Below are 57,165 nucleotides of genomic sequence, written 5' to 3' on the forward strand. Positions count from 1 at the left end.
AACCGCAGAATCAGACGTCCCGGTAAGTACCCAGACGATAACCACGTTCCGCAATGGCATATTTCAGCGAGGGTGAAGTCAGGACATCCAGCTCAGTCAATCGCGGGTAGCAGTACGCGCTCCCCATAACCGTCTGATCAATAAACGCCGGGTGGCACATCACCTCTAACGAGGGTTCATCATGCTGTGCGGATTTATCCAGCACTTTCAGGAATAATGCTTCAGAAATGGCTTCTCCGTAGAACGCGCTGCTGAATCCGGCGCTGCTTCGCACACCATCTGTAGCCCCTTCCACCAGCGGGATGCTGCGGTCAATACGCAACGCCACCCCCTTCTCCAGAGCAAATTTCGCAACCAGCGGGTAGATCTGCGGGATCATATGCACATGATGATGGCTATCAATATGCGTTGGTGGATGGTCAAATATCGCCACAAAACGGTCATACTGGCAGACCAGTTCATGGGCTATCTCTTCCAGCGGCAAAGTGTCGTTTTCCGCCATCTGCCAGATCCATTTCCCCAGTTTGCCTTCACGGGCCAATCCGGGCATGTCGGACAACGGTTCGCCCAACGTCAGGACAAAATGCATACCGACGGCCAGTTCCGGGGTACAGCGGCTCAACTGAGCCGCATGTTCAATCGCCAGACCATTTACCAGAGCGGTAGTAGAAGTCACCAGTCCATTTTTACAGGCGTCGATAATGCCGTAGTTCTGCCCTTTACTCAGGCCGAAATCATCAGCATTGACGATCAACAGTCGTTCCATCATACCTCCTGTCACTTTTTCAACTTCTCCACCGTGGCGGCGAAGTTCGGCAACCACTCTGCGTGGGCGAGGATCATCTCACGCGCGAGGATTTCGGCATCTTTATCGGAGCCAATCAGTGGGCTTAAGTTCATCGCCAGCTCGACGTCATTAATGTCGCCGCTCAGCGCCGCATTACTTGCCTGAATTTCAAACGCTTTGATGGTGTGGATCAGACCCAGCACTTTGTCATCAAAGCGGGTCAGGCGAGGATGCGGCTTCGCACCATCGCGCCCCAGAATCGCCGTCATTTCTACCGCCCACTCCGCCGGGATATTCTCCACATGCCCATAGTGCGGGAAGTTAACGTAGTGTTCAGCCTGCTTATCATTGTAGATGGCGTTGATCACTTCACAGGCCGCATCGGAATAGTACGCCCCGCCGCGCTGCTCCAGCTCTTTCGGCTTCACGTTGAGATCCGGGTTTTTGTACAGTTCAAAGAGCTGCTTCTCTACCTTCTGTACCACCTGCGCTCGCGCGCCGCCTTTGTAGTACTCGCCCATTTCAATCGCCAGCATCTCTTTGGTTTTGAAGTAGTAGAGCAGATACGAACATGGGATCAGATTCAGGGAGCGAATCAACCCTTCGCTGAATGGCAAATCAAAGATGTTTTTCACTGAGTTTGCGGTCAAAGTGCCGGAAGCCACCCCGTCAATCAGTTCCGCAAAACGTGATTTACCGTTTACCAGCACATCACGAATAAACACCATGTGGTTCAGGCCGAAGAGATCGATAGACAGATCATCCGATTCACTCAGATTCAGGACATCGGTAATAAACATCTTCATGCCAATCGGGATGTTGCACACGCCGATGAAACGTTTGAAGTTGGTGTGACGATACACGGCTTCTGTCACCATCCCGGCCGGGTTGGTGAAGTTGATCACCCACGCATTCGGGCACAGTTCCTGCACATCTTTAATGATGCCAAAAATTACCGGAATCGTGCGCAGACCTTTGAACAGGCCGCCTGCACCGTTAGTTTCCTGGCCCAGATAGCCATGGCTCAGCGGAATGCGCTCATCTTTTTCACGCGCCTGCAACTGACCGACGCGCAACTGGGTGGTCACGAAGTCGGCATCTTGCAGAGCTTCACGGCGATCCAGGGTTTTGAAGACTTTCATTGGCACACCCGCTTTCTCCACCATACGCTCGCACAGCGCATGAATGATATCCAGCTTCTCTTTACCGCCCTCAACATCAACCAGCCACAATTCACTTACCGGTAATTCATGGTAACGCTTGAGGAAACCCTCCAGTAATTCTGGTGTATAGCTGCTGCCGCCGCCGATGGTTACAACTTTTAATTTCTGGCTCATACTTTCTCCCTCGTGATCCACCCGCTAAATGCAGTCGACCCTCCACATTCAGCGCGGATATTAAATTTGCGGTCGCATTGCTACGGATAATACCGTAGTGCGTGAGTTATTTTACTTAATGACCGTCAGCCGCTTACGATAATTGCTTGGCGTAAATGACGTGAGTTTCTTGAATGTTTTAATAAACAAACTGGGGCTACTGTAGCCCGACTCATACGCAATATCGGTGACTGAGTAGTTTGTGATTTCCAGTTGCTTCATGGCAAAGTTAATGCGGATATCGTTAATAATCTGCATTGGCGTCTTACCATAATAACGCTGGGTTGCACGGGTTAAATATTCCTGAGATTTCCCGGAAAGCATAACCATGTTTTCCAGCGCGCCCTCACCAAATTTCATTTTATCGTGCATGGCTTCGACGGTTGTTTTTAACCACTGCGGCGTCACATCCTGTGCCTGATCTTCACGATGATGGCGCAGACGGTTAATTACATAAAAAGCCACTACTTCAATAAATTCATCAAATTCGGTTTCACGAAAATGCAGCGAAGAAATCACCGACTCAATATAGCTGAGAAAAGTACTTTTAACGGAGTACACCTGCGATGCAACCAGGCAAAACGGCAGCAGTGGCTGGTAGTGCGTGGCGAAGAAGTCTTTGCTAATCCCGACGTTCAGGATGCGGGTAGCACCAAATTCATAGAAGCTCTGGTGGTGCGACCCTAACGGGATAAAGACGAAATCACCGCGCTCTAACAGAACGCGCTTACCATTGATCTCCTGATAGTAGCGGCCCGTGAGCACCAGCGTGAACTCGTAGTAATCATGCTGGTGCAGGCCGCTGACGCTTTCCGTTTTGTTGTAGATAAAGACATGAAAATTGCGACCGTCAAACAGTTGCTGTTCTCGTGCGGTGTTAATTTCCATGGTCATCATCTTCGGCTGCCTCATAGTGCGGATAACCTATTGTACCTTCTCATGGAGCTCGATCAATTCCGCAACCAGCTCACGAGCAAGCATTGAGGTCATTAGATGATCCTGCGCATGAACCAGCACCAGACTCACCTTCATTTTCCCCTCACCCTCATCGCTTTCGATAAGCTGCGTCTGTACACGGTGCGCTTCGTTCAGCGCAGTGCGCGACTGCTCCATGGTTGCTTTCGCGGTGGTGAAATCACCCTGTTTTGCCTGCTTTAGCGCCGTGTACGCCAGGCTGCGCGCCTGCCCGGAGTTAATAATCAGGCCCATCACCACTTCTTCGAGGTCATTTTCCTGCACAGGTTCTGCGGTAATATTGTCCAGATCAAACATACATTTTCCTTTTAGTGATGGCGGTATGGGCTTCCCCATACCGCACGTCATCAGAATTTCAGTGCATTAGCGATATCTTCTTCGCTCTCTTCTTCTTCAATAACCGTCTGCGCTTTGTTGGCTACGATGACGAATGGCATGTAGATAAGCGTGGCGACGACCAGGTTAAAGAGCGCCAGCAGCAATGCGGCGACGCTGCCGTTGGTACTGAAGAAAGCGCCTAAGCCGGTAGGCATAGTCCATGGCGCCATATTGGTAATCGGCGGAATGATGCCCAGCGAGTAGGCGATAATCATGATGGCGGCAAGGATAGGCTGAACCAGTACAAACGGAATCAGCATCACCGGGTTCATGATAATTGGCAGACCGAACAGAATCGGTTCGTTAATCTGGAAGATGCCTGACGGCAGCGCCAGCTTGGCAACGGAGCGGTAATCCGCGCGGCGAGAGGCGATGAAGATTGCGATTATCAGCCCCAGCGTCGCACCGCTACCGCCCAGGAAGACGTAGGAGTCGAGCATGGGTTTCGCCCAGACATGGAACGATTTACCTGCTTCCAGCGCCGCAGCAACGGAACCATACTGCTGATAAGTCGCGATATTTTCCAGCGCCCACGGGGTCATGATGCCGCTATCCAGCGCAGTCAGCGCCAGAGAACCGTGAATACCGAAGAACCACAGCAGCGGAACAAAGATAACGTATGCCCAACCAACAATCGCACCCATCGAGGCCAGCGGTGTGGAGATGCCGTCCATGATTATCTGGTGGAAGTTGGTGCTCCAGTGAGTCAGAGCCCAGGAGATAATCCCCATAATAGAGAGGATGATAAAGCCTGGAATAACCGCTGAGAAGGAGCGGGATACGGAAGCAGGCACGCTATCCGGCAGGCGGATTACCCAGTTTTTATGCACGATAAAGGTGAACATTTCCGCAACCACCAGGCCGATAATAATACCGGAGATGATGTTTGCCCCGCCCAGCCAGTTTGCACCGACAGCATAAGCTTCACCCACGCTGTATGGCGTTACGGTCATAAAGGCGGCAACAGATAACAGACCTGCCGCCAGCGAATCAACTTTACGTTCTTCCGCCAGCGCCATACCGATAAAGAAAGGCGCCATCAGCGACATAATGCCCAACGTACCGTTGTAAACATTACCGCCGATGGCCTTAAAGCTATTTAAGTTCTCAATGGTCGAGGCGTCGAGACGAATCCCCATTGAATAGAAAAAAGACCCCTCACCAAAGCTCAAGAAAACGTTGTTGATTAAGACAAACATCGCCCCCGCAAGGGTCAATGGCATTAATCTGATGAAACCGTTTTTAATCGCATTAACGTGAGGCTGCTTTCCTATTTTAATAGCAAAAGGAAGGAGTACCTTTTCAAGCGAACTGATCACTTTACTCATAGAAAAATACCCTTAAAGGCCGCAATAAATACTGCGGCGTTGTGTGTGAAATTACTCTTTGACGGGAAAAATAATAAAATTACTGCGCAGCAGCTTTTTTAATAGCAGCAACGGCTGCTTTAAGAACACCTAAACCATCGACTTTGCCGTAGAGCGCGGAATCAATTACCTCTACGGGTTTATTTGGCAGTAACTTCTCAATATCTGCCTTCATGTACGCAATTTGTGGCCCGAGTAATACGACATCGGCCTGTGGGCCTTTCTCTGCGGCAAAACTTTCAGAAAAGGCTTCAATAATTACCGGCACTTCATATTTCTCCGCCTGCGCACGCATTTTGGAGACCAGCAATGAAGTCGACATCCCTGCAGAGCAAAAAAGATAGATATGTTTCTTTTCCATTCACGCTTCCTCAACTTATCAAATCTGCCATCATCGGACTTCGTTCCATCCGTCCGTGAACCCGTATCAACATCAGATGTTTCACTTTTGTTTATGAGTTGAGTATACGGCATCTCTCTGGGTGGGAATAATTCCTCTGAGGCAAAAATTGTCTCTCATTGACCTCGCCTTATGATTGCCTTCACACTTTGGTCAAAATAATTCGCGCAATTAAATAAGCATCAGAAACCACAAAAAAGCCCGACGAAATCGTCGGGCTTACGTAGTGCTCAGGAAAATGAACGATTGTTACTTAGCTGCCTGCGGGTCGGTATCATACTCTGCACAGGTCTGGTAGCCAGAGTTCATGACATGACCGGTGTCATCGAGGGCTACGAAATACGTCTCAGTTTTACCATCACGTTGACCCAGAATGTAGGTCTGGCAGGTACCGCGCGCATGAACCATGGTGATTTCGGAGGAAGGTTTACCGGCAATCTGCGCAACCTGGCTGCGCGACATACCTTTCTTAACATCTTTTACTACCGGTTGAGTAAACTGATCTTTAGTACGATCATAGGTAGTACACCCGGCTAACATCGTCACTACTGCTGCTGCACCCAGAAATCCAGTAACGTACTTGTTCATAAGTCATCCTCTTTGTTGTTTTGTGTAGTATAAGCCTGGAATAAAGGATCTTATTTTTCAACCTTACGCTGAAAATCGAGCGGTTTTAAGAACATTCTGCTAATAAAAAAGTAAGTCGCTGAATTGCGCTAATTTACGGCACTCAGCGCGTCACACCTTGTCGTTTCGCCCCCAAAGAGGTAGCTTTAATGTCTTGTTCTGATGGGGTATCGGCAACATCTTTTGGAGGGGTAAATGAGTTTACAGCAGGAAATTATCCAGGCACTCGGTGTAAAAGCGCAGATTGACGTTCAACAGGAGATCCGCCGCAGCGTCGATTTTCTGAAGTCTTATCTGCAAACCTATCCGTTTATCAAATCACTGGTACTGGGAATAAGCGGCGGCCAGGACTCAACCCTTGCCGGGAAACTGTGTCAACAGGCTATCAGCGAACTGCGCAAAGAGAACAACGATAGCGCACTGCAGTTTATTGCAGTACGCCTGCCCTTCGGTGTACAGGCAGACGAACAGGATTGCCAGGATGCTATTGCGTTCATCCAGCCAGACCGTGTCCTGACCGTTAACATTAAAGGTGCAGTGCTCGCCAGCGAACAAGCGCTGCGTGAAGCCGGTATTGAATTGAGCGACTTCGTTCGCGGCAACGAAAAAGCGCGTGAACGCATGAAGGCCCAGTACAGCATCGCCGGGATGACCAAAGGTGTGGTGGTGGGTACCGATCATGCCGCAGAAGCCGTCACCGGGTTCTTCACCAAATATGGCGACGGCGGCACTGACATTAACCCGATTTTCCGTCTTAACAAACGCCAGGGGAAACAACTGCTGGCGGCGCTCGGCTGCCCGGAGCACCTTTATAAGAAAGCGCCAACCGCCGATCTCGAAGATGACCGCCCTTCTCTGCCGGACGAAGTCGCGCTGGGAGTGACTTACGAAAACATTGATGACTATCTGGAAGGAAAAACCGTCGCACCGGAGATTGCGAAAATTATCGAGGGTTGGTATGTGAAAACTGAACACAAACGCCGCCCGCCGATCACCGTATTTGACGATTTCTGGAAAAAGTAACATTCCTGCCCCAGTTTCGTGCCGGGGCTTTTTTACCAACCTCCGCCACCACCACCGCCGGAGCCGCCACCAGATGAACCTCCGCCGGAGGAGCCTGAGCCACCTGAACCCGATCCTGATGAGAAGGAACCGCCACTGGCGCTGGGTGTTGCGCTTGAAGAAGAGTGACAGCACTGATTAAAGTCACTGATGGTGTTCCAGTCCGCGTGACTGTATACGCCCGACACGGCGCGTGTGCTGGCAAGATGCCGGGCAAAAGTGTTTGCCCAGGTTTTGCCGACGCCTAACGCCAGCGCAATCGGAAGCAGACTTTCAAAATGCGTCAGTAATTGATCGGGTGGGAAAAGCGTCTCATAGCGATGTTTTTCAGCCGCGCTGATATACCGCCTGAGGCCCTGAGCAACCGCCAGTTCGTTGAGGCCACGTTGGGTGTAGCGCGGCGCAACACGAGCGAAAACCAGACACATGATTACCGCCAGCACAACCGCGCCGAAGTAACCCGCGGGAACAGGGGCGGTTATAAGGACATTGAACAGAATAGAGCCGAGCGCCAGCACAAAGGGGGAAACCATGAGAGCGACGATTATTGATATCCTGCGCCGCGCCCCGGGGCGAAAGAGGGATGAAAACGTAAAACAGGCCTGCGCGATCCCGACACCCACGAGAATTAATATCGGCAACGTCAGTGCCGCAACCTTACCGCTAAACGCGATTGCACATAGCAGAGGTATAAGCATAACCAGCCAGATCCCCCGCCATAGCGCCTTGCCCCATTTAAAGAACAGCTTATCTTCAAGTTCGCGGTAGCGTTTCTCTGCCGCGCTTCTTGCCTGCTGCATCCGCTCCTGATGCGGAACACTGATGTTCAGGGTTTTTCGTTTGCCACGAAATAAGGCGCTCAACAGACTTCGGTCATCCGCATTCAATGATTTTCTGCCGTCATCCGCCAGGCGGGTCAAAGAAAAATCATTTTTTCCTGCATTCCCCCACACATTGCGATCTTTGCTTTTCTGAACCGTCAGCACAACGGCACGTTTGCCCACCAGATCCAGCACATCGCTACTAAAGACCAGATCATCATAGGCCCGCTGACACAGAAAACGCAGATAACCCGCCGTCATCGTTGCCGGATGTTCATGCAACGGCACCACGGCGGGCATTCTCAGGCCAGCGGCAGAGACATTTTTCCAGTACCACCACAGAAAATAGCTCCCCAGCACCAGCAACGGTAGCCACAACACCCACGTTTTGCTATCGGGCACCAGCAAATTCATCCATGGAGAAAACGCTTCTGGATCGGGCGCGCTCGCCAGAACAGAGCGCGGCCAGGTGTACGCAACCGTTACCCCCTCACCTTTCTCCAGCGGCTGCCAGGTAAGAATAGAGCCATCGCGTAAAATGGTGGCCTCATCACTTTCTTTCGCCCCGCGCTGACCGCTGTAAACGTCAATAGTCCGAATGCGGGAATCCCGCCCTTCTTCGTTGAGATTTTGTGTGTCTTGCGGCAAATGCAGTTGGAAACTGACGCGGCTAATCGGCCAGGCCCAGTCATTACCGGTAACGTTCCAGTAGAGTTCATCCCATTCCGGGAAACGGCTGAAGTGATTTTTGACCCGATAATGGATGAGATAGCGGTAAATGCCAGGGCGCAACGTTTGGTCGCTACGGCCAATTCGCAACGTTAACGCCTGTGCCGTACGATCTTCGGTATAAGGTTCTATGCTGCCGTCGCGGGTTATGGACGTTACCTGATAATCAACATGAAATGACTTTCCATCCGCACGCTCCCATACCAGTGGGAACGTGCGAAAAATACCGCATCGTATGGTTTGCCCAAGGGCGACCACTTCAATGTTCTCTTCAACATCCATGCTGCCATCAGCGTTGAAACTCGCACGTGAATCAAAGGAAGAAATATGTTCATATCGCTCACCCGGCTTGAGAACAGTACGAGCATAACCGGTAGACAGACTGACGCAGAAACAAAGCAGACAGAGAACAACCTGACGCAGCATGATCTTACTCCATCCGTGGCAGCAGGCTTTCATCCGCATTTTCAAGTTCAAAGGACGATTCGGCAGCGAAATGAAATAACCGCGCGATAATCAGGCTGGGGAAGGAATCAACGTTAATATTGTAATCACGCACGGTCGCATTGAAATAGCGACGCGCCAACTGTAATTGCTCTTCAATGTCGGATAACGATTGTTGCAGCGCGAGAAAATTGGCGCTGGATTTCAGTTCAGGCCAACTCTCCGCCAGGGCGAAAACGCGCCCCAGCGTCGCGGAGTACCGTTGTTCATTATCCACAACGTCACGCGAGCTTCCGTTTTGATAGCGCCGCTGACGCGCAATCTCTTCCAGCAGCGTGGTTTCATGCTGTGCGTAACGCTTCACCACATCGAACAAATTCGGCGCAAGGTCGTGGCGTCGCTTGAGCTGGACGGCAATGCCGCTCCAGGCTTCATCTTTAAAACGCGCTAATGAAACCAGCCGGTTATAGCTGAGGGTGCCCCAGATAAGCAGGGCGATAACAATAGCAAGCAGGCCAACCATCATGTCCATACGCAGGGTTCCTGATGTTCCGTATCCTTATGAAAACATCGTACTCCTGGCGAACAGGCCTGACGAGGTAAGCCCCCCTATTTCAGAATCCATAAAGAAAAACCGCCGGACTTGCCCACAGCCTGTAAGCGGCGTATGGGCAGGCCCGGCGGTCTTAAGTTTGTGCGCTGAGTTATTCAGCAGGTACCGGCATTTTACCTTCTGGCGCATGACGTTCTGTCAGACGCTTCTCAAAATTAGCATTAAACTGTTTTTTCTGTTCCGGCGTTAAAATGTTGTAGATCTTGTTCTGGGTTTCCATGTGAGACAGCATCATCTCTTTGCGCTCGGTATCCATTTTGTCGATCTGCGCCTGGGCTTTCGCTTTATCGAAGGTGTCGCTGGCGATCAGATCGTGCATGGCACGACGGCTATCCTGCATTTTTTCACGTTCCGCTTTTTTGATATCGCGGATCTGCTGTTTCTGCGCATCAGTCAGGTTAAGCCCCTGGAACATCATCATGTCATGATGACGCGGCCCCTGTTTCCCTTTGTGGTGATGCATCATGGTTTTGCCATCCGGCTGTGCGGCTGGAGTGGTAGAGGTATCGGCGGCATGTGCCAGGTTAGCCGCGCCCAGAGCCAGAGTAGAGGCAACAAACAGTGCAGTCATCTTTTTCATCATTAATTCCTTACTTTGAAGTTCTTCTATAACGGCGCGTTGCCGTGTTGACGAGATTAACTTTACGGGGTTTATCGTCAATTAATCAGAGCGTGCGTAAAACAATGAAAGTGTAAAAAACAATTTTACGCCAATTGTGAAGGAATTAAGGAAAAATAATGGAGAGTTGCAACTAGAATAAACAACATACTGATTACGAAGGGAATATGGAGAAGTATAAAACAGCACTGATGATTAATAAAGCGTTTCACTCAGAATATTCCGTATTAAAAACGCAGAAAAAAAATAATGCCACTACGTTATCGTAGCAGCACTCAAATAATTAACCACAACGCTCCAGCATTAAGCCGGCACGCAGGCCTAAGGCCACATCCGGGTTGGGAAACAGGACATACTCGCAGGGTTTCTCCACGACGTAACGGGTGTCGCCATCTTCCGCCAGCAGGGCGCCCCTGGCAAAAGGCGTGAAATTAAGCGTCTGCGCCGACATATAAAGATGAAAGGCTTCGCTTTTGCGGGTAATTTGCTGGACAACGCGATAGCGAAGCGGGGTATCTGACGCGCCACCGCCCCACTCACCTGCCAGCAGATAGCGCAGTTGCTGCCGGGTCAGCGCAAAACGCGAGAGGTCATTGTGACCAAACGGCAGCGCTTTCCCCAGCTCCAGTGTGCATGCCAGCGCATCAAACCGCTCACAACTGTAATGAGTAAAGGTACCGCCCGGGGTTTGGTGAAATACCAGCGCCTGTAAACCTGCGCGTCCCAGCCAGGAGAGAAAAGTGGTATCCCATGGTGTACGACGTGCGGGCAGCACGCCAAAGCGCGGATGATGAGAACCGCGAATCGCCGTGTGCAGGTCAAGATGCCAGCGCACAGTCTCCGCTGGCTGAGCGCAGTAGAATGCCTCAACGGCCTGCTCGAGCTGTAAGGCGCGGGCGGTCTCATCCGAAGGGGGAAACTGACGCCAGCGCTCGCCAAACATACGGTTTAAATCGCTTTGCAGATAACGTCGATTATTGCGTAGTGCGGGCGGGTTCCCGAGGATCACCAGCAGCCGCCAGCGTAATGGGAACTCCCCCGCTAATAATCCCGCCAGCAGCTCATCGACGATTTCGACAGGAGCCGTTTCATTGCCGTGGATCCCCGCCGAAAGAACCAGAGAACGGCGACACGGTTGCAGGGGCGTCAGTTCAAGAATACCCGGCGCCTGCCAGCGCCAGTGAAAGGAAGGCCCCTCTCCCTCTTCTTTTTCGGGCCGCGTTCCCGCAAGCGTTAGCGCCAGAAAATGTTGCATCACCGCTCCTTATTGCTGAAAGTCATACACCGAACCCAGTTGCAGGATTTGCGTTAAGCGGTCAAGCGCTTCCCGCCCCTCATGCAAAAGCTGAGGATCGGCCAAATCAGCCTGCGTCAGGCGATCGCGATAGTAACGGTCAACCCAGTTATTCAGCGTGGCAAACAGCGCATCGTTCATTAGCACTGCGGGGTTCACCGCCCGAAGTTCTGCTTCTGTCAGCACCACGCGTAAACGTAAACAGGCCGGGCCGCCGCCGTTAGCCATACTTTCACGCAGATCAAAAACCTTCAGGCTGCATATAGGGTTATCCTGCTCCAGCAACCCGTTCAGATAACGCCATACGCGCGGGTTGTTTTCACATTCCGCAGGCAACACTAGTAGCATGCTGCCGTCGGGCTGCGTTAACAATTGACTGTTAAAAAGATAGGTCGCCACCGCTTCCGCTACCGTCACGCGTGAAGTGGGCACCTCAACAGGGATAAATCCCGCGACCCGACGCGACAGTTCCGCCATCAGCGCGGGCTGATTAACAAAAGCCTGTTCATGGCAAAACAGTACCTGCCGGTTACTCACTGCAATCACATCATTATGGAACACCCCCTGATCGATAACCGCCGGGTTCTGCTGCGTAAAGAGGAGTTGTCTGGGGTTCACCTGATTTAGCCGCGCCACCGCCTCGCTCGCCGCCAGCGTCTGACGAGCCGGATAACGCTGCGGAGCCACGCCCAGGCTCTCATCACGCCCGTAGACAAAAAGCTGTAACCCCGGCTGACCATAATCACCACCCAGCCGATTGTGGTTTGCTGCGCCTTCATCGCCCAGCATCGCAACCTGCGGCAACGCGGGATGTACAGCAAAACGCTGTTCGTCCCGGAAAATCGCCCGCAATAGCGCTTCGGTCGTCGGCGCTTCCGTTGCGCGATGGAGTTTGTTGTTCAGATTCGCCACCGTGAAATGTACCCGACCGTCCAGGGTATCGGCGGAAGGCGAGACCGTTGCGGCATTCGCTACCCACATTGATGATGCCGAGCTTGCAGCGCTCAGCAACTGCGGCGCCTGCGCGGCGGCTTTGGCGATAACCTGCTCATCACCGCCGTCAAAACCCAACCGACGTAAGACCGCGATATTCGGGCGCTCCTGTGGTGGTATCACGCCCTGCTTAAACCCGGCGTCAGCCAGCGCTTTCATTTTCAGCAACCCCTGTTTGGCTGCCAGTTGCGGGTTAGATACCTGAAACTGATTGCGCGTAGAGGCTTCGTTACCAAACGATAACCCGGCGTAATGGTGGGTCAGCCCCGGCAGCCCGTCAAAATTCACCTCCTGGACGTTCATGATCCCTGCTCCTGGCTGAAATCAAGACCGGGGCTCAGGCTTTGCGGCAGCGCAATCACGGATGATTCCAGGCTGGCCATCGGCCAGGCGCAGTAATCTGCGGCATACCACGCGCCCGGGCGATAGTTGCCCGATGCGCCAGTACCGCCAAACGGCGCTGTACTGGCCGCGCCGGTGAGCGGCTTATTCCAGTTCACAATCCCGGCGCGAGCCTCCAGCAGCAGTTGGTCGAATTTAGCGCGATCGGCAGAAATCAATCCGCTTGCCAGCCCATAGCGCGTATTATTCGCAAGCGCAATCGCAGCATCAAAATCATCGTAGCGCCAGACGCAGAGCAGTGGCCCGAAGACCTCTTCATCAGGCACATTGCTCACCTCAGTGAGATCGATAATCCCTGGCGTCAGCAGCGACGTGCCATTTTGCAGCAAACGCGGCTCAAGCAGCGTGACGCCCCCTCCAGCGACATGTTGCAACCATGTCTGATGCACCTGCGTCGCCGCCTGTGGCGAAATCAACCCACCCATAAACGGCTGCGGCTCAGCGTCCCACTCGCCGGGAATAATGCGTTGCGCCACCGTCACCAGACGGCGTAAAAACGCATCGCCGCGATCGCCACGACTCACCAGCAAGCGTCGCGCGCAGGTGCAACGCTGTCCGGCGGTAATGAAGGCCGACTGAATCGTCAGATGCACGGCGGCGTCAATATCCTCCGGCTCATCAACAATCAGCGGGTTGTTCCCCCCCATTTCAAGAGCCAGAATCTTTTGCGGCTGACCTGCCAGTTGGCGATGCAGATGGAAGCCGGTGTGGGAACTTCCTGTGAAGAGTAAACCGTCAATACCGGGATCGCTGCTCAGCGCCTCACCCGTTTCCCGCGCCCCCTGCACCAGATTCAGTACCCCTGGGGGTAATCCGGCCTCTTCCCACAATTTCATCACCACTTCACCACTAAGCGGCGTCTGCTCACTGGGTTTAAATACCACCGTGTTGCCCGCCAGGAGCGCCGGGACGATATGGCCGTTTGGCAGATGTCCGGGGAAATTATAGGGGCCAAAGACCGCCAGCACGCCATGTGGGCGATGACGCAGCGTGGCGACGCCGTCCGACATGTCAGTCTGCTGCTCACCCGTTCGACTGTGATAAGAACGAACGGAAATGGCGATTTTATTGATCATCGCAGCCACTTCGGTCGCCGCTTCCCAGCGCGGTTTACCGGTTTCGCTGGCGATGACTTCAGTCAACGCCGCTTTACGCTTTTCCAGCAACTGAGCGAACGTTTCGGCAATACGCTGACGCTTCTCAAAGGGTTCGCGCGCCCATCCAGGAAAGGCGCGTCGCGCCGCCGTCACGGCCTGTACTACCTGGGCCGGATCGGCATCCTGCCCCTGCCACAGCGTCTGCTGCGTCACAGGGTTGCTCTTCACTCGCGCCTGTCCCTGCCCCTCCAGCCATTCACCACCTATCCATAAACTCATATTTTTTTCTCCTCCGGGCAAAGACGTACCAGGCGAACAGAGTCACCCGGACTGCATTTCAGCGCATCGAGTTGTTGCGCATTGAGTAGAAGTCGCTCGCAATGGGGGTCTGCTGCCACCAGCATGGCGCGGAAGTGCTGAAATTGTTCGTTAGCGACCAGGCACAGGGGCTGCTCGCCCGGTGCAGGCTGGCCTTCAGCCACCGTGACCAGACGGCTTTTACGGATAGCGCGGATACGGTCAAGATCGCACTCCAGCGTCGGCCCGCCATCGAAAATATCGACATAATCACGATAGCGAAATCCCTCTTTTTCCAATACTTTACGCGCTGGTGCCGTCTGCGGGTGAACCTGACCAATCACCCCGCGCGCCTCTTGCGAAAGGAAATCCGTATAGATGGGATGTTTGGGCATCAATTCGGCGATAAACGCTTTCTGCCCGGTGCCGCACAGGTAATCAGCACGAGAGAAATCCATTGAAAAGAAGCGCTTACCCAGTTCATCCCAGAATGGTGAGAAACCGTGCTCATCAATGACGCCACGCATCTCCGCCACCACCTTCTCACTGAAATGGTCGCGGAAGGCTGCCATAAACAGAAAACGCGCTTTCGACAGCAGATAACCGTTATGCTCTTTGCGCCATTCAGGCTCCAGGAACAGGGTGCAAAGTTCGCTGCTACCAGTGTGATCGTTACTGAGAAAGAGCGTCGGCAGCGCGTTATAGACATTCAGCTCTTTCGAGGCATGTACCAGGGTGCCAACACGATAGTTGTACCAGGGGTCGTTCAACCCCACCGCCACTTCAATGGCGCAGATCCCCACCACCTTACCGCTGTCGCTCTCTTCAAGCACAAACACATAACCCTGTTCGCTGCGCGGTAGCTCGCCCTGCCAGGTCGCCAGCGAGCGGTCGATACGCGCCGACAGGGTCGCTTCGTCAGCAGGTAGCGAGGTCAATCCGCCCCCGGTTTCTCCTGCTAATCGTAGTAAGCCTGGCAGATCCTCGCGCCTGACCGGTCGAATGATCATCATGTCGACACCCCTGCCACAAAGCGTTCACAGGCTCGTTCGAAGCGGTCGAGGCCCAACGTGACTTCGTCTTCGCCGATAATCAGCGCCGGGGCAAAACGTACCACGTTCGCACCCGCAATAAGCACCATCAGCCCCTCTTCCGCCGCTAACTGGCTTATCTGCTTCGCCTTACCGGCGTAGGCCTCTTTCAGTTCGCACCCCATCAACAACCCCAACCCACGGATCTCGCTAAACAAACCGTAGCGGGCATTTATCGACAATAATCGTTCGCTGAACCATTGCTGACGCTGCTTCACACCATTAAGCACCTGCGGCGTATTAATGATAGAGAACACCGCCCCGGCCACCGCGCTGGCTAACGGGTTGCCGCCATAGGTGGTTCCGTGAGTTCCCACGGTCATCACGCTGGCGCACGCTTCTTTTGCCAGCAGTGCGCCGACCGGGAATCCCCCGCCCAGCGCTTTCGCTGTGGTCAGTAAATCCGGCGTCACGCCATAATGCATATAGGCGTAAAGCTCTCCCGTGCGCCCCACGCCGGTTTGTACTTCATCAAAGATAAGCAGCGCTTCGTGACGGTCGCATAGCTCACGCAGTGCGCGTAAGAAGGCAGGATCAGCAGGCACCACGCCACCTTCGCCCTGCATCGGTTCTACGATCACCGCGCAGGTGCCGTCATCAATCAGCGAGCGGGCCGAATCAGGATCGTTATAAACTGCGTGGCGAATATCTGGCGGCAACGGGGCGAAATCCCGTGAATAAGCAGGCTGCCCGCCTGCGGAGACGGTAAACAGCGTGCGGCCATGGAAGGCATTCCTGAACGCCACTATCCCGCTTTTATGGCTACCAAATCGATCGTGGGCATATTTACGCGCCAGCTTGAGCGCGGCTTCATTGGCCTCTGCGCCGGAGTTACAGAAAAATACCCGGTCGGCAAAAGTGGCATCTATCAGTTGTTTGGCCAGACGCAGCGCAGGCTCATTGGTATAGCCATTACCCGTATGCCAGAATTTCGCGGCCTGTTCCGTTAAAGCCTGAATCATCGCCGGGTGCGCATGCCCCAGCGCGTTTACCGCGATCCCTCCGGCAAAGTCGATATACTCTTTCCCCTGCTGATCCCAAAGACGTGACCCCTCGCCGCGTACGGGTATAAACGGTGCCGGAGCATAGACCGGCATCATCCATTGATCGAAATCCTGACGGGTAATTGGCTGAGACATAGCGACCTCTTCTGGTAAATGAAAGGTTTCATTTATGTTAATAAATATAGGTGTTTGCGCAGTAAATGTAGATTGCACGGTTCGTGCCAGCCAGCGCTAAAATTGCATAACCTGAAGGAGAGGACGTAATATCAATGGGTTAGAGATAGCACCTATTCACCAGAACTGCATATATAGTGAATAAAACACAATAAACAGGCCATTCCAGCGATATCATTCGATGGGTTATTCATTGATAAAATATAATTCTGGATTTGTGATCCGATACGAAATTTATCGTAGTTTTATGCCCCATTGCAGCGCAGTGCGCGTCAATGTGGTGCAAATTTTGCGCAGGGAAATAGCGGAGAACAGAGTCTCCACCCGAAAAGGTGGAGACAGATAATACCAATGCGCCACTCAGGCCGTCAGAATAACCTGCTTGCCACTAAAGTTACGGTGTTTGAGGGCTAAGAGTTGCACATCCATTTCATCAAACGAAAAGAGATGGCGCTCCTCCGCCTGTAGGGAGCCATCCGCCACTTTTCGCAGCAACTGCTCGCCCTGCTGCATTAGATGTTTCCACTGCGCATCACTGCCGTGCTGATGCAACGCGCCCAGCGCCACTTCGTGCAGTGATAGCGCGCGGCCAAACGGCGCGCATGGCCACTGTTCAACACGCCCCTGGATGGCTACCAGATGGCCATTGGCTTCCAGCAGATCCGCCAGTTTTTCTGCATGTTCCGGGTTCGTACTGTCAATAACTGCATAGAAGCGTTTATTCGCAACCTCTTCATCATTAACTCGCGTAACCTCGGCTCCCAGCGACTGAAGCCGCGCATGATGGCGTTCATGGCTTAAGGTCGTGATACAATAGCCGCGCGCTTTCGCCAGTTGCACCAGATATTGCCCCACAGCGCCGCCGGCTCCGCTAATCAGCAGTTCGCTCCCCACCTGGGTCGGTACTTTTTCTATAGCCTGCCAGGCCGTTAACCCCGGACACGGAAAGGATGCCGCCTGCTCAAAACTGAGTTCATCCGGCATGACCATCAGGGCGCGAGATTTCATTGGGGTAAACCGGGCAAACGATCCCTGCGCCTGCAAATTCTGGTGATACGCCACCCGTTTACCCAGCCAGCTCTGCTGCGAGGCATCCCCCACCTGCACCACAATACCGGCTGCGTCTACGCCCGGAACGCTGCCTGGCGTCATCACTTTCCAGTCGACCGGATTCAGGCCAATAGCTTCGTTCTGTACCAGAACCTCGTCCGCCTTGAGTTGCGGCAAGGGAATGTCCTGCAATTTCAGCCCCTGTGGCAGTTCGCCGCCGGTATACACCCAACCCTGATAGTGAGTTGGCAGAGAAAAGGATGCGTTATTCATTTCGACCTTCCGGTTTCAGTTCAACATAGCTGTAAACCTGTTACGGTACACCGATTTAACAGAACGTTGAAAAGATAAAATAACCGGGTGCATTGAATGCTAAACCCGACTTTTAGCCTGGCAAGTTCTGCTTTCCCGTGACGCCTCGCAAATTCTGACGAATCGTTCACGTAAGCCACCATTTCTGATACCATTCCGTTACAATTCACCTTGCAAAGTGGCAGCGACTATGAAATTTGTCTCTTTTAATATCAACGGCCTGCGCGCACGCCCCCATCAACTGGAAGCCATCGTTGAGAAACATCAACCGGATGTCATCGGCTTGCAGGAGACAAAAGTTCACGACGACATGTTCCCTCTCGAAGAGGTAGCGAAACTGGGTTACAACATCTTCTATCACGGGCAGAAGGGCCATTATGGCGTTGCCCTGTTGACCAAAGAAACGCCTGTTGCCGTGCGCCGCGGTTTTCCGAATGATAATGAAGAGGCGCAGCGTCGCCTGATCATTGCCGAAATCCCTTCTCCTTTCGGTAACGTCACCGTAATCAACGGCTATTTTCCGCAAGGCGAAAGTCGCGATCATGAGACGAAATTCCCGGCAAAAGCGAAGTTCTATCAGGATCTCCAGGATTATCTGGAGCAGGAACTGAAAAGCAGCAATCCGGTGTTGATTATGGGTGATATGAATATCAGCCCAACCGATCTGGACATCGGTATTGGCGAAGAAAACCGCAAGCGCTGGCTGCGCACGGGTAAGTGCTCCTTCCTGCCGGAAGAGCGTGAATGGATGGGACGCCTGTTGAACTGGGGACTGGTGGATACCTGGCGCCACGCTAACCCGGAAACCAACGATCAATTCTCCTGGTTTGATTACCGCTCAAAAGGGTTCGACGATAACCGCGGTCTGCGTATTGACCTGCTGCTGGCAAGCCAGCCGCTGGCGGAGCGCTGTATTGAAACCGGTATTGATTACGAAATCCGCAGTATGGAAAAACCGTCTGACCACGCGCCTGTCTGGGCGACGTTCAAAGAATAACCCTTCATTCCCTCCTGGCCGGTTACGGTCAGGAGTCCTCTCGACTTTGAGACAAATCAATAAAATTACAGTTTAAATTTGTTGTTGAGGTGATTTTACTATACCGTCAGCTCAATTTTAAACTGACCTCCTCTTTTACCCACCACAACCGGAAAGAGAAAGAATGCCAAAGAAGTCAATCTAACAGCAGAGTATAAATTTGTCCTTGCCTGTCTTTTTTTGGGGCTGGTCATTCTTTTTGTTCATTCATCTGGTCTATTTAATCTCGTCAGCGATCTCCAGTATTTGCAGGAAACAATTCAGCAAAGCGGGCTTTGGGGATATGGGATATTTATCTGCCTGTTTGTTATTGCCACGCTGTGCCTCATGCCCGGCAGCCTGCTGGTGATCGCCGGAGGGGTTGTTTTTGGCGCTTTCTGGGGGTCGCTACTTTCACTGATCGCCGCAACACTTGCCTCCGCGCTCTCTTTCCTGCTCGCCCGTTGGCTTGGGCGGGAACTCTTACTCAAATATATCGGCCATACCCCTGTCTTTCAGGCTATCGAAAACGGCATCGCCCGCAGTGGAACTGATTTTTTAATCCTGACGCGTCTGATCCCTCTTTTTCCCTATAACATCCAGAATTATGCCTACGGACTGACAGCAATTCCTTTTTGGTCATTCACCCTTATTTCAGCACTCACGACACTCCCCGGCATCATCATTTATTCGGTAATGGCTAATGAGCTTGCGACACAGGGCGTCAATGGTGCTTTTATTATCAAACTCAGCCTGGCTGGCGTTTTATTATTTATTTTAATACACGTAGCCAAACGGTATGGTCGGTATAAACAAATTGCTCTGCCTGACCAAAAAGCAAAAAAACAAGACGAGAATAATAATGCAACTGAGCAAGATCTTAGCTAAACAAACCATCACGCCAGATACGTTTGCGTTGAGCGGATGCGTTCAAAAACATACCGTAGATTTCTCTGTGACAAAACACGAAAATGAAGTCAAATTTGTCAGCAATAGCGCAATATTGCCCCCAGATGATACGCTGTAAACCATCGTTTTCCGCTATCACGGTTATAAAAATGCACAGCAAAAAACCGGGAATCGGTTATCTCCGCATTATCCTCATCCTGTTGGCGCTTCTGTGCGCCGCCCTGTGGATAGGGGTTCCGGCGGTCACGACCTTTATTCAACAAAGTATCAGCGCGTTTGCTTCGTTAGATCAGCACGCTATTGAACGTTTTATCGATTCATATGGCGCGCAGGCGGCAACGGTCTCCTTTTTCCTGATGATACTCCAGGCCATCATCGCCCCCCTCCCCGCCTTTCTCATCACGTTTGCCAATGCCTCACTGTTCGGCGCATTCTGGGGCGCAGTATTGTCCTGGAGCAGCGCCATGGTGGGGGCAACGCTCTGTTTTTACATCGCCAGGATCCTGGGACGCGACATCGTTGAAAAACTGACGGGAAAAACGGTTCTGCAGAGCATGGATACGTTTTTCACACGTTACGGGCAACATACTATCCTTATTTGCCGCCTGTTGCCCTTTGTTCCTTTCGATCCGATTAGCTATGCTGCAGGTTTAACATCCATTCGCTTTCGTCATTTCTTCCTGGCGACGGCCATCGGCCAACTGCCTGCAACCCTGGTATACTCATGGGCAGGAAGCATGCTAACCGGCGGCACATATTGGTTTATTACCGGGCTGTTTATACTGTTTGCTTTATCTGTAGCCGTTTTTGTTGCTAAAAGCCTTTACCGTGAACGTCAGAAGAGGAACTCCTGATGGCTTTACCGCCTCTGCGCGCGATCCCGCTTATTTTACGTCCCCAGGCCTGGTTGCACCGACGCCATTATGGCCAGGTGCTAAACCCTATTTACTGGTGGGGGCGGATCCCCTTTATTTTTTATTTGGTCTCCATGTTTGTCGGCTATCTGGAGCGTAAGCGATCGCCTGTGGATCCGCTTCTGCGCTCTCTGGTCAGCGCCCGTATTGCACAACTGTGTCACTGCGCGTTTTGTGTGGATATCACCAATATGAAAATTGCGCAGCGCACGGGCAGCATGGAGAAATTGCTGGCCGTGTCCGACTGGCAGAACAGCACGCTATTCAGCGAGACAGAAAAGCTGGCGCTGGCCTATGCGGAAGCGGCCAGCCTGACGCCGCCGCAGGTCGATGACGACCTGCGAGCTAAATTATCTGCACACTTCGATGCACAGGCGCTGACAGAGCTTACCGCGCTCATTGGTTTACAAAACCTCTCCGCACGGTTTAATTCATCAATGGACATTCCTGCGCAAGGGCTTTGCCGCCTGCCGGACGAAAGTAACACAACGTCAAAATTATGATTCGCGATTCTGAGAGGTCATTATGCGCGGTATGCGTAAAGGGATAGCGTGCCTGAGTACGTTGCTGCTCTGTTCACAGCTTGCGGTGGCGCAGACTGCTCGCTGGCAGGCAATTGAGCAAGAAGCACAAGGCCAGACCGTCTGGTTCAACGCCTGGGGCGGTGATGCGGCGGTCAATCAATACCTCGACTGGGTCAGCGGCGAGGTTAAACGCGATTACGCCATTAACTTGCGGATCGTGCATATTGCCGATGCGGCTGATACGGTCAAACGCATTCAGACCGAAGCCAAAGCCGGGCGCACCTCCGGTGGTTCAGTAGATCTGCTATGGGTGAACGGGGAAAACTTTCGCACCCTGAAAGAAGGTGGCCTGCTGCGCACCGGCTGGGCTGAACAGTTGCCCAACTGGCAGTATGTCGATACACAAAAACCGGTGCGCGAGGATTTCTCCGTCCCGGTAGAGGGCGCTGAGTCGCCGTGGGGCAGTGCGCAATTGATGTTTATCGCGCGTCGCACACAGACCCCTGAGCCACCGACATCGCCGCAGTCGCTACTGACGTTTGCAAAAGCCCATCCCGGAACCGTTACCTACCCGCGTCCTCCAGATTTTACCGGCACGGCATTCCTGGAGCAGTTACTTATTAACCTGACGCCCCGTCCCGATGCGCTGAAACATCCGCCGCAGAAAGCGACCTTCGCCGACGTTACCGCCCCGCTCTGGCGCTATCTCGATCAACTGCATCCCCTGCTATGGCGCGACGGGCGAGATTTCCCGCCGTCCCCGACACGGATGGACACGCTACTGGCACAGGGGGCGCTGCGCCTATCGCTCACTTTCAATCCGCTGCATGCGCAGCAAAAAATCGCCACCCGGGAACTGCCTGAAGATAGCTATAGTTTCGGTTTTCAGGACGGAATGCTCGGTAATGTCCATTTTGTCGCGATCCCGGCGAATGCCCGTGCCAGCGAGGCAGCCCAGGTTGTGGCGAATTTTCTGTTGTCCCCGCGGGCGCAACTGCGCAAAGCCGATCCGGCAATTTGGGGCGATCCCAGCGTACTTGACCCACAAAAACTGGCGGCGTCGCAACGTGACGAACTCGCTGCGCGTATCTCGCCCACCCAGCCAACGGTGCTGGCCGAGCCCCACGCCGCCTGGGTTAATGCGCTGGAGCAGGAATGGCTACGCCGCTACGGTACGCATTAATCACACTCGTCTGTGTGGGCATGCTGCTTGTTTATCTGCCGCTGTTTACGGCGGTGGATTTTCTTCGCCCTGCGCTGTCAGCAGAGAACGGCTTATTGCTGGTTAACGATCCGCAATTCTGGCAGGCGCTTAGCGCGACGCTCATCTCCTCGCTGGTCGCCACGGGCGGTGCGCTGGTGTTAACCCTGCTGATTATCGCCACGCTGTGGCCTTCCCGTGCCTGGCAGCGTTTCACGACACGCTTGCCTCTGCTGCTGGCACTGCCGCACGTTGCGTTTGCATCTGCCGCATTATTGCTGTTCGCCGAGGGCGGCGTTATCTACCGTTATCTTCCCTTTATGCACGCTCTCCCGGACAGATATGGCCTCGGCCTCGGCGTGGTGCTGGCCGTAAAAGAGAGCGGTTTTCTGCTGTGGGCCAGTTGGGCTGTGCTTGGTGAAAAACGCCTGAGTGAACAAGTGGTGGTATTACGCTCGCTGGGATACGGGCGTTGGCAGTGTTTACGCTATCTGATTTTACCCACACTTTTGCCGGCGCTGGGTATCGCCCTGCTTGCCACCACCGCGTGGACGCTCTCAGTGGTCGATGTGGCGTTGATTCTTGGCCCCGGTAATCCCCCAACTCTCGCAGTGCTGGCGTGGCAGTGGCTCAATCAGGGCGAGGAGTCTGCGCAAATTAAGGGGCAGCTTGCCTGCGCGGTATTACTGGCGCTGCTGGTGATGCTGGCGCTGTGCGCGCGCGTGTTATGGTTCGTCTGGCAGCGCCTGTTCCCCGGCCTGCACGGGCGGCGTTATCCGCAATCCACACGCCTCAGCGCTCCGCTCGCCGGCTATCTCCTGCCGCTGTGCGGCCTGCTTTGCGCGCTGACGCTTCTGCTGCAGGCGCACACCGCGCTGCCGGACGAATTAATATTGAGCAACAGCCTGTGGCTGGGTCTGCTTGCCGCTCTCTGTGGCGCGGCGCTGTGTCTGTTGTGGCTGGAATGGGGGCCGGTATGGCTGACGCCCTGCCTGTGGCTTCCGCTGATTCTGCCTGCCTTGCCGCTGGCGGCCGGGCAATATCAGCTTGCGCTATATGGCTGGCTTGATGGTGAATTTATTACCGTGTTATGGGGACATCTGTTGTGGGTTATTCCCTGGATGCTGTTTGTGCTGCGCCCGGCATGGCAGCGCATCGATCCGCGTCTGGTATTGATTGCCCGCACTCTCGGCTGGCATCAGGCGCGCATTTTTGCGCAAATCAAATGCCCGCTGATAATTAAACCGTTGCTCTCTGCGCTGGCGATCGGTTTTTCAGTCAGTATCTCGCAATATTTACCCACCCTGTGGCTGGGGGCGGGTCGCGTTCCGACGCTTACGACAGAAGCGGTAGCGCTTTCCAGCGGTGGCGCTCCGGCACAGCTTGCCACACAGGGATTATGGCAGCTTTTACTGCCCGTTTTTTTCTTCACATTAACGGCGTTGCTGACGCGCGTCATCGGCCATTTTCGACGAGGACTGCGCTAATGTTGCAGGTAAAAAATCTCACGCTAAGGCAAAAAAATCAGCCGCTGCTGCACGATGTCAACTTCCGCGTTCAGCCCGGTGAAATCGTCACCCTGATGGGGCCATCAGGTAGCGGCAAATCGACCCTCTTTTCATGGATGGTTGGCGCGCTTTCTCCGGTATTTCAGGCGAGCGGCGAGCTCTGGTTAAACGGCGAACGCATAGATACCCTGCCGACTGAACTGCGCCGGGTAGGCATTCTCTTTCAGGATGCTCTGCTGTTTGATCATCTGAGCGTGGGGCACAATCTCCAGCTTGCCCTCCCCGCCACGATGCGGGGTCATCAGCGTAAAGCGGCCGTTAACGATGCGCTGGAGCAGGCAGAGATGAACGGTTTCTACACGCGCGATCCGGCGACCCTCTCCGGTGGGCAACGCGCCCGCGTGGCGCTACTGCGCGCCCTGCTGGCGCAGCCGAGAGCGCTACTGCTTGACGAGCCCTTTAGTCGCCTCGATAGCGCGCTGCGGGTCAGTTTCCGACAATGGGTTTTTGCGACCCTGACGGCGCAAAATATTCCGACATTGATGGTCACTCACGATCGGGCGGACGCGCCAGAGCATAGCCCCTGCCTGGAGGTTACGGAGTGGCAGTAAGTTGCGCATGGTGATATTTCAGATAATGTACTATTAAGGCGGGATAATAGTGCGTTAAAGCAAAGTATTTCACGTTACGGAGGCCCAAAATAGCACTCCATTTTATATTTTTCGGACGCTTCGATGAAACGTGTTTCTCAACTGTCTTTGCTGACCCTCGCCCTGGGGCTCTCCTCATCGGTATTTGCCGCTAATATGGCGCAAACGCTCAGTTTCTCTCATCTGCTCCAGCAAAACGGCGTGGCTATCGATACGCGCATGAGCGCGTTTTACAACGGCTGGCCGCAGAGCATCAACGGCCCGCAGGGGCATGAACCGACGGCGCTCAATCTGTCGGCAAGCTGGCTTTCGGCAATGAGCGACGAGCAGCTTACGGCCTGGGCGCAGCAGCATAAATTGCAAAAATCCACGGTTATTGCACTGTATGGCGACGATAACGCAAATCAGGCTGTCGCCGGGCGTTTGGAAAAAATTGGCTACACGCAAATCTCACGCTTAAGTGATGCCCTGCAGCAGCCGAATCGCCTGCAAAAACTGCCTCACTTCGAGCAACTGGTCTATCCGCAGTGGCTATACGATCTCCAGCAGGACAAACCGGTTACGGCAAAACCTGCGGGGAACTGGAAAGTCATTGAAGCGGGCTGGGGCGCGCCAAAATTATATCTGCTGAGCCATATTCCTGGCGCCGACTATATCGATACCAACGAAGTCGAAAGCGAACCGCTGTGGAACAAAGTCTCTGACGAACAACTGAAAGCGATGCTGGCGAAGCACGGCATTCGCCATGACACCAGCGTAATTTTGTATGGTCGCGATGTCTACGCCGCCGCCCGCGTGGCGCAGATTATGCTCTACGCCGGGGTGAAAGATGTCCGGCTGCTCGACGGCGGCTGGAAAACCTGGTCTGACGCGGGGCTGCCGGTTGAGCGAGGTACACCGTCGAAAATCAAACCTGAGCCAGATTTTGGCATCACCATTCCGGCGCAGCCGCAATTGATGCTGGATATGGAACAGGCACGCGGCCTGCTGAATCGCAAAGACGCCTCGCTGGTCAGCATTCGCTCCTGGCCGGAGTTCATCGGCACCACCAGCGGTTATAGCTACATTAAGCCAAAAGGCGACATCGCCGGTGCGCGCTGGGGCCATGCAGGAAGCGACTCCACGCATATGGAAGATTTCCACAACCCGGACGGCACCATGCGCAGCGCCGATGATATCGCGGAAATGTGGAAGAGCTGGAATATCCTGCCGGAACAGCACGTTGCATTTTACTGCGGCACCGGCTGGCGCGCATCGGAGACCTTTATGTACGCTCGCGCCATGGGCTGGCAGAACGTCGCGGTCTACGACGGCGGCTGGTACGAATGGAGCGCAAACCCGAAAAACCCGGTAGCAACGGGCGATCGTAAACCTGAATAGCGAAAACGCCTCTGTCGGGTAACGGCGTTACCCGACATGACCAGGCAGAGATACCGTAACGAGGGACTAACGTCACCTATCCACTGGAAGGAGGCATAAAATGGAATATCTCGGCAATCTTATACGGCTTCTGGTCGTTTGCGTGGTAATCATGCCCATCGTGGTCAGCATCATCGTGGCGGCGAAAACGAACCAGAATCATCCCGAAGGCCTCGACGAATCGGCGAAACAAGCACGCGTATGGCGCAACAGCATTCTGGCATTCTTAGGAAGTGCTGTTATTGGCTTTTTGCTCGTTTTAGGGGCAATCACCCACTAAGTAAGGTATGTCGCGCCCGAGGGAGTATCCCGGCAGCGAATGGATTAAGGATAATCAATATATGGGCGCACTGGCTAATTACATCGGAACTCTCGTGCTGGTATTGCTGGTGATCCTGCCAATCATCGTCGGAATCGTCGTGGCGCTGAAAAGTTGGCAGGAGCACGATGACGGGCCGGACTATATGGGTAAGCACTGGCGCGTATGGCGTAATGCGATTCTGGCAATCGTTATCAGCGTCGGCGTTGGCTATCTGCTGTTCATCGCCTGTCTGATGGGTTAACTGTTAATTTGTCGTTTCTCATACTCTCTCAGCGTCACATACCCTCCCCACACCCGATTAAACGTCGTAAGCCAGCACAGCGCGCCAAAAATCCACGCCAGCCAGGCAAAGTACGCCGGAAAGAGGCAGCAAAGCACAAATAACGCGATAGTTTCACTGCCTTCCGTCAGACCGCCGAGGTAATAAAACGATTTGTGCGCATAGCCGGGATTATCGATATTGTGTTTCGCTGCCAGCGCGGCAAAAGCCAGAAAGCTACTGCCGGTACCGATAAACGCAAACAGCAGCCATGCGCCGGCAATCGCGTTGTTCAACGGATCAGCAAGCACAAAGCCAAACGGCACCAGCGCGTAAAAGAGAAAGTCGAGGGCAATATCAAGGAACCCGCCAGCATCCGATAGACCCCGCCGCCTTGCAAGCGCACCATCCAGCCCATCACACAGGCGATTGACGACAATCGCCATTAACGCCGCGCCATACCACCCCAGCGCCAGAAACGGCAGCGCCAGTACCCCGAGGGCGAATCCAACCAATGTGACGCCATCGGGTGAAATCCCCCGACGATCAATAAAGCCTGCCGCGCGGTTAAGCCAGGGTTTCAGGCGTGGGTGCAAATGGCGATCGAGCATCGGATTTTCCTGTAGCAATAAGCGAGGCAAGGATATTATGGCACCCCATTCACAGGATCTTTGACCGTTATGCTAAAAACCATCGATGTTGTTGCCGCCATTATTGAAAAGGACGGAAAAATATTGCTCGCACAACGTCCTCCGCATGCCGATCAGGCAGGTTTGTGGGAGTTTGCCGGGGGTAAAGTCGAACAGGGAGAGAGTCAGCCCGACGCGTTGATTCGTGAACTGCGTGAAGAGTTAGGCATCCAGGTGGTGCCCTCCCGCTATATTGCCAGCCACCAGCGCGAAGTGTCCGGGCGAATGATCAACCTGCACGCCTGGCATGTTGTAACCTTCAGCGGGGAAATTATCGCCCACGAGCACAGCGCATTGGTGTGGTGCGCCCCCGAAGAGGCGTTAAATTATTCGCTGGCACCTGCCGATATTCCACTACTGCAGGCGTTTATTACTTCACGCGACGCCAGATAAGCGGGTTAGTACCGATCGTTTTTTCATCTCGCAGGCATTGCAGCAAACCGCCGTCGGTATTGATAACCGCCCCCTCTGAGTAATTCTCATTCTGGTAGACGCAGCACTGTGTGCAGCGCTGCGTTTGCTGCCCCTGGGTACTAAACACCTCCGGTGGCACATTGACTTCCACCTGCGGGCGAGCCATTGCCGCCCCAGCCAGCAACATTAGCAACCCTGCCAGATAATGCGTTTTCATCGCTAAACTCCTGTTATTTTCATCTCTGTAACGATCATATCGGCAAATTTCCCCGGCAACTTAAGTATAAATGAGCATCGTTTTTTATTATGACCCGCTATGACGCATTAATTTTATTCCAGCAAGGCATTTTTGCTTGTCAAACGTTAGCAACGTAATGATATAGTCAAAAACGTCACCACGTTAAAACATAAACACAACAAACACATACATCATTAATTATAAGAGGAACTTATACTTATGGATCAGGTTGGCTCTCTGGAAAACTTCCTTGCCCACGTTCAGCAACGCGACCCACACCAGACCGAATTTTCACAGGCAGTGCGTGAAGTCATGACCACCTTGTGGCCATTTCTGGAACAAAACCCACAATATCGTCGCCTCTCGCTGCTCGAAAGATTGGTTGAACCCGAGCGAGTGATCCAGTTCCGCGTGGTCTGGACAGACGATCGCAATCAGGTTCAGGTTAACCGTGCGTGGCGCGTTCAGTTCAGCTCGGCGATTGGGCCATTCAAGGGCGGGATGCGTTTCCACCCTTCCGTTAACCTGTCGATTCTGAAATTCCTCGGCTTCGAGCAAACCTTCAAAAACGCCCTCACCACCCTGCCTATGGGCGGCGGCAAAGGCGGCAGCGATTTTGACCCGAAAGGCAAAAGCGAAGGCGAAGTGATGCGCTTCTGTCAGGCGCTGATGACTGAACTTTATCGTCATCTTGGCGCAGACACCGACGTCCCGGCGGGCGATATCGGCGTTGGCGGGCGCGAAGTGGGCTTTATGGCGGGGATGATGAAAAAACTCTCCAACAACACCGCCTGCGTCTTTACCGGGAAAGGTCTTTCGTTCGGCGGCAGCCTGATTCGCCCGGAAGCCACCGGCTATGGCCTGGTGTATTTCACCCAGGCAATGCTTAAACGCCACGGTCTGGGCTTCGAAGGGATGCGCGTTTCCGTCTCCGGCTCCGGTAACGTGGCGCAGTATGCAATTGAGAAAGCGATGGAGCTTGGCGCGCGTGTCGTCACCGCATCTGACTCCAGCGGCACCGTGGTAGACGAAAGCGGCTTTACCAAAGAAAAACTGGCGCGTCTGATTGAAATCAAAGCCAGCCGTGATGGCCGTGTTGCTGATTATGCGAAAGAATTTGGTCTGGTTTATCTGGAAGGCCAGCAGCCATGGTCGGTACCGGTTGATATCGCCCTGCCGTGCGCCACTCAGAACGAACTCGATACCGACGCGGCTCGTGTGCTCATTGCCAACGGCGTTAAGGCGGTAGCCGAAGGCGCGAATATGCCGACAACTATCGAAGCCACCGAACTGTTCCTCAAAGCGGGCGTACTGTTCGCACCGGGTAAAGCCGCTAACGCAGGCGGCGTGGCAACCTCTGGTCTGGAGATGGCGCAAAACGCCGCTCGTATGGGCTGGAAGGCAGAGAAAGTCGATGCGCGCCTGCATCACATCATGCTGGATATTCACCATGCCTGCGTCGAGCACGGCGGCGAAAGTAAGCAAACCAACTATGTGCGCGGCGCCAACATTGCAGGCTTCGTTAAAGTCGCGGATGCGATGCTGTCGCAGGGTGTGATTTAACGAGAAATGCCTGATGCGCTTCGCTTATCAGGCCTACGAGTGGGTGCAATTCATTGAAAACTGCACTCTTGTAGGCCGGGCAAGCGCAGCGCCCCCGGCAAAAGTGCGGTGAAAATGCCTGATGGCGCTTCGCTTATCAGGCCTGCGCAACTAATGCATACCAGCCAGACCAATTCTCATATGCACCAATAATTATTTGAATAAATTATAAGCACTGTCCATGACCTCAATTGCGGATTTCAATTTTGGCAGCTGATAATAATCGACGGCTTCCTCAAAAGCCTCAGGATGGAAATAATCAGAAAATTGATAAGTGGCATTCTCCCCTTGAGACATGGCATTTATAACCCGCTCTGCGTCTTTCCCTGTAAAGAAAGGATCACCTGATTTCGTTTTAAACTCTTCACCATCAACCTTGATACTGATTAATGGATAAAATTCCTTCGCCCCAAGACTAATGAGATGACCGTTCGGAATATCGATTGACTTTAACTCAGGCACACGTTGAATCGTAAGGTGACTCACTTCAATAAAACATCCTTTGAAACTAACACTTACTTTGGATTTAACATCTTCCCACGGCCCACTCATATCACAGGTGAGTGATATCCCGCCTATATCACCAAGGAATGTATTTCCGATAGAAGAAACCTCATAAGAACGATCTCCGATCATGCCCATTTCTCTGACGACAATGTTTCCTTCTTTTTTATCAACGCCCGATGGAATGAGCAAGCAAATCACCTTTCCTTGAGGCATAACCTTCTTACCTCTTAGCAGGTCATCCTGATCAATTGAGAATATCCTATTTGAGATACTCTCTGTGCCTTTATTAAAATATTCATCACATGATAAAGCCTTAATCGTATTTTGGCTTTCGAGCTTTGTTATCTCCTGAGCAGATAACTTTCGGAAAAAACTATCAATGTATCGTGATTTTATAGCCTCATTATATGTCTCGGCGCTGACGCTCGATACTGAGAAAATCCCAAATAGCATAACTGAAATTAGAATTCTGTTTTTCATCATAGTTCTCGCGAGTAATTTGGCCGCTGTAAAAGTAAAACGTAGCTGAGCTACCAGGCCAGGATGTATAACCGTGTATCGATGAAAACAATTTTATCCCTGCAAAAAAAATATCCAACGGATTCTCTTAATCCGCTGGATATTTCAGAATTTGACTCGCGAAGCGTGGATCTGCGCGCGATTACGCTATCGCCCCACTCCCGGCTTCATCCGCTGGCGGGCTTTTTTTCGCACTACGTTTACGCGGCGCGCTTTTTTTCTTATCACCTCCGTCACCCGGCGCGACAATACCGCGGAAGCGTCTGACCGGGGTGCTCCGCGCCTGGTCAATCAACTGATACAGCGTCCCTACCAGCGGCTGCATAAAGTCCTGATAACGGCACTGCTTTTCGCTGATTTGCGTCAGCATGGACTCCCAGTGCGCAGTCATATCCGGGCGTGTCGCCATTTCCGGCAGCGAATGAAACAGCGCTTTTCCGGCGTCGGTCGAGTGGATATAACGTCCTTTCTTGGTCAGGAAACCACGCTTAAACAGCAGTTCGATGATTCCGGCACGCGTGGCTTCGGTGCCGAGCCCGTCGGTGGCGCGGAGGATCTTTTTCAGATCTTTGTCCTGCACAAAACGGGCGATCCCGGTCATAGCGGAAAGGATCGTGGCATCGGTGAAGTGGCGCGGCGGCTGGGTTTGTCGCTCCACCACTTCGCCTTTCTCACACAGCAGCTCATCGCTTTTCGCCACCACCGGCAACGGCGTGCCGTCGTTCTCTTCATCGCGCTCTTTACCGCCCAGCAGGGCGCGCCAGCCCGCTTCTGCGAGAAAACGCGCTTTAGCGATAAACTTGCCGTTAGCGATATCAAGGTCTATCTGACATTTGCGGAAGACCGCATCCGGACAGAACTGCATCAGATACTGGCGCGCTACCAGGGTGTAGATCTTCGCTTCGTTTTCCGTCAGGTTAACGTTACTCGCCCGTGCGGTTGGGATAATCGCGTGGTGGGCATCGACTTTTTTGTCATCCCAGCAGCGATTATGCGTATCCGGGTTCACCACCGGTTGTGGCAGCAACTCCGGCGCATGCGCGCCAATCGCATTCAGCACCGCGTGCCGCCCGGCAAAGTGCTCTTCCGGCAGGTAACGGCTGTCAGAACGCGGATAAGTGATAAGTTTGTGGGTTTCGTACAGCTTCTGGCAGATATCGAGGACGTTCTGCGCGCTCAGGCCAAAGCGTTTCGCCGCTTCAATCTGCAACGCGGAGAGCGAAAACGGCAGCGGCGCGGGTTCTGATTCCCGTTTATCGTTATACGCGGTGACGATGGCGGGCTGGCCTTCAATCCGCTTAACCACATGATCGGCCAGCGCACGGTGCAACAGGCGGCCCTCTTCATCCTGATAAGGCTCACAGGCTTCGCTCGGCTGCCAGACGGCGGTGAAGCGTTCATCCTTTGGCGTGACGATATGCGCCTTTACTTCGAAGAAGTCTTTGGCGACAAAGTTTTCAATCTCTTCATCGCGGCGCACTACCAGCCCCAGCACCGGCGTCTGTACCCGGCCGACGGAGAGTACCCCGTTATAACCCGCGTTACGCCCCAGAATGGTGTAGGCGCGGGTCATATTGATGCCGTAGAGCCAGTCGGCCCGCGCACGGGCCAGCGCCGAGACACACAGAGGGATAAATTCACTGTTGGCGCGCAGGCGCGTAATCGCCCGCTCAACCGCCTGTGGGTTCAGGTCATTGATTAAACAACGCTGAACCTGCTGACGTTTTTCAGGCGGCAGCGAAAGGTAGTCCAGCACTTCGTCCACCAGCAGTTGCCCTTCTCTGTCCGGGTCTCCTGCGTGGATGACTTCACTGGCTTCATGCAGAAAGCGTTTAATAACGTTAAGCTGTTTGGTCACCGAAGGGCGCGGCTGCAGTTGCCACTTCTCCGGAACGATCGGCAAATCCTGTAGATTCCAGCGCGCAAAACGGCTGTCATACGCGTCCGGTTGCGCCTGTTCAAGAAGATGGCCGATACACCAGGTCACCACCTGGCCGTTACCACATTCGATATAGCCGTCGCCCTTACGATGGGGTTTCGGCAGGACATCGGCGATAGCACGCGCCAGGCTGGGTTTTTCCGCAATAAACAGGCGCATCGGCTTAGCGGATCTCAACCATCGGGCGACCCGCACGGGCGGATACCAGTTCGCCGATTGCCGTTAAGGCGATGCCATACTCCACCGCGACAGCCTGCGCTTCTTGCTCTGCCTCCGCCGTCACCGCCAACAACAGGCCGCCGGAGGTTTGCGGGTCGCACAGCAGCGAACGCCACTCATCCGGCATCGCGCCCATCAGGTGACCATAACTGGCGAAGTTGCGCCCTGTACCGCCCGGCACCGCGCCCTGAGCGATATACTCTTCTACGCCCGGCAGTTTCGGCACATCGGCAAAGTTGATCTGTGCCTGTACGCCTGCGCCCTGACACATTTCGCTCAGGTGCCCCAACAGGCCAAAACCGGTCACATCGGTCATCGCTTTCACGCCGTCAATATTCGCGAATGCCGCCCCGGCAAGGTTCATCCGGCACATCACTTCCGTCGCCAGCCCCTGATGTTCAGGTTTCAGCAGCGATTTTTTCTCAGCGGTGGTCAGGATGCCAATGCCCAGCGGCTTGGTCAGGAACAGTTTGCAACCCGCCTGCGCGGTGCTGTTTTTCTTCACTCGTTCGGTCGGCACCACGCCCGTTACCGCCAGGCCAAAGATCGGCTCCGGCGCGTCAATCGAATGCCCCCCTGCCAGGGCGATCCCCGCCTGCTGACAGGCTGCGCGACCGCCTTCAATCACTTCGCGGGCAATTTCCGGGGCCAGAGTGTTAATCGGCCAGCCGAGGATGGCTATCGCCATAATGGGTTTGCCCCCCATCGCGAAAATATCGCTGATGGCGTTGGTTGCCGCGATACGACCAAAATCGAACGGGTTATCCACGATTGGCATGAAAAAGTCCGTCGTGCTGATGATCGACGTCCCGTTACCGAGATCGTACACCGCCGCATCGTCGCGGGTTTCATTACCGACAAGCAGGTTCGGGTCGACAAACTTCGCCTGTTCGCTGTGCAGGATGGTTTCCAGCACTTTAGGGGAAATTTTACAACCGCAACCTGCTCCGTGACTGTACTGTGTTAAACGAATGGCTTGTTCGCTCATGAAACTCTCCTGATTTTGCCAATTCCACTATGGTAGCGCCCAAACGGCAGCGTGGTAAGTCCGACGCTCCGAAATCGCTCACTACTGCTCACTTCGCAAGCAATTGCGCGTTTTGCGACACAGGGCAATTTTTCTTGTCACATTTTTCTCTCTACTGATTAGCGACATAAATATAACAATGTCAAAACCTGCATTCAGGATATAAATCAAAAGGAAATACCGATGAAAAAACGCATTATCGCTCTTTGCCTGGCAACCCTTTTTACGTCCAGCGCTTTTGCTCTTGCTCCGGCCGGGAACGACGCCACCACTAAACCCGATCTCTACTATCTGAAAAACGCCCAGGCGATTGACAGCCTTGCCCTGCTGCCGCCACCGCCAGCCGTAGGCAGTATCGCATTTCTCAACGATCAGGCGATGTATGAACAAGGCCGTCTGTTACGTAATACCGAACGCGGCAAGCTGGCCGTTGAAGATGCCAACCTCAGCGGCGGCGGTGTAGCAAACGCGTTCTCTGGCGCATTTGGTTCGCCGATCACCGAAAAAGATGCGCCGCAGTTGCACAAACTGCTGACCAACATGATTGAAGATGCGGGCGATCTTGCCACCCGTGGCGCGAAAGAGAAGTATATGCGTATTCGCCCATTTGCTTTCTATGGCGTGCCGACCTGTAACACCACCGAACAGGATAAGCTGTCGAAAAACGGCTCTTATCCGTCCGGCCACACCTCTATTGGCTGGGCTACCGCGCTGGTACTGGCAGAGATTAACCCCCAGCGTCAGAATGAGATTTTAAAGCGTGGGTATGAACTGGGCGAAAGCCGCGTGATTTGCGGCTACCACTGGCAGAGCGACGTCGATGCGGCGCGCATTGTCGGTTCCGCCGTTGTGGCAACGCTGCACACCAATCCGGCGTTCCAGCAGCAACTGCAAAAAGCGAAAGATGAGTTCGCCAAACAGCATAAATCTTAATCAACACGCCCGGCGTTGTTAGCGCCGGGCGAATAGATCAGAAGCGCACAACAAAGGGTGCCGTATCCGGCACGGATACCGTGGTCGAGGCCTTAAGCTGCGGAGTTCCCAGATAGAGGAATCCGACGATTTTGTCATGCTCGCCGCATTTCAGCCCTTCGCGAACGACCGGGCTGTCGGTCAACGCGCCGCTGCGCCAGATGCCATTATAGCCCTGCGCCACAGCCGCCATCTGCATCGCCATCACCGCGCAACCCGCGGACATCTCCTGCTCCCACTTCGGCACCTTATGATGTGGCTGGCATTTGGCCACCACCGCGATAATCAGCGGCGCGCGAAATGGCGCATTGCGCGCTTTATCGATGGCTTTTTCATCGCTCCCTGCGGCCACAGCCCCTTTTTCCAGCAACTGGCTAAAACGCTCGCGTCCCTCGCCCTCAATGATAAAAAACTGCCATGGTTGTAGCGTCCCGTGATCCGGGGCGCGCATCCCGGCTCGCAGAATATTTTCCAGTTGCTCACCGGCTGGCGCAGGGTCAGCCAGGCGGGAAGCGCTACGGCGATTTACCAGTAATTCAAGTGCGTCCATTGATTCGCTCCTGTCATGTTATTTTTCACAAAATTAACATGCGCGGGGAATTTGTTACAGCGCAGATGGCGATTCCTGCTGACAATGGGCGGCGCTCTATTTAGGATAGCCAGATGTTTCACCGCTTCCGGTGAACCGTTTACTGTCTTTATCAGGGAGAAAACATGCGAACCCTATGGCGTTTTATCGCCGGATTCTTTAAATGGACGTGGCGATTACTCAATTTTGCCCGTGAACTGGTGCTGAACCTGTTCTTTATTTTTCTGGTGCTGGTCTGCGTCGGTATCTGGACACAGCTAAGCAGCAGCACACCGGAAAGCAGCAACGCGCGCGGAGCCCTGTTGCTCGATATCAGCGGCGTGATTGTCGATAACCCCTCAACCAGCAGCAAACTTGGCGTGATTGGCCGCCAGCTTTTCGGCTCAAGCTCCGATCGTTTACAGGAGAACTCGCTGTTCGATATTGTTCAGGCTATCCGTCAGGCGAAGGATGACCGCAATATTACCGGTATCGTGCTGGATCTGAAAAACTTTGCCGGAGGCGATCAGCCTTCGATGCAGTACATCGGTAAAGCCCTGCGAGAATTTCGTGACAGCGGCAAGCCCGTATACGCCGTAGGGGATAGCTACAGCCAGGGTCAATACTACCTTGCCAGCTTCGCTAATAAGATCTGGCTATCGCCGCAGGGCGTGGTTGACCTGCACGGTTTCGCCACCAACGGTCTCTATTACAAATCGCTGCTCGATAAGCTGAAAGTCTCCACGCATGTGTTCCGCGTAGGCACCTATAAATCCGCCGTTGAGCCGTTTATCCGCGACGATATGTCTCCGGCTGCGCGTGACGCAGATAGCCGCTGGATTGGCGAACTGTGGCAGAACTACCTCAATACGGTAGCCGCCAACCGCCGGATCACCGCACAGCAGGTCTTCCCAGGTGCGCAGGCCGTGCTTGAGGGGCTGACCAAAGTGGACGGCGACACCGCGAAATATGCGCTCGACAATAAACTGGTCGATTCTCTGGGCAGCAGCGCGGAAATCGAAAAGGCGCTGACGAAAGAGTTTGGCTGGAGTAAAGCCGATAAAAACTACCGTGCCGTCAGTATCTATGATTATGCGGTGAACCCTCCGTCAGACGCGGGCGACAGCATCGCCGTCATCTTTGCCAATGGGGCGATTATGGACGGTGAAGAAACGCCGGGGAACGTCGGCGGCGACACGACTGCGGCGCAAATCCGCGATGCGCGTCTCGATCCGAAAGTGAAAGCGATTGTGCTGCGCGTCAACAGCCCGGGCGGCAGCGTAAGCGCGTCAGAAGTGATCCGCGCTGAACTGGCAGCAGCAAAAGCAGCCGGTAAACCGGTAGTGGTTTCGATGGGCGGAATGGCTGCCTCTGGCGGCTACTGGATCTCCACCCCGGCAAGCTACATCGTCGCCAACCCGAGCACCCTGACCGGCTCCATCGGCATCTTTGGCGTGATTAACACGGTAGAAAACACGCTGGATTCCATCGGCGTTCACACCGACGGCGTGGCAACCTCACCGCTGGCCGACGTTTCCACCACCAAATCACTGCCACCGGAAGTGCAGCAGATGATGCAACTGACCATTGAAAACGGCTACAAGCGCTTTATCACGCTGGTTGCCCAGTCACGCCACAGCACGCCAGAGCAAATTGATAAAATTGCCCAGGGCCATGTCTGGACGGGTCAGGATGCGAAAGCCAACGGTCTGGTCGATAGCCTCGGCGATTTCGATGACGCGGTCGCGAAAGCCGCTGAACTGGCGAAGCTGAAGCAGTGGCACGTCGACTACTATCAGTCTGAACAGAGCTTCTTTGACAGAGTGATGGACACCGTTTCTGGTTCAGTGCGCGCGTCACTGCCTCAGGCGCTGCAGGCGTATCTGCCCGCACCACTGGCCTCTGCGGCAAAAGAGGTGAAAGCGGAAACCGACAAGCTTGCCGCCTTCAATGACCCGCAAAATCGCTATGCGTTTTGCCTGACCTGCGCCAATATACGATAATTACAATCCCCTCTTCGGAGGGGATTTTCTTTCGCTTACTTAAACGACATCATGCAAAAAAAATCCATTTACGTCGCCTATACCGGCGGGACTATCGGAATGCAGCGTTCCGAACACGGCTATATTCCCGTCTCCGGCCACCTGCAACGTCAGTTGGCTTTGATGCCGGAGTTTCATCGCCCGGAGATGCCGGATTTCACCATCCATGAGTATCAGCCGCTAATGGACTCGTCGGACATGACGCCGGAAGACTGGCAGCACATTGCCGAGGACATCAAAGCCCATTACGATGAATATGATGGTTTTGTTATTCTGCACGGCACGGATACCATGGCTTTCACCGCCTCGGCGCTGTCATTTATGCTGGAGAATCTGAGCAAACCGGTCATTGTGACAGGGTCACAAATCCCGCTGGCAGAGCTGCGTTCCGACGGACAAATTAACCTGCTGAATGCGTTATACGTTGCGGCGAACTATCCCATCAATGAAGTCACGTTATTCTTCAACAATTGCCTCTATCGCGGCAACCGCACCACCAAAGCACACGCCGACGGTTTCAATGCCTTTGCTTCGCCAAACCTCGCCCCGCTGCTGGAAGCCGGTATCCATATCCGTCGACTTGGCACACCACCCGCGCCGGGCACATCTGGCGAGCTGATCGTGCACCCGATTACGCCACAGCCGATTGGGGTGGTGACCATTTATCCCGGCATTTCTGCCGATGTGGTGCGCAACTTCCTGCGTCAGCCGGTGAAAGCGCTGATCCTGCGCTCCTACGGCGTGGGCAATGCGCCGCAAAATGGTGAGTTTCTGAAAGAGTTAACCGAGGCCAGCCAGCGCGGCATTGTGGTGGTCAACCTTACCCAATGTATGTCCGGGAAGGTCAACATGGGGGGGTACGCGACCGGCAATGCCCTCGCCCACGCGGGCGTGATTGGCGGCGCGGATATGACCGTCGAAGCGACGCTCACTAAACTGCACTATCTGCTGAGCCAAAACCTTGACGCCGACGCCATCCGCAGCGCTATGCAGCAAAACCTGCGCGGCGAGCTAACGCCAGACGAGTAAGGAGCCATTATGAAAACACGAGCACTGTTACTGGTTGACCTGCAAAATGATTTCTGTGCCGGCGGCGCGCTGGCCGTTGCCGAAGGTGATAGCACCGTTGATGTTGCTAATGCGCTAATAAGCTGGTGCAAAGCCCGTGGTGAAGCCGTGGTAGCCAGCCAGGACTGGCACCCGGCCAACCATGGCAGCTTCGCCAGCCAGCACGGCGTAGAGCCCTATACGCAGGGCCAGCTTGACGGACTGCCGCAAACCTTCTGGCCCGATCACTGCGTGCAACACAGTGAGGGTGCTGCACTGCATCCGCTGCTGGCGCAGAAATCAATTGATGCGGTGTTTCATAAAGGCGAAAGCGTCAATATCGACAGCTACAGCGCCTTCTTTGATAACGGTCACCGCCAGAAAACCGCGCTGGACGAGTGGCTACGCCATCATGAAATCAACGAACTGATCGTGCTGGGGCTGGCGACCGATTACTGCGTGAAATTCACGGTGATGGATGCGCTGAAGCTGGGCTATGCAGTGAATGTTATTACCGACGGCTGCCGTGGCGTCAACATTCAGCCGCAGGACAGCAATCAGGCATTTATGGAGATGGCAGCGGCAGGCGCCACGCTGTATACGCTGGCGGACTGGCAAGAGACGCAGGAATAGTTTTTGACGCGAAATGCCCGGCGTTCATCGGGCATTTACCGGATAAACATCATCGTCTGCGATACAGGGAAGCGAATCCGCGGATCAAATTACGCATACTTTTCGCAGTTATGATCCCGGCAATGGCTTACGTTTCTCATAGGGTGACCAGGCATCTTTACTCCAGCCCAATAAAACGTTATCACCCGGCGAAAAATGGACATGCAGCCAGTTTTCCCCACGCTCTCTCTTGCCTAATGGCATAATTACTTTATGCACTTCTGTTCTGACACCCGCCTCATACTGGGCACGGGTATAATCGACTGTCCAGATGACAACCGCTTCATCACCCGTGATTACGCCACAGCACGTTGCTGCCCCACCGCCGTGGGCAAAAGCATTCGGCCCATGCACGCCGTTGACGCTAAAACCCCGGATTGGCCGGTCCAGCCCCATGCCCACCACTTCCAGCGGGCGTACCAACGCGTCACTTTTTCATCAAGTTGTTCCAATCGCGTGAAAAACTCCATTTTTCCTGCCATCTTCCTTAGCGTCAGCCTATCGCCCGACATCATCGAAAACATGACGTCGAAACCTGAACCGCGTTCTAGCGGGTCACGATGCCCTGCCATGTACCAACAGTGGTGGAGGCTGCACAATTCGGAATTTATAAAGGCGAGATTTCCACGCGGCTGGGGGGCAGTTATGCCCGGTTGCGTTGCGCTAACCGGGCCTTCTTATCTTAGCTTCCGTTGCCAATCTGCCACAAATATACTGGCGACACGCCATTCACCCGCCAGTTCCCGATACTGCGGTTCTTATAGATAACCGGATTATGTGAGGCAATCGTCCGTGCATTGCGCCAGTGGCGGTCAAGTGCTTTCGAGGTACGCGTATCTGACGCGCCGAGGGCGTTAAATAACTCGGTTGCCGCCCGCGGGATCAACTCACTTGCCACCACCTGGGCCTGAGAAGAAGCGACTTCCGCGCGTTCATTCGCCTGAACAATCGCCGCAGGATCGGTATCAGCATGAACTTCATAAGCCGCCTGTAACGCCTGTGAAGCACGTTCGACGGTTGCTTCAACGGCAAAAACCCAGCTACTTATCTGCCCTACAATCTGCAATACCTGTGCATCATCACGTACAGCCGATGCATTGCCGTGGCTATAGACGCGGCGACGGTTTTTGACCCCATTTGCCGCGTCGCGCTCTATTGCGCGGCCGATACCCGCAAGTGTTGCCAATAACACCTGCTGGTAGAACGCGGTTTGATATCGAAAACGTTCAGCAAAATCAATAACGTGTTCATGTTCAACGAAGGCGTCACGAAAACGTGTACTGCCACTGCCCGTCAAACGCTGACCGAAACCGTCCCAGTCATCGACGCGTTCAACTTCAGACTGATGGGTACTGACCAGCGCGATAACATCGCCGCCGGTGTCGCTACGTCGGGCAAATACATCGATCCAGTCGGCGAACAGCGCCCCGGTGCTGTAGAACTTCTCCCCCGTCAACCGCCAGCCATTCTCAACCGGCGTCACTTTGGTGATGACGTCTCCGAGCGCAACATCGCCGGTTTCCGTCCAGCCGCTTCCGACAATTTCGCCATCAAGAAAGCGATTAAACCAGCGGTCTCGTTGCGCGCTATCGGGGCGATTAAGCTGATCCTCTACAAAAGCGAAGTGCGCGCGCAGTGCCTGCGGCAGGTTAGAGTCGGCTTCAGCCAGCTCGCTTAAAAGATGGAAAAGCTGTGGGAGCGATGCGCCATCTCCTCCTTTCTCCCTGGGGAGACGAACGGTGCCGAATCCGGCCTCTTTGAGCCAGCGTATGGGTTCATAGGGGAGTGTTCGGTTGATTTCACGCGCCACCGATTCGTCGCTGATGCGTTCAAATATCGGGCGAAAGCGCGCCGCCAGTGTTTCGTAGTCGGTACCTGTAGAAAGAAGTGTCATCAAAGGCTCCTTATTCATCATCAATATCCTGACGGGTAGGCTCATGGCGCACCGCGAGCAGGAAGAAAATGGGGATCAATGCAGCAAGCGAAACCACCCAGAACATATTGGTTCCAAGCGATGCCTGAAGCAGTGGCAGAATGAACAGCGCCAGCGCGCTACCGACGCCGGAAAGCGCACGGCTGAACCCGACACCTGTTGCACGAATACGCGTCGGATAGGAAAGCGCCGGATAAATCATTAACTGCGCGCCGGGGCCAAAGCCCTCAGCAAACAGCCAAAGGCCAAGCATAGCGACCGCGACAGCCACACCCAGCGCAGCATGGGGTTGCCCCACCAGCGCCAGCACGATGAGCGCAATAAACTGCAACGCAAACCCGGCAATCGCCACATGGCGCGACGGATATTTCCATGCCAGATGCATGCCCAGCAGGCCACCGGTAAACGCGAACAGCGCATTCAGCCCCAGGGATGCAGCGATTGTTTCAAACACCCCTGCGCCAAGAAATTGCGCAAGGATCGTCGGCAGGAAGAAAGCGATGGCGGTATATTCAAAGGCGATACAGATATTCATCACCCCGGCGACAATCGTGCGTTCGCGATAAGGTTTTTCGAACAGCACGCGATAACTCACCTTTGGCGGCGGCGCCGCTTTTACGCCAGGCGCTTCATGTGCCTCAATGCCATAAGATTCCCGCAATATACGCGCTGCGCCCTGTAAATCCCCCTGATTTGCCGCCCACAGCGGCGACTCATTCATAAATTTACTGCGCACGGCGATAATCAGCAGCGCAGGAACGGCGCCAAACAGCAGCGAGGCTCGCCACAGCCAGTCGAGATGCTGGGTAGGCAGCAAAAAGTAGAGCGCGAAAATGATCAGGAAGCAGACAGTGGAGGCGGCATACCACATCGGGCACCAGGCTGCGAGCCGTGCCGCTTTGTTGCCTTTTCCGGCAAATTTGGAAAATTCTGCGAGATAAGACATGGCAACGGGGAGATCGATACCGACCCCAATGCCCATCAGGAAACGAGCGCCAATCAGTACCCAGACGTTAGGCGCCAGCCCCGCGGCAATGGCGGAGACCACAAAAAAAAGCATATCGGCCATAAACACCGAGTAGCGACCATATTTATCCGTCAGCCAGCCGCCAATAATGTTACCGAAGATCGTGCCCACCATAATTGACGACGTCACAAGACCTGTCAGCAGCGGTGTTAACTGAAACTCTTTCACCACATCATCGATGCCATACGATAGCGTGGTGAGATCGTAGGCATCCAGAAAGACACCGCCAAGCGCCAGGAAGACGATCATGCGCGCATATTTCGCCTGCTCACCGTTGTTATTAATCAGCCTTGCAACGTCGCTGACCGAACCGACGGGTACAGAAACCCCGCCCGTATTTTCTACCGGGATTGAACTCATATTTTTACCTTGCCTGAAATGGGCCGGTCACTGACCGGCTAATAAGCGTTATTCTGCAGAAACAGGCACCAGCACGCCCTTGACCAGCGGATCGTCCGTGGTCTTAAGCCAGGTCTGGATCCTTGGGTCGGCGAAAGCCTGTTTCAGTTTTTGAATATTTTCCTGACTCAGATACGGCGTACCGATAACTAACTGAGAGGCAAAAGTACGCGGTGCAGGTGGGAAAAGAATCCCCTTTTCGCGCGGCACTTTGCCCGCATCAAACTGCGAGACGTAACCGATAGCCGCGTCAACGGAGCCCAGCGCGCGTGGCATGGTGAGAAGATCCAGCTCTTTAAACTGATACTGATGCGGGTTGTCAGTAATGTTTTTCAGTTTTGCCGTGCGCGGCTCCACCGCAGGGTCAAGCTTAATCAGCCCTATTCTCGCCAGCAGCCACAGCGCCTGTCCCTGATTTGCGCCATCATCCGGCACCACGATCGTCGCGCCGTTGGGCAGTGCGTCGATAGACGCGTACCGATCCGAGTAGATACCAAACGCCCACTGGAACACCGGCACGGTGCTGGTCAGCGCAAAGCCATTGGCATCGACAACCTGTTTCAGCCACCACTGATGCTGATAAATCGTTCCCGCATAGGTGCCATCCGCGACGGCGCGATCGGCCTGAACCGGATCCTGTACGCCGACCGCTTCCAGCGTCAGGCCGTAGTCCGGAGCAATATGCTCGCCGATATACTCAATGATCCGCTGCTCTCCTGCCATGGCCGGTTCGTAATGGATTTTAAGCGTAGTGCCAAACACCACCTGCGCGGGGCCTTGTGTGCGCCACCAGCCAAAGGCGGCAACCGCAATAATCACGATAGCCAGCGCCACCAGCCACGGCCAACGCCGGGTTTTACGCAGTTCAAATGGTTCTGTCGTCATCAGACGCTCCCCTGAGTATGTCGAAGTCGGCGAACCAGGCGGTCGCCCAGAAACTGGATAAGTTGAATGGTCACAATCAGTACCACGATGGTGGCGATCATGATGTGGTTATCGAAACGCTGATAACCGTACACCACCGCCAGATAACCAATGCCACCGGCGCCAATCGTGCCCGCAATGGCCGAGTATTCAATCATTGAGATAACATTGAGGGTGATAGCCGCCACCAGTGCAGGTAAGGCTTCACTCAACTGGGCTTTGGTGATGATTTGCCAGCCTGAGCCCCCACATACCAGGCCTACCGCCGTCACATCGGCAGGCAGTTCACGCAGGGCGTTCTCCACCAGTCGCGCAAAGAACGGAATACCCGCAACAATCATCGGCACGACCGCTGCCGGAATGCCGATAGTGGTGCCGGTAAGCCACCAGGTGAACGGAATGATGGCCGCCATCAGCACCAGAAACGGTAGCGATCGTCCCACGTTAGCGATGCTGTTCAGCACACGGTGCAGCACCGGGCGCGGGAAGAGCCCCTGGGGCGACGAGTTAAACAACACCACGCCCGCCACGCCGCCGAGGGAGACGACAAACAGCATCACAATAGAGACCATCAATGCCGTTTCCCCAAGCGCAGGCAGCAACAGCGTGTGAATGTCACTCCACGGCGTATCCTGACTCACGATTGTCGGCTTCATACCGCCTCCTTCAGCACCACTGGCGCGTCCAGCACCTGTGCAACAATCCCCTGCTGCGCCAGTAATGCCAGCAGGCGGGGAATCGACAAACGCTCGTGCGTGAAGCGAATGCCAATCTGCATCCGCCCGCTGAGCAAACCGTTGACCTGCTCAACATGACCGCCGAGCAGATCCACCCGTAGCCCGTGTTGCTGGCTAAGCTGGCTTATCCAGTCGGTACGGATGCTGCCGTCTGTGCGATAGCTGACCCGCAGCAATATATCGGCAGGCGCAGTGACGGGAGACAGCGGCATCAGTTGCTGCCCCAGATGCGAATCGGGCTGCGCAAGCAGGGTATTGAGCGCGCCCGAATGCACAATTTCGCCGTCGCGGATTTCCGCGACCGTATCGGCGGTGGCGCGTACCACATCCATCTCATGGGTGATCAGGACAATTGCCAGCCGGTACTCGTCGCGTAGCTGGCGCAGCAACTTAAGCACCGAGTCGGTAGCCTGTGGATCGAGCCCCGATGTCGCTTCATCGGCCAGCAGTACCGACGGCCGCAGCGCCAGCGCACGGGCAATACCGATGCGTTGACGCTGGCCACCGGAAAGCTGTGCCGGATACGCCTGCGCTTTATGGCTGAGCCCCACACTCTCAAGCAGCTCACCGACGCGGGCATGAATATCCCGTTCAACCACGCCGAGATACTCCAGCGGCAGCGCGATGTTCTGCCATGCGGTTTTACGCCCCAGAAGCGCTGAGGACTGAAACACGGTGCCGATCGCCCGTCGCTCGCGCCGCAGGGCCTCACCGGAAAGCAGCGAGAGATCCTTACCGTTCACGGTAATGCTGCCGCTATCCGGACGTTCAAGCAGGCTAATGCACTTCGCCAGCGTCGATTTTCCCGCCCCGCTGGGCCCCACCACAGCAGCGATGGAACCGGCGGGAACCTGCAACGAAATCCCTTTCAAAACCGGCGTCACGTTGCCGTGCGCGTTTCGGTAACGCTTTGAAAGATTGTCGATTTCGATCATGCGACGTTCTCTCCTGTCTCAACCGCTTGCCCCGCATGAATACGGTAGCTCGCGCCCGGGTGTGGCGCCTGCAAACGCGCATCGCCTGCGAACAGTTTTTCGCGCAGCGTGCCGGGGCGATACTCTTTCTTAAAGACGCCGCGTTTTTGCAGTTCCGGGATCAGCAGTTCCACCACATCGGTGAAGGTTTCGTGGGTCACGGCATACGCCAGGTTGAAGCCGTCCACATCGGTCTCTTCCACCCAGGATTGCAGCTCATCCGCCACCGTTTCCGCACTGCCGACGATCAGCGGCCCGAAGCCGCCAATACCGACCCACTCCGCCATGGCCTCGACCGTCCACTGGCGATCGGGATCCGCCGTCGAAAAGGCCTCGACCACCGACTGAATGGCATTGGTGTGCGAATAAGTGAACACCTGATCGGGTTTGTACTGCCCAAAATCGATCCCCGTCCAGCCGGAGATCAGCGCCAGCGCGCCCTCATAGCTGACATACGATTTATATTCATTCCACTTTGCCTGTGCGGCTTTGTCCGTTTCACCGACAATCACGGTCTGCATATTGAAAATTAAAATACTGTGGGGATCGCGTCCGGCCTCGACGGCGCGGCGGCGAATATCTGCCACCGTTTTTTTCAGCAGCGCTTTGGAAGGCGCGGCGACAAAAACACACTCGGCATGATTGGCTGCAAACTGTTTGCCGCGACTGGACGCCCCGGCCTGATAGAGCACCGGTGTGCGCTGCGGTGAGGGTTCGCAGAGGTGGAAACCTGGCACATCAAAGAATTTACCGTGATGGTTGATGTTATGGATCTTACTCGGGTCACTGAAAATACGCCGCTCGCGATCGCGCAAAATCGCCCCCTCTTCCCAGCTCCCTTCCAGCAGTTTATAGACCACATCAAGATATTCATCGGCGTAGTCATAACGCGCGTCATGATCCGTTTGCGCGCGATGGCCAATGTTGCGCGCACCGCTCTCCAGATATGAGGTCACGATATTCCAGCCCACCCGGCCTTTGGTCAGGTGATCGAGGGTCGAGAGACGACGCGCGAACGGATAAGGGTGCTCGAACGATAATGAGGCGGTCAGGCCAAAACCGAGATGCTCTGTGACCAGCGCCATCGGGGTGATTAGCGCCAGAGGATCGTTAACCGGCACCTGCGCGGCCTGGCGGATCGCCGCCTCACCGTTGCCATTCAGTACATCGTAGACGCCGAGCACATCGGCGATAAACAGTCCGTCGAATTTCCCACGTTCGAGCAAACGTGCCAGATCAACCCAATACTCCAGGTCTTTATATTGCCACGAGCGATCGCGCGGGTGCGCCCAAAGTCCCGGCGACTGGTGGCCGACACAGTTCATATCAAAAGCGTTAAGACGAATTTCACGTTGCGATGGCATAGCACTCTCCTGTCGCGCCAGGTATAAGCCTGGCGCTCTGTGTTGTCATAATTTTAATAGGGGGTAATTTTTAAACGGCGGGACATCGCGCTGACAGGGTCAGCAGAAGTTCACGCGCGACGGCCTGAGCGTGGTCGGCCACCTGCGGCAGGCCCATCAATTCGCCGAAACGGCCACGGGCGGCTGGCCCGGAAACCAGGAACGTTGTGGACGGTTCACCTTGCGCGTTCAGCGTTTGCGAACGGGCATCCACATCAATGCCGAGCCCGAGCACATCGGGGCGGATAAGACCTTGCGCACGCAGGTCACGCAGAAAAGGCTGGCTTTCTGTAAGCGTCGCGTGGGCAGGCCCGGTGGTTAGAATCAGATAGTCGACGTTGAGATCCCGCAGCGCATCGCCGCGAACCGCCAGTTGCAGGCGCAGATGGTTCTCCTTCGCGGTGACGGTTTTCAGGCGCGCCGCCAGCACGGTCAGCAGACCCGCCTGCTCGCGGGATGCAATAGCGTCAGCAACCTGCGGGGCGATACGATAACGATGCACATCCCAGAAGCGGCGCAGATGGCGCAGGAACTGGCGCTGCTCACGTTCGCTTAACTGTTGCCAGATAGACTGCCCCTGGCTGCGCACCTCATCGAGCACCACCTGCCAGGGCAAACCGCTCACGGCGGCGCGCGCAATATCTTCACGGATCTGACGCAGACGCTGGCGCAACGTGCCGGTTGAATAATCCGCCTGCCATTTTGGCAACCCCGCAGCGGCATTCGCCCGGGAGAGTAGCCCGTGGCGTGAAAATGCCAGCAGAGTGCCGCGATGACCTAAACGGGACAACGATGCCACTACGTCAGCCATGCTGAGCGCGGTGCCGGCAATCGCCACATTGGCATCCAGCGGAATATTCTCCAGCGCACCGGCGACCCACGGATTAGCAATCAGGCGCGGGTGCCCGGCGATGGCGCGCACCTCTTTTGGCAGATCCGGCGGAGGATGGCTCACCGCCAGCACCACACGATCGGCAAAGATCCGTTTCCCCTGCGCGGTGATCACCTGATTATCCTGCCAGGCAATCGCCGTATCGCGCAGATGCATCACGCGGCCGAGCTGCTTTTGCGCCGCCGTGAAAAATGCCTCTGCGACATAGCGGCCAAACTCGCCGCGCTGCGGGTAGACACTGCCATCCGGACGTCGCGCATCCGTGTCGCGTCGATAGCTTTCCTGCTGACGATACCAGCGTTCAAACGCGCCCTCATCTTCGCCGGAAAGCTGCATCCGCGCGGCAGGTACGTTGATGCGATGCGCCGGGTCAGCGGCCGAGTAGGCCACTCCCAGCCCCGGCACTTCCCGGGGTTCAATTACGGTGATTCGCAAAGAGGTTTGCGCATCACGCAGCAGATGGACAGCGACTGCCGCACCGCTGAAACCACCGCCAATAATCACAATATGAGGTTCACTCATCGCGGGTCTCCACAAACCTTACTTAGCTGGCACTAACCTGTTTTGTCGGACGAGCAGCCCCACCGATGGTTTCACCAAAGGGCCCCGTATTCACGTTCCCCGACTGGGTGCGCGGGCGCGTACTGAGTGGCAGCAGCGGCATCACCAGTTCGGCAAAACGGTGCGCCTCTTCAAGGTGCGGATAACCCGAGAAAATAAAGTTAGTGATCCCTAAAGCCTGGTACTCGCGGATGCGTTCCGCCACCTGCTGTGGGTTCCCCACCAGCGCAGTACCTGCGCCGCCGCGCACCAGACCGACGCCTGCCCACAGATTAGGGGCGATACGCAGGTTATCGCGATTACCTTTGTGCAGAGCGCTCATCCGCGCCTGCCCGGCCGAGTCCATGCGTGAGAAAATCTGTTGTGCCTGAGCGATAGTCTCATCATCCAGGTGGGCTATCAGTTTATCGGCTGCCGCCCACGCCTCTTCTTCGGTTTCGCGCACAATCACGTGCAGACGGATGCCATACTCCAGTTCGCGCCCCTTCGCGGCTGCGCGCGCTTTGACCACAGCCAGTTTTTCCGCCACCTGTGCGGGCGGTTCGCCCCAGGTAAGATAGGCATCAATATGATCGGCCGCAACATCAATCGCCGCATCGGACGAGCCACCGAAATAGAGCGGCGGGCCATTTTCCTGCACCGGCGGGAAGAGGACTTCAGCCCCCTCCACTTTAATGTGCTTACCGTCATAATCGACTTTTTCCCCGGCCAGCAGACGGCGATAAACGTCGAGAAATTCGTTGGTCACTTCGTAGCGCTCGGTGTGACTAAGAAAGATACCGTCGCCTTTGTTCTCCACCGGGTCGCCGCCGGTGACAACATTAATCAATAAGCGTCCCTCTGACAGACGATCCAGCGTCGCAGCCATACGTGCCGCAAGCGCAGGCGGCTGAAGCCCCGGACGCACCGCGACCAGGTAGCGCAGGTTACGTGTCTGGGGCGCGAGCGCCGCGGCGACCAGCCAGGAGTCCTCGCAGCTTTTCCCGGTCGGGATCAGCACGCCGTAATAACCCAGGCTATCCGCCGCCAGTGCAACCTGTTGCAGATAAGGCAAATCAACGGGGCGGCCTCCCTGGGTCGTCCCCAGATAACGGCCATCGCCATGGGTTGGCAGGAACCAGAAGACATTCAGGTTATTATCGGATTTCGTTGTCATTATCTATTTCCTTTATAACTATATTCACTATTTATCGAAGCGTTTCTTCAAGATGGTTATAACGGAGTAAGCGAAATCCGTGCCAGTATTTAATAAAAATTAAAACCTTAATTATCATTGCGTTAACAAAATTCCGCGATCGCGATCTCGTTGCAAATGCGACAACACAGGCGCACAAGCTGCGGCAAATGCAACACGCGTCCCCCGCCCCCCTATGGTGAAAAGCAGCCGTAAAAGATAAGTTCGATGTATGAATCATCTGGAGCCACTCTTATGCTGAACTCATCCATACCTGTGCTGATTGACCCTGCTTCACAGGCCTTTCAAAGCCTGCTTGACCGCTTTGCGCCAACCGACGCCACAGTCTTAATTGTTGGTGAAACCGGCAGCGGGAAAGAGGTCGTCGCCCGCTACCTGCATCATCACAGCCAGCGGAGCCATGCGCCGTTTCTGGCCGTAAACTGCGGGGCGTTGACCGAGTCACTGGCTGAGGCGGAGTTATTTGGCCATGAGAAAGGCGCTTTTACGGGCGCGATGCAGGCACAACCCGGCTGGTTCGAGGCCGCCGAGGGCGGTACGCTGCTGCTTGATGAGATTGGCGAACTGAGTCTCGCGTTGCAGGTAAAACTGCTGCGCGTATTGCAGGAGCGTGAAATCACCCGTGTAGGGTCGCGCAGAGCCATCAAAGTCAATGTACGGGTCATCGCCGCCACCCATGTCGATCTTGAACAGGCCATTCGCGAGCGGCGCTTTCGCGAAGATCTCTTTTATCGTCTGAATATCGCGGCGGTACATCTCCCCGCCCTGCGCCAGCGCCGCCAGGATATCCCACAACTGGCGGAGCACTTCTTACAGCTTTATGCAAAGCGTTTAGGCAAACCGTCGCGTCGTCTGGCCCCGGAAACCCTCGCCGCCATGATGGACTACCCGTGGCCGGGAAACATTCGTGAACTGGAAAATATGCTGCATACGGCAGTACTGCTTAGCCAGGATGAGATAATCACGCCTTCACAGCTTCGCTTTGCTTCCCTCCCCACGGCGGCGACGGAAAATCAGGATGGAGACGACCTGGCGGCATTTATGCACCAGCAGCTAAGCCTGCATGGCGGGCAGGTGTATGACCGCATCATGCACGCGATGATCCAGGCCGCAATGATGCAAACCGACCATAATCAGAGCCAGGCCGCCGCGCTGCTGGGGATCAGCCGTCACTCGCTGCGTACACAACTGGCGCATCTGGGCGTTATTAAAAGCCGCCGAAAAACCGCATCACTGCCGCAACCCAACACACCTGCTCCGCGCGAGCGCGAGCTACGCATCGGCTACCAGCGTTTTGGCAACCTTGGCGTCCTGAAGGCGCGACAAACGCTGGAACGGGAATTTGCGGATAGCGGCGTAAATGTCCTGTGGAGCGAATTTCCGGCAGGCCCGCAGATGTTGCAGGCGCTGAATAATAACGATATCGATTTTGGCACCACGGGCGAAGCGCCCCCCGTATTTGCCCAGTCACGCGACAATAGTCTGCTTTATGTCGCCTGGGAACCACCCGCTCCGCGCAGCGTGGCGATGGTGGTGCCTGAAGAGAGTGACATTCGGCATATCAGCCAGCTACGCGGGAAGCGTATCGCCCTGAATAAGGGTTCCAACGTTCACTGGCTGCTGGTGCAGATTCTGGAAGAAGCCGGGCTGCATCCCGACGATGTGAAAATAGTCTATACGCCGCCGAAATATCCGTTGACGCCAAGCGACTATCTGGCTGCTGATGCGTGGATGATGTGGGATCCGGTGCTAAGCGATGCCGAACGCAGCGGCCATCTGCGCGTCGTGGCAACGGGCGAAGGCCGGGTAAACAACCACCAGTTTTACATTGCCCGCCGCCAGTACGCGCAGTACAACGATGATGTGATAGCTCATGTGGTGGACGCATTAGTCAGGACGGGGAAATTTATCGACAGGCAGCGTCATGAGGCTGCGCAACTCCTTTCCAGCGAACTGGGGCTCGCCACTGCCTCGCTGGAGTGCGCGCTGGCGCGCCGCAGTCATCAGACCCGGGAGATGGATCTCAAAGTCATTCGCGCCCAGCAAACCATCGCCGACCGTTTCTATGCGCTGGGCCTGCTAAGCAGACCCGTCGCGGTGCGCGAAGCCATCTGGTATGCGAAAACCGGGCAGACCGAACCGTGGATGGCGGCCTGATGGGGATCAGTGCTGTTTAAAAGTAGCGATGGGCTTTGGTGAGATCCCAAAGTCCTCTTTCAACTGCTGCTTGCTCTTCATTACCATCTGTCCGTTAGTATCAATGGTCATGTGCTGCGCATCGCTGTTGTAACGCGCCTGCCAAAGCATCACCAGTTGCAGGCAGTTCTCTTTTTGCTCTGCCGTCAGGGCGACGCCATCAGGCCATTTTCCTAACTCTACCGCCGTCATCAAGCGTTGATAAACGTCCGGTGTCATATTGTCGATAATTTGCTCAATGCTCATCTCTGACTCCGACTGTGAAGGAATAATTTGCTGAATCGTTTTTTCAACCTTTGGTTGATTCACCTTTTTCGTTATCCGTGAAGCTCAGTGACGCCGAATTGACGCAAAAACGTTCACCTGTCGGCTGAGGCCCATCCGGGAAGACGTGTCCAAGGTGCGCATCGCAGTTTCCGCAACGGATTTCAGTACGTTGCATACCATGTGAGTAGTCGTTGAGATAGCGAATCGCCGTATCGCTCACCGGCTCGTAAAAACTTGGCCAGCCACAGCCGGAATCGTACTTGCTTTCGGATTGAAACAGCGGCGCATCGCACACTAAGCAGTGATAAATCCCGTCACGCTTATTATGCAGCAAACGCCCGGTGAATGGCGGTTCAGTACCGTGATTCTGTGTGACGTAGAACTGCATTTCGCTTAAGTTTTTTTTGAGTTCTTCAGGGGTGGGTTTCGTCGCCATTTTGTTCACATCTCGCTTTGGAAAGTACATCTCAACTTCGATTCTAACAAAACATTAACAATGAGGTATCCACTTTTGTTCTAAACTTACTCGTTGAGAAAAAGCGCCCGGTTAATTGTGATGCATTTCACATTTTTATCTGCTGCAACCTTTAAAATTCGCCGCGCCGCCCTCATGTGGTTTCAAGCTCAAAGGGAGAGTGAGGCATTCAATCGCGCAAAGGTTGTACTGAGGATTGATTTGTCGCAATGATTGACACGATTCCGCTTGACGCTGCGTAAGGTTTTTGTAATTTTACAGGCAACCTTTTATTCACTAACAAATAGCTGGTGGAATATATGACTATCAAAGTAGGTATCAACGGTTTTGGCCGTATCGGTCGCATTGTTTTCCGTGCTGCTCAGGAACGTTCTGACATCGAAATCGTTGCAATCAACGATCTGTTAGACGCTGACTACATGGCATACATGCTGAAATATGACTCCACTCACGGCCGTTTCAACGGTACCGTTGAAGTGAAAGACGGTCATCTGATCGTTAACGGTAAAAAAATCCGTGTTACCGCTGAGCGTGATCCGGCTAACCTGAAATGGGACGAAGTTGGTGTTGACGTTGTTGCTGAAGCAACTGGCCTGTTCCTGACTGACGAAACCGCTCGTAAGCACATCACTGCTGGCGCGAAAAAAGTTGTTCTGACTGGCCCTTCCAAAGACAACACCCCGATGTTTGTTAAAGGCGCTAACTTTGACAAATACGAAGGTCAGGACATCGTTTCTAACGCATCCTGCACCACTAACTGCCTGGCACCGCTGGCAAAAGTTATCAACGACAACTTCGGTATCATCGAAGGTCTGATGACCACTGTTCACGCGACCACCGCTACTCAGAAAACCGTTGATGGCCCGTCTCACAAAGACTGGCGCGGCGGCCGCGGCGCATCCCAGAACATCATCCCGTCCTCTACCGGTGCTGCTAAAGCTGTAGGTAAAGTACTGCCAGAACTGAATGGCAAACTGACTGGTATGGCGTTCCGCGTTCCGACTCCGAACGTATCCGTTGTTGACCTGACCGTTCGTCTGGAAAAAGCTGCTTCTTACGAAGAAATTAAGAAAGCAATCAAAGCTGCTTCCGAAGGCGCAATGAAAGGCGTTCTGGGTTACACCGAAGATGACGTTGTTTCTACCGATTTCAACGGCGAAGTTTGCACTTCTGTGTTCGATGCTAAAGCAGGTATCGCACTGAACGACAACTTTGTGAAACTGGTATCCTGGTACGACAACGAAACCGGTTACTCCAACAAAGTTCTGGATCTGATTGCTCACATCTCCAAATAAGTTGAGATGAAACAGTAATCTGAAAGAGCGACTTCGGTCGCTCTTTTTTTTGTTTGAAAAGAAGGATTGCGTAATGATTAATAAAATTTTTGCACTTCCGGTAATCGAACAACTTACCCCTGTGCTCTCCCGTCGCCAGCTTGATGAGCTGGAAATTATCGTTGTTGATCACCCGGCGGTTAAGGCGTCTGTTGCGCTACAAGGCGCTCACCTGCTTTCCTGGAAACCCAGTGGCGAAGCCGATGTGCTGTGGTTGAGCAATAACACCCCCTTCAAAACCGGTGTTGCACTACGCGGCGGCGTTCCTGTTTGCTGGCCGTGGTTTGGCCCGGCAGCGCAGCAGGGTTTGCCGTCACACGGTTTTGCCCGCAACCTGCCGTGGGCGCTGAAGGCGCACAACGAAGATGATAACGGTGTAGTGCTGACATTCGAGCTGCAAAGCAGCGATGCATCCCGCAAATACTGGCCGCACGATTTCACCCTGCTCGCCCGCTTTAAACTGGGTAAAACCTGTGAAATCGAGCTGGAAGCCCATGGTGAGTTTGAAACCACCAGCGCGCTGCACACTTACTTCAACGTCGGCGATATTCACGCGGTCAAAGTGAGCGGGCTTGGCGATCGCTTTATCGATAAAGTGAACGATGCCAAAGAAGGCGTGTTGAGCGACGGCGTTCAGACTTTCCCGGATCGTACCGACCGCGTGTACCTGAATCCGGAGTCGTGCAGCGTCATCCACGATACAGCGCTGAACCGCAATATTCAGGTAGTTCATCACCATAACCCGGACGTTGTCGGCTGGAACCCGGGCCCGGCGCTCTCTGTCAGCATGGGCGATATGCCGGATGACGGTTATAAAACCTTCGTTTGCGTTGAAACCGCCTGCGCCAGCAAAACGCAGAAAGCGACGGCAGATAAACCGTCTCGTTTAAGCCAGACCATTAAGGTTGTGAAAGGCTGAGTGAAACCCCGCGATTTGCGCGGGGGTTTCCGCACACAAAAAAGCCCGCCAGTGGCGGGCTCAGAGATTTATTCTGTCGCTTAGAAGGTGTAAGTGATCCCGGTTGAAAGCAGACCGGTCCAGCTTTTGTCCACCATTGGGCTATCGGTAACTTCATCTGACAGGCGGGTATAACGCGCGGTGCCGTATACGCTCCAGTTGCCGAGGAAGCGGTAGTTCGCGCTCAGCTCCAGATAAGGGTTCCAGCCGCCATCGGCGCTGTAGTCACGCAGGCCACTTTTGCGCGACTCTTTCTTCGACACGCCATAGTAATAGTCATTCATATTGTCGCTGCTCCACTGCACACCAATGCCCGGCGTCAACGTCAGGTTGCCGTTGGTGTAGTGGTATATCCAGCCCAGATCCCAAATCAGACCATTGCTTTTATCCAGCGTATCGCCGGAAAGCGTGGTGCGCAGAGAACCGTACTGAGTGTGATGGAACCAGGAGAGTCCCGCCATCATCGTGGAGTGACGGCTATCGAGGCGGCGCAGTTTATGGCTGTCGCTATCGCTCGGTTTGAAGTACGTCGGCAGCCAGTAGGCCGTCAGGGAGAGCTGATCGGTACCGTCGTTCCACAGATAGTAACCACCGCCCAGACCACGGAACCAGAAGTTGTCGCTTTCATAGGTCAGGACCGGCACAGGCACCACATCACTACTGTACTGTTTATAGGGATGTTGAATGACACCAACGCCTGCCCCCAGGGTCAGTTTGCTTTCAGCCTGCACGGCAGTTGCAGAAGTAGCCAACAACACGCCCAGCGTCAGAAGTTTGATTTTATTCACAATCCTTTATTCCTTTTTCAACTTATCAGCGGCGGAAGTTTACCCGTCAGGTTCGCTTATCACAAACTTTTTACCTGGAATGGCACAATATGGCTCGATATTGTCCCGGAAATTGATGACAGCACGCTTGCAAACAGGTGACAGAAGAAAGAAATCCCTTATCCAGTTAAAAAGAATAAATGACCGTATTTTTTGATGAGTTATTGATATGTCATTGAAATTAGTTTTTGCCAGCATGCAAGTTTTGCAAATGCCATCTACGCTTATTTTTAGAAGTCGTCATCGCAAGGCACGTTTTCGTAAATTGTCCATCAACCGGGGAGTTCGGTTGCAGGATTAACAGCGAGCGTCGTGCGCCAGACCGCTTCCGGGAGCCTCCACTATTCATACGAACGGCTCTTAACCACCTGTGCTAAAAAAGACGAAAGGACGGCATGCCATGAATATATTCGATCACTATCGCCAGCGTTATGAAGCTGCCAAGGACGAAGAGTTCACACTGCAGGAGTTTCTTACCATTTGTCGGCAAGACCGCAGTGCCTATGCTAATGCGGCAGAACGGCTATTAATGGCTATTGGTGAGCCAGTAATGGTTGACACTGCCCTTGAGCCACGGCTTTCCCGTCTGTTTTCGAACCGCGTCATTGGACGCTATCCGGCGTTTGAAGAGTTCTATGGTATGGAAGATGCGATTGAGCAAATCGTCTCCTACCTGAAGCACGCCGCCCAGGGACTGGAAGAGAAGAAACAGATCCTCTATTTACTGGGCCCGGTAGGTGGTGGTAAATCATCCCTTGCGGAGCGACTGAAATCGCTGATGCAGCGGGTGCCAATTTACGTGCTGAGCGCCAATGGTGAACGCAGCCCGGTAAACGACCATCCGCTGTGCCTGTTTAACCCGCAGGAAGATGCGCAGATTCTGGAAAAAGAGTACGGCGTGCCTTCCCGCTATCTTGGCACCATCATGTCCCCGTGGGCGGCAAAACGTCTGCATGAATTTGGCGGCGACATCACCAAATTCCGCGTCGTTAAAGTATGGCCTTCCATTCTGGAACAGGTGGCGATCGCTAAAACTGAGCCGGGCGATGAGAATAACCAGGATATCTCCGCACTGGTCGGTAAAGTGGATATCCGCAAACTGGAACACTTCGCGCAAAACGATCCAGATGCCTACGGCTATTCCGGTGCCCTGTGCCGCGCCAACCAGGGGATCATGGAGTTCGTCGAAATGTTCAAAGCGCCGATTAAGGTGCTGCACCCGCTGCTGACGGCCACCCAGGAGGGGAACTACAACGGTACTGAAGGCCTCTCCGCCCTGCCGTTCAACGGCATTATCCTCGCGCACTCGAACGAATCGGAGTGGGTGACGTTCCGTAATAACAAAAATAATGAGGCATTCCTTGACCGTGTTTACATCGTCAAAGTGCCTTATTGCCTGCGGATTTCGGAAGAGATCAAGATTTACGAAAAACTGCTTAATCACAGTGAGCTGGTACATGCGCCTTGCGCGCCCGGCACGCTGGAAACCCTGTCGCGCTTCTCGATTCTGTCGCGCCTGAAAGAGCCGGAAAACTCGAGCATCTACTCGAAAATGCGCGTCTATGATGGGGAGAGCCTGAAAGATACTGACCCGAAAGCGAAGTCCTACCAGGAGTACCGTGATTATGCCGGGGTTGATGAAGGGATGAACGGGCTATCCACCCGCTTTGCCTTTAAGATCCTGTCGCGCGTATTCAACTTCGACCACGCCGAAGTCGCAGCCAACCCGGTGCATCTCTTCTACGTGCTGGAGCAGCAGATTGAACGCGAGCAGTTCCCGCAGGAGCAGGCGGAGCGCTATCTGGAATTTCTCAAAGGGTATCTGATCCCGAAATATGCGGAGTTTATCGGTAAAGAAATTCAGACCGCCTATCTGGAGTCCTACTCCGAATACGGTCAGAACATTTTCGACCGCTATGTCACTTACGCAGATTTCTGGATCCAGGATCAGGAGTATCGTGACCCGGATACCGGA

At 54.4% G+C, this 57,165-nt stretch carries 54 protein-coding genes and 1 pseudogene (1 of these 55 running past the window's edge); 21 read left to right on the forward strand and 34 right to left on the reverse strand.

Annotated features, from left to right (window positions below; all coding sequences use genetic code 11):
• Window positions 1-10 precede the first annotated feature (10 nt).
• From chbG to osmE, 7 genes are all read right to left on the reverse strand, one after another.
• Window positions 11-766, reverse strand: coding sequence for a chitin disaccharide deacetylase (chbG, locus tag VSR74_RS03650; protein WP_347794351.1), 756 nt, complete (start codon window positions 764-766; stop codon window positions 11-13).
• A gap of 11 nt (window positions 767-777) precedes the next feature.
• A complete protein-coding gene (locus VSR74_RS03655) occupies window positions 778-2,124 on the reverse strand; it encodes a 6-phospho-beta-glucosidase (RefSeq protein ID WP_347793442.1) in 1,347 nt (448 codons plus the stop codon).
• Window positions 2,125-2,235: 111 nt separating this feature from the next.
• Complete coding sequence (gene chbR, locus VSR74_RS03660) at window positions 2,236-3,075, reverse strand: transcriptional regulator ChbR (protein ID WP_347793443.1); 840 nt, start codon at window positions 3,073-3,075, stop codon at window positions 2,236-2,238.
• Between the two features lie 12 nt (window positions 3,076-3,087).
• Window positions 3,088-3,435 (reverse strand): PTS N,N'-diacetylchitobiose transporter subunit IIA, encoded by a 348-nt coding sequence (chbA, locus tag VSR74_RS03665; protein WP_347793444.1) that lies wholly within the window; start codon window positions 3,433-3,435, stop codon window positions 3,088-3,090.
• 50 nt (window positions 3,436-3,485) lie between these two features.
• Window positions 3,486-4,844: a PTS N,N'-diacetylchitobiose transporter subunit IIC gene (gene chbC, locus VSR74_RS03670; protein WP_347793445.1), complete on the reverse strand. Its 1,359-nt coding sequence runs from the start codon at window positions 4,842-4,844 to the stop codon at window positions 3,486-3,488.
• Between the two features lie 79 nt (window positions 4,845-4,923).
• A complete protein-coding gene (locus VSR74_RS03675) occupies window positions 4,924-5,244 on the reverse strand; it encodes a PTS sugar transporter subunit IIB (RefSeq protein WP_347793446.1) in 321 nt (106 codons plus the stop codon).
• Between the two features lie 288 nt (window positions 5,245-5,532).
• Window positions 5,533-5,871 carry an osmotically-inducible lipoprotein OsmE gene (gene osmE, locus VSR74_RS03680; RefSeq protein WP_347793447.1) on the reverse strand — a complete coding sequence of 113 codons (339 nt, stop codon included), beginning with the start codon at window positions 5,869-5,871 and terminating at the stop codon, window positions 5,533-5,535.
• Window positions 5,872-6,105: 234 nt separating this feature from the next.
• On the opposite strand from osmE, the gene nadE reads away from it, so the two are divergent.
• Window positions 6,106-6,933, forward strand: a complete 828-nt coding sequence (gene nadE / locus VSR74_RS03685; protein WP_347793448.1) for an ammonia-dependent NAD(+) synthetase — start codon at window positions 6,106-6,108, stop codon at window positions 6,931-6,933.
• 32 nt (window positions 6,934-6,965) lie between these two features.
• Here the strand turns inward: nadE and VSR74_RS03690 are convergent, their stop codons facing one another.
• From VSR74_RS03690 to VSR74_RS03730, 9 genes are all read right to left on the reverse strand, one after another.
• Entirely contained in the window at window positions 6,966-8,948 is a 1,983-nt protein-coding gene (locus tag VSR74_RS03690) for a DUF2207 domain-containing protein (protein WP_347793449.1), read from the reverse strand.
• A 4-nt stretch (window positions 8,949-8,952) separates the two neighbouring features.
• Window positions 8,953-9,498 carry a LemA family protein gene (locus VSR74_RS03695; RefSeq protein ID WP_347793450.1) on the reverse strand — a complete coding sequence of 182 codons (546 nt, stop codon included), beginning with the start codon at window positions 9,496-9,498 and terminating at the stop codon, window positions 8,953-8,955.
• Between the two features lie 172 nt (window positions 9,499-9,670).
• Entirely contained in the window at window positions 9,671-10,162 is a 492-nt protein-coding gene (gene spy / locus VSR74_RS03700) for an ATP-independent periplasmic protein-refolding chaperone Spy (RefSeq protein ID WP_347793451.1), read from the reverse strand.
• Between the two features lie 319 nt (window positions 10,163-10,481).
• Complete coding sequence (gene astE, locus VSR74_RS03705; RefSeq protein ID WP_347793452.1) at window positions 10,482-11,453, reverse strand: succinylglutamate desuccinylase; 972 nt, start codon at window positions 11,451-11,453, stop codon at window positions 10,482-10,484.
• 9 nt (window positions 11,454-11,462) lie between these two features.
• On the reverse strand, window positions 11,463-12,788 hold the full coding sequence (astB, locus tag VSR74_RS03710; RefSeq protein ID WP_347793453.1) for an N-succinylarginine dihydrolase: 1,326 nt from the start codon (window positions 12,786-12,788) through the stop codon (window positions 11,463-11,465).
• Window positions 12,785-14,263, reverse strand: coding sequence for a succinylglutamate-semialdehyde dehydrogenase (gene astD, locus VSR74_RS03715; RefSeq protein ID WP_347793454.1), 1,479 nt, complete (start codon window positions 14,261-14,263; stop codon window positions 12,785-12,787). Before astD ends, astB begins: the two co-directional genes overlap by 4 nt.
• Complete coding sequence (gene astA, locus VSR74_RS03720) at window positions 14,260-15,294, reverse strand: arginine N-succinyltransferase (protein WP_347793455.1); 1,035 nt, start codon at window positions 15,292-15,294, stop codon at window positions 14,260-14,262. Before astA ends, astD begins: the two co-directional genes overlap by 4 nt.
• Window positions 15,291-16,511 carry a succinylornithine/acetylornithine transaminase gene (gene astC, locus VSR74_RS03725; RefSeq protein WP_347793456.1) on the reverse strand — a complete coding sequence of 407 codons (1,221 nt, stop codon included), beginning with the start codon at window positions 16,509-16,511 and terminating at the stop codon, window positions 15,291-15,293. Before astC ends, astA begins: the two co-directional genes overlap by 4 nt.
• A gap of 399 nt (window positions 16,512-16,910) precedes the next feature.
• On the reverse strand, window positions 16,911-17,873 hold the full coding sequence (locus VSR74_RS03730) for a zinc-binding dehydrogenase (RefSeq protein WP_347793457.1): 963 nt from the start codon (window positions 17,871-17,873) through the stop codon (window positions 16,911-16,913).
• Window positions 17,874-18,102: 229 nt separating this feature from the next.
• Between VSR74_RS03730 and xthA the strand changes: the two genes are divergently transcribed.
• From xthA to VSR74_RS03780, 10 genes are all read left to right on the forward strand, one after another.
• Window positions 18,103-18,909 carry an exodeoxyribonuclease III gene (xthA, locus tag VSR74_RS03735; protein ID WP_347793458.1) on the forward strand — a complete coding sequence of 269 codons (807 nt, stop codon included), beginning with the start codon at window positions 18,103-18,105 and terminating at the stop codon, window positions 18,907-18,909.
• Window positions 18,910-19,128: 219 nt separating this feature from the next.
• Complete coding sequence (locus VSR74_RS03740) at window positions 19,129-19,815, forward strand: TVP38/TMEM64 family protein (protein ID WP_347793459.1); 687 nt, start codon at window positions 19,129-19,131, stop codon at window positions 19,813-19,815.
• A gap of 170 nt (window positions 19,816-19,985) precedes the next feature.
• A complete protein-coding gene (locus tag VSR74_RS03745) occupies window positions 19,986-20,690 on the forward strand; it encodes a TVP38/TMEM64 family protein (RefSeq protein WP_347793460.1) in 705 nt (234 codons plus the stop codon).
• Entirely contained in the window at window positions 20,690-21,253 is a 564-nt protein-coding gene (locus VSR74_RS03750; protein WP_347793461.1) for a carboxymuconolactone decarboxylase family protein, read from the forward strand. Before VSR74_RS03745 ends, VSR74_RS03750 begins: the two co-directional genes overlap by 1 nt.
• 31 nt (window positions 21,254-21,284) lie before the next feature.
• The gene (locus VSR74_RS03755; protein ID WP_411914225.1) at window positions 21,285-22,457 is read left to right on the forward strand and encodes an ABC transporter substrate-binding protein; all 1,173 of its coding nucleotides are present in this window, start codon (window positions 21,285-21,287) and stop codon (window positions 22,455-22,457) included.
• Window positions 22,430-23,962: an ABC transporter permease subunit gene (locus tag VSR74_RS03760; protein WP_347793463.1), complete on the forward strand. Its 1,533-nt coding sequence runs from the start codon at window positions 22,430-22,432 to the stop codon at window positions 23,960-23,962. Before VSR74_RS03755 ends, VSR74_RS03760 begins: the two co-directional genes overlap by 28 nt.
• On the forward strand, window positions 23,962-24,594 hold the full coding sequence (locus VSR74_RS03765; protein WP_347793464.1) for an ATP-binding cassette domain-containing protein: 633 nt from the start codon (window positions 23,962-23,964) through the stop codon (window positions 24,592-24,594). Before VSR74_RS03760 ends, VSR74_RS03765 begins: the two co-directional genes overlap by 1 nt.
• A 123-nt stretch (window positions 24,595-24,717) precedes the next feature.
• On the forward strand, window positions 24,718-26,013 hold the full coding sequence (locus VSR74_RS03770; protein WP_347793465.1) for a rhodanese-like domain-containing protein: 1,296 nt from the start codon (window positions 24,718-24,720) through the stop codon (window positions 26,011-26,013).
• A gap of 100 nt (window positions 26,014-26,113) precedes the next feature.
• Complete coding sequence (locus VSR74_RS03775; protein WP_347793466.1) at window positions 26,114-26,332, forward strand: hypothetical protein; 219 nt, start codon at window positions 26,114-26,116, stop codon at window positions 26,330-26,332.
• Window positions 26,333-26,339: 7 nt separating this feature from the next.
• Window positions 26,340-26,615, forward strand: coding sequence for a hypothetical protein (locus VSR74_RS03780; protein ID WP_347793467.1), 276 nt, complete (start codon window positions 26,340-26,342; stop codon window positions 26,613-26,615).
• Here the strand turns inward: VSR74_RS03780 and VSR74_RS03785 are convergent.
• The gene (locus VSR74_RS03785; protein ID WP_347793468.1) at window positions 26,612-27,244 is read right to left on the reverse strand and encodes a CDP-alcohol phosphatidyltransferase family protein; all 633 of its coding nucleotides are present in this window, start codon (window positions 27,242-27,244) and stop codon (window positions 26,612-26,614) included. The genes VSR74_RS03780 and VSR74_RS03785 overlap by 4 nt on opposite strands.
• 69 nt (window positions 27,245-27,313) lie before the next feature.
• Here VSR74_RS03785 and VSR74_RS03790 point away from each other — a divergent pair, with 69 nt between their 5' ends.
• Window positions 27,314-27,715 carry a pyrimidine (deoxy)nucleoside triphosphate diphosphatase gene (locus VSR74_RS03790; protein ID WP_347793469.1) on the forward strand — a complete coding sequence of 134 codons (402 nt, stop codon included), beginning with the start codon at window positions 27,314-27,316 and terminating at the stop codon, window positions 27,713-27,715.
• Here VSR74_RS03790 and VSR74_RS03795 read toward each other — a convergent pair.
• A complete protein-coding gene (locus VSR74_RS03795; RefSeq protein ID WP_347793470.1) occupies window positions 27,693-27,953 on the reverse strand; it encodes a DUF1496 domain-containing protein in 261 nt (86 codons plus the stop codon). The two genes, VSR74_RS03790 and VSR74_RS03795, sit on opposite strands and share 23 nt — an antisense overlap.
• 240 nt (window positions 27,954-28,193) lie before the next feature.
• On the opposite strand from VSR74_RS03795, the gene gdhA reads away from it, so the two are divergent.
• Window positions 28,194-29,537, forward strand: a complete 1,344-nt coding sequence (gdhA, locus tag VSR74_RS03800; protein ID WP_347793472.1) for an NADP-specific glutamate dehydrogenase — start codon at window positions 28,194-28,196, stop codon at window positions 29,535-29,537.
• A gap of 192 nt (window positions 29,538-29,729) precedes the next feature.
• Here gdhA and VSR74_RS03805 read toward each other — a convergent pair whose 3' ends face one another.
• The 3 genes from VSR74_RS03805 to selD form a co-directional block, all read right to left on the reverse strand.
• Entirely contained in the window at window positions 29,730-30,566 is an 837-nt protein-coding gene (locus VSR74_RS03805) for a hypothetical protein (protein ID WP_347793473.1), read from the reverse strand.
• 178 nt (window positions 30,567-30,744) lie between these two features.
• The gene (locus tag VSR74_RS03810; RefSeq protein ID WP_347793474.1) at window positions 30,745-32,700 is read right to left on the reverse strand and encodes a DNA topoisomerase III; all 1,956 of its coding nucleotides are present in this window, start codon (window positions 32,698-32,700) and stop codon (window positions 30,745-30,747) included.
• Between the two features lie 4 nt (window positions 32,701-32,704).
• Complete coding sequence (gene selD, locus VSR74_RS03815; protein ID WP_347793475.1) at window positions 32,705-33,748, reverse strand: selenide, water dikinase SelD; 1,044 nt, start codon at window positions 33,746-33,748, stop codon at window positions 32,705-32,707.
• A 222-nt stretch (window positions 33,749-33,970) separates the two neighbouring features.
• Between selD and phoC the strand changes: the two genes are divergently transcribed.
• Entirely contained in the window at window positions 33,971-34,720 is a 750-nt protein-coding gene (gene phoC, locus VSR74_RS03820) for an acid phosphatase PhoC (protein ID WP_347793476.1), read from the forward strand.
• A gap of 37 nt (window positions 34,721-34,757) precedes the next feature.
• Here phoC and VSR74_RS03825 read toward each other — a convergent pair whose 3' ends face one another.
• The gene (locus VSR74_RS03825) at window positions 34,758-35,309 is read right to left on the reverse strand and encodes an NAD(P)H nitroreductase (protein ID WP_347793477.1); all 552 of its coding nucleotides are present in this window, start codon (window positions 35,307-35,309) and stop codon (window positions 34,758-34,760) included.
• Window positions 35,310-35,473: 164 nt separating this feature from the next.
• Here VSR74_RS03825 and sppA point away from each other — a divergent pair, with 164 nt between their 5' ends.
• Genes sppA through pncA form a run of 3 tightly spaced genes read left to right on the forward strand, consistent with a single transcriptional unit; the run spans window position 35,474 to window position 39,049 of the window.
• Entirely contained in the window at window positions 35,474-37,330 is a 1,857-nt protein-coding gene (gene sppA / locus VSR74_RS03830) for a signal peptide peptidase SppA (RefSeq protein WP_347793478.1), read from the forward strand.
• Window positions 37,331-37,381: 51 nt separating this feature from the next.
• The gene (gene ansA, locus VSR74_RS03835) at window positions 37,382-38,398 is read left to right on the forward strand and encodes an asparaginase (RefSeq protein WP_347793479.1); all 1,017 of its coding nucleotides are present in this window, start codon (window positions 37,382-37,384) and stop codon (window positions 38,396-38,398) included.
• A 9-nt stretch (window positions 38,399-38,407) separates the two neighbouring features.
• Window positions 38,408-39,049 (forward strand): bifunctional nicotinamidase/pyrazinamidase, encoded by a 642-nt coding sequence (gene pncA / locus VSR74_RS03840; RefSeq protein ID WP_347793480.1) that lies wholly within the window; start codon window positions 38,408-38,410, stop codon window positions 39,047-39,049.
• A 108-nt stretch (window positions 39,050-39,157) separates the two neighbouring features.
• Here the strand turns inward: pncA and VSR74_RS03845 are convergent.
• The 9 genes and pseudogenes from VSR74_RS03845 to ssuD all read right to left on the reverse strand — a co-directional run bounded on the left by VSR74_RS03845 (window position 39,158) and on the right by ssuD (window position 49,094).
• Window positions 39,158-39,558, reverse strand: a pseudogene (locus VSR74_RS03845) (DUF3304 domain-containing protein).
• A gap of 212 nt (window positions 39,559-39,770) precedes the next feature.
• Entirely contained in the window at window positions 39,771-40,982 is a 1,212-nt protein-coding gene (locus tag VSR74_RS03850; protein ID WP_347793481.1) for an acyl-CoA dehydrogenase family protein, read from the reverse strand.
• Between the two features lie 10 nt (window positions 40,983-40,992).
• Window positions 40,993-42,408: an MFS transporter gene (locus tag VSR74_RS03855; protein ID WP_347793482.1), complete on the reverse strand. Its 1,416-nt coding sequence runs from the start codon at window positions 42,406-42,408 to the stop codon at window positions 40,993-40,995.
• Window positions 42,409-42,456: 48 nt separating this feature from the next.
• A complete protein-coding gene (locus VSR74_RS03860) occupies window positions 42,457-43,332 on the reverse strand; it encodes a MetQ/NlpA family ABC transporter substrate-binding protein (protein WP_347793483.1) in 876 nt (291 codons plus the stop codon).
• A complete protein-coding gene (locus VSR74_RS03865; protein WP_347793484.1) occupies window positions 43,332-44,027 on the reverse strand; it encodes a methionine ABC transporter permease in 696 nt (231 codons plus the stop codon). Before VSR74_RS03865 ends, VSR74_RS03860 begins: the two co-directional genes overlap by 1 nt.
• The gene (locus tag VSR74_RS03870; protein ID WP_347793485.1) at window positions 44,024-45,043 is read right to left on the reverse strand and encodes a methionine ABC transporter ATP-binding protein; all 1,020 of its coding nucleotides are present in this window, start codon (window positions 45,041-45,043) and stop codon (window positions 44,024-44,026) included. The genes VSR74_RS03865 and VSR74_RS03870 overlap by 4 nt, the downstream gene beginning before the upstream one ends.
• Window positions 45,040-46,446: an LLM class flavin-dependent oxidoreductase gene (locus VSR74_RS03875; protein WP_347793486.1), complete on the reverse strand. Its 1,407-nt coding sequence runs from the start codon at window positions 46,444-46,446 to the stop codon at window positions 45,040-45,042. The genes VSR74_RS03870 and VSR74_RS03875 overlap by 4 nt, the downstream gene beginning before the upstream one ends.
• A 70-nt stretch (window positions 46,447-46,516) precedes the next feature.
• Complete coding sequence (locus tag VSR74_RS03880; RefSeq protein WP_347793487.1) at window positions 46,517-47,899, reverse strand: FAD/NAD(P)-binding protein; 1,383 nt, start codon at window positions 47,897-47,899, stop codon at window positions 46,517-46,519.
• 22 nt (window positions 47,900-47,921) lie between these two features.
• Window positions 47,922-49,094 carry an FMNH2-dependent alkanesulfonate monooxygenase gene (gene ssuD / locus VSR74_RS03885; protein WP_347793488.1) on the reverse strand — a complete coding sequence of 391 codons (1,173 nt, stop codon included), beginning with the start codon at window positions 49,092-49,094 and terminating at the stop codon, window positions 47,922-47,924.
• Window positions 49,095-49,367: 273 nt separating this feature from the next.
• Between ssuD and VSR74_RS03890 the strand changes: the two genes are divergently transcribed.
• Entirely contained in the window at window positions 49,368-51,290 is a 1,923-nt protein-coding gene (locus VSR74_RS03890; protein ID WP_347793489.1) for an aliphatic sulfonate ABC transporter substrate-binding protein, read from the forward strand.
• Between the two features lie 6 nt (window positions 51,291-51,296).
• Here VSR74_RS03890 and VSR74_RS03895 read toward each other — a convergent pair whose 3' ends face one another.
• Entirely contained in the window at window positions 51,297-51,575 is a 279-nt protein-coding gene (locus VSR74_RS03895) for a YeaC family protein (RefSeq protein WP_015964794.1), read from the reverse strand.
• Between the two features lie 43 nt (window positions 51,576-51,618).
• Entirely contained in the window at window positions 51,619-52,032 is a 414-nt protein-coding gene (gene msrB / locus VSR74_RS03900) for a peptide-methionine (R)-S-oxide reductase MsrB (RefSeq protein ID WP_347793490.1), read from the reverse strand.
• Window positions 52,033-52,370: 338 nt separating this feature from the next.
• On the opposite strand from msrB, the gene gapA reads away from it, so the two are divergent.
• Both gapA and VSR74_RS03910 read left to right on the forward strand, forming a co-directional pair.
• The gene (gapA, locus tag VSR74_RS03905; protein ID WP_286630155.1) at window positions 52,371-53,366 is read left to right on the forward strand and encodes a glyceraldehyde-3-phosphate dehydrogenase; all 996 of its coding nucleotides are present in this window, start codon (window positions 52,371-52,373) and stop codon (window positions 53,364-53,366) included.
• Window positions 53,367-53,439: 73 nt separating this feature from the next.
• Window positions 53,440-54,324, forward strand: a complete 885-nt coding sequence (locus tag VSR74_RS03910; protein WP_347793491.1) for a D-hexose-6-phosphate mutarotase — start codon at window positions 53,440-53,442, stop codon at window positions 54,322-54,324.
• Between the two features lie 80 nt (window positions 54,325-54,404).
• Here the strand turns inward: VSR74_RS03910 and VSR74_RS03915 are convergent, their stop codons facing one another.
• Window positions 54,405-55,151 (reverse strand): MipA/OmpV family protein, encoded by a 747-nt coding sequence (locus VSR74_RS03915; RefSeq protein ID WP_347793492.1) that lies wholly within the window; start codon window positions 55,149-55,151, stop codon window positions 54,405-54,407.
• A gap of 439 nt (window positions 55,152-55,590) precedes the next feature.
• Here VSR74_RS03915 and yeaG point away from each other — a divergent pair, with 439 nt between their 5' ends.
• Window positions 55,591-57,165 carry the 5' portion of a protein kinase YeaG gene (gene yeaG / locus VSR74_RS03920; protein WP_347793493.1) on the forward strand. Its footprint extends 360 nt past the window's final position, so 1,575 of the gene's 1,935 nt are visible here — the first part of the coding sequence; its start codon is at window positions 55,591-55,593; the stop codon falls past the right edge of the window.

Source organism: Pseudocitrobacter cyperus (genome assembly GCF_039889165.1).
In the GTDB taxonomy this organism is placed as follows: domain Bacteria; phylum Pseudomonadota; class Gammaproteobacteria; order Enterobacterales; family Enterobacteriaceae; genus Pseudocitrobacter; species Pseudocitrobacter cyperus.

Excerpts from the sequence above, each read along its gene's own strand:
- spy (WP_347793451.1), bottom strand. The coding sequence starts at position 10,162 with ATGATGAAAAAGATGACTGCACTGTTTGTTGCCTCTACTCTGGCTCTG.
- VSR74_RS03850 (WP_347793481.1), bottom strand. The coding sequence starts at position 40,982 with ATGACACTTCTTTCTACAGGTACCGACTACGAAACACTGGCGGCGCGC.
- VSR74_RS03750 (WP_347793461.1), top strand. The coding sequence starts at position 20,690 with ATGGCTTTACCGCCTCTGCGCGCGATCCCGCTTATTTTACGTCCCCAG.
- pncA (WP_347793480.1), top strand. The coding sequence starts at position 38,408 with ATGAAAACACGAGCACTGTTACTGGTTGACCTGCAAAATGATTTCTGT.
- astB (WP_347793453.1), bottom strand. The coding sequence starts at position 12,788 with ATGAACGTCCAGGAGGTGAATTTTGACGGGCTGCCGGGGCTGACCCAC.
- ansA (WP_347793479.1), top strand. The coding sequence starts at position 37,382 with ATGCAAAAAAAATCCATTTACGTCGCCTATACCGGCGGGACTATCGGA.
- VSR74_RS03795 (WP_347793470.1), bottom strand. The coding sequence starts at position 27,953 with ATGAAAACGCATTATCTGGCAGGGTTGCTAATGTTGCTGGCTGGGGCG.
- VSR74_RS03865 (WP_347793484.1), bottom strand. The coding sequence starts at position 44,027 with ATGAAGCCGACAATCGTGAGTCAGGATACGCCGTGGAGTGACATTCAC.
- VSR74_RS03870 (WP_347793485.1), bottom strand. The coding sequence starts at position 45,043 with ATGATCGAAATCGACAATCTTTCAAAGCGTTACCGAAACGCGCACGGC.
- ssuD (WP_347793488.1), bottom strand. The coding sequence starts at position 49,094 with ATGACAACGAAATCCGATAATAACCTGAATGTCTTCTGGTTCCTGCCA.
- VSR74_RS03890 (WP_347793489.1), top strand. The coding sequence starts at position 49,368 with ATGCTGAACTCATCCATACCTGTGCTGATTGACCCTGCTTCACAGGCC.
- selD (WP_347793475.1), bottom strand. The coding sequence starts at position 33,748 with ATGAGCGAACAAGCCATTCGTTTAACACAGTACAGTCACGGAGCAGGT.
- xthA (WP_347793458.1), top strand. The coding sequence starts at position 18,103 with ATGAAATTTGTCTCTTTTAATATCAACGGCCTGCGCGCACGCCCCCAT.
- gdhA (WP_347793472.1), top strand. The coding sequence starts at position 28,194 with ATGGATCAGGTTGGCTCTCTGGAAAACTTCCTTGCCCACGTTCAGCAA.
- VSR74_RS03655 (WP_347793442.1), bottom strand. The coding sequence starts at position 2,124 with ATGAGCCAGAAATTAAAAGTTGTAACCATCGGCGGCGGCAGCAGCTAT.
- VSR74_RS03785 (WP_347793468.1), bottom strand. The coding sequence starts at position 27,244 with ATGCTCGATCGCCATTTGCACCCACGCCTGAAACCCTGGCTTAACCGC.
- astC (WP_347793456.1), bottom strand. The coding sequence starts at position 16,511 with ATGTCTCAGCCAATTACCCGTCAGGATTTCGATCAATGGATGATGCCG.
- sppA (WP_347793478.1), top strand. The coding sequence starts at position 35,474 with ATGCGAACCCTATGGCGTTTTATCGCCGGATTCTTTAAATGGACGTGG.
- gapA (WP_286630155.1), top strand. The coding sequence starts at position 52,371 with ATGACTATCAAAGTAGGTATCAACGGTTTTGGCCGTATCGGTCGCATT.
- msrB (WP_347793490.1), bottom strand. The coding sequence starts at position 52,032 with ATGGCGACGAAACCCACCCCTGAAGAACTCAAAAAAAACTTAAGCGAA.
- astD (WP_347793454.1), bottom strand. The coding sequence starts at position 14,263 with ATGAGTTTATGGATAGGTGGTGAATGGCTGGAGGGGCAGGGACAGGCG.
- phoC (WP_347793476.1), top strand. The coding sequence starts at position 33,971 with ATGAAAAAACGCATTATCGCTCTTTGCCTGGCAACCCTTTTTACGTCC.
- VSR74_RS03675 (WP_347793446.1), bottom strand. The coding sequence starts at position 5,244 with ATGGAAAAGAAACATATCTATCTTTTTTGCTCTGCAGGGATGTCGACT.
- VSR74_RS03780 (WP_347793467.1), top strand. The coding sequence starts at position 26,340 with ATGTCGCGCCCGAGGGAGTATCCCGGCAGCGAATGGATTAAGGATAAT.
- VSR74_RS03695 (WP_347793450.1), bottom strand. The coding sequence starts at position 9,498 with ATGGACATGATGGTTGGCCTGCTTGCTATTGTTATCGCCCTGCTTATC.
- VSR74_RS03730 (WP_347793457.1), bottom strand. The coding sequence starts at position 17,873 with ATGAATAACGCATCCTTTTCTCTGCCAACTCACTATCAGGGTTGGGTG.
- astE (WP_347793452.1), bottom strand. The coding sequence starts at position 11,453 with ATGCAACATTTTCTGGCGCTAACGCTTGCGGGAACGCGGCCCGAAAAA.
- VSR74_RS03805 (WP_347793473.1), bottom strand. The coding sequence starts at position 30,566 with ATGATGAAAAACAGAATTCTAATTTCAGTTATGCTATTTGGGATTTTC.
- VSR74_RS03880 (WP_347793487.1), bottom strand. The coding sequence starts at position 47,899 with ATGAGTGAACCTCATATTGTGATTATTGGCGGTGGTTTCAGCGGTGCG.
- VSR74_RS03755 (WP_411914225.1), top strand. The coding sequence starts at position 21,285 with ATGCGTAAAGGGATAGCGTGCCTGAGTACGTTGCTGCTCTGTTCACAG.
- VSR74_RS03855 (WP_347793482.1), bottom strand. The coding sequence starts at position 42,408 with ATGAGTTCAATCCCGGTAGAAAATACGGGCGGGGTTTCTGTACCCGTC.
- VSR74_RS03760 (WP_347793463.1), top strand. The coding sequence starts at position 22,430 with ATGGCTACGCCGCTACGGTACGCATTAATCACACTCGTCTGTGTGGGC.
- VSR74_RS03690 (WP_347793449.1), bottom strand. The coding sequence starts at position 8,948 with ATGCTGCGTCAGGTTGTTCTCTGTCTGCTTTGTTTCTGCGTCAGTCTG.
- VSR74_RS03875 (WP_347793486.1), bottom strand. The coding sequence starts at position 46,446 with ATGCCATCGCAACGTGAAATTCGTCTTAACGCTTTTGATATGAACTGT.
- VSR74_RS03825 (WP_347793477.1), bottom strand. The coding sequence starts at position 35,309 with ATGGACGCACTTGAATTACTGGTAAATCGCCGTAGCGCTTCCCGCCTG.
- chbA (WP_347793444.1), bottom strand. The coding sequence starts at position 3,435 with ATGTTTGATCTGGACAATATTACCGCAGAACCTGTGCAGGAAAATGAC.
- VSR74_RS03765 (WP_347793464.1), top strand. The coding sequence starts at position 23,962 with ATGTTGCAGGTAAAAAATCTCACGCTAAGGCAAAAAAATCAGCCGCTG.
- VSR74_RS03745 (WP_347793460.1), top strand. The coding sequence starts at position 19,986 with ATGCACAGCAAAAAACCGGGAATCGGTTATCTCCGCATTATCCTCATC.
- osmE (WP_347793447.1), bottom strand. The coding sequence starts at position 5,871 with ATGAACAAGTACGTTACTGGATTTCTGGGTGCAGCAGCAGTAGTGACG.
- VSR74_RS03770 (WP_347793465.1), top strand. The coding sequence starts at position 24,718 with ATGAAACGTGTTTCTCAACTGTCTTTGCTGACCCTCGCCCTGGGGCTC.
- chbG (WP_347794351.1), bottom strand. The coding sequence starts at position 766 with ATGGAACGACTGTTGATCGTCAATGCTGATGATTTCGGCCTGAGTAAA.
- VSR74_RS03895 (WP_015964794.1), bottom strand. The coding sequence starts at position 51,575 with ATGAGCATTGAGCAAATTATCGACAATATGACACCGGACGTTTATCAA.
- chbC (WP_347793445.1), bottom strand. The coding sequence starts at position 4,844 with ATGAGTAAAGTGATCAGTTCGCTTGAAAAGGTACTCCTTCCTTTTGCT.
- nadE (WP_347793448.1), top strand. The coding sequence starts at position 6,106 with ATGAGTTTACAGCAGGAAATTATCCAGGCACTCGGTGTAAAAGCGCAG.
- astA (WP_347793455.1), bottom strand. The coding sequence starts at position 15,294 with ATGATGATCATTCGACCGGTCAGGCGCGAGGATCTGCCAGGCTTACTA.
- VSR74_RS03910 (WP_347793491.1), top strand. The coding sequence starts at position 53,440 with ATGATTAATAAAATTTTTGCACTTCCGGTAATCGAACAACTTACCCCT.
- chbR (WP_347793443.1), bottom strand. The coding sequence starts at position 3,075 with ATGAGGCAGCCGAAGATGATGACCATGGAAATTAACACCGCACGAGAA.
- VSR74_RS03860 (WP_347793483.1), bottom strand. The coding sequence starts at position 43,332 with ATGACGACAGAACCATTTGAACTGCGTAAAACCCGGCGTTGGCCGTGG.
- VSR74_RS03810 (WP_347793474.1), bottom strand. The coding sequence starts at position 32,700 with ATGCGCCTGTTTATTGCGGAAAAACCCAGCCTGGCGCGTGCTATCGCC.
- VSR74_RS03790 (WP_347793469.1), top strand. The coding sequence starts at position 27,314 with ATGCTAAAAACCATCGATGTTGTTGCCGCCATTATTGAAAAGGACGGA.
- VSR74_RS03775 (WP_347793466.1), top strand. The coding sequence starts at position 26,114 with ATGGAATATCTCGGCAATCTTATACGGCTTCTGGTCGTTTGCGTGGTA.